The following is a 47,020-nucleotide window of genomic DNA, read 5'->3' as shown; positions in this document are numbered from 1 at the left end:
GAGCGGTAGTTCAGTTGGTTAGAATACCGGCCTGTCACGCCGGGGGTCGCGGGTTCGAGTCCCGTCCGCTCCGCCAACCAGACAAAACCCATTCATGCACGCATGAATGGGTTTTTTGTTTTGCCTTCCGGCAACAGGGCATCACTCATTCGGCACCACCCCGCACCAAGCATGGCACGGGGCAGCCCGCCTTACTCGGTAAACGGCAACGGCTTGTTCGCCGCCTGCCGGTCCGACACCCCCATCACCGCCAGCAGGTCATCCAGCCCGTCTGCCAGCTGCCGCAACTGGCCGCCACTGAGCCGCGCCAGTGCTTCCGGCAACCAGCCGCGCGGCGCCACCGCCACCTTGCCGATCAGCTCCGCCCCCTGCTCGCTCAACGCCACCTGCACCACACGCAAATCCTGCTCGCTGCGCACCCGCGTCACCAGCCCGGCGGAAACCAGCCGGCCCAGCATATTGCTGAGTGTGGCCGGCTTGATCGCCAGCCGTGCGGCCAACTCCCCGGCACGCAACGGCCCCGCTTCGTGCAATTCGGCCAACACCCAGGCCTGCGCCCCGGACACCCCCAGCTGCGCCTCGATATTGGCGGAGTGCTGCTGTGCGGAGCGGAAAACAACACGAAAGCGTTGCAGGACATCCAACGCCATCACGGGAACTTTGTCGGCCACTGGCGGCTCACTGGAACAGGACATTTGTTTTTGTGCAAAATAAAATAGATGAAGGAGAACCGCATGCCAAGCACAGAATACCAACCCAGCACTGCCGCCACACTGGGCATGGAGCTGGAAATCCAGCTGGTCGACAAACAAACGCTCGACCTTGCACCACGCGCCGACGAAATATTACATACGCTACACCAAAGTACAACGGCCAGGCACTTCAAACAGGAAGTCACCCGTTCGATGCTGGAACTCAATAGCGGCATCCATGACAGCAGCGCCACACTGGAAGCCGAAATGCTGCAACTGGGCGCGCAATTGTGCGCTGCGGCCGCCCCGCTTGGCGTCCGCCCCTGCGGCGGCGGCACCCACCCGTTCCAGGACTGGCGCGAGCGCCAGATCTCCGACTTTCCGCGCTACCAGCACTTCGCCGAACACTACGGCTATCTGGCACGGCAATTCACCATTTTCGGCCAGCACGTGCACGTCGGTTGCCCGGATGGCGATACCGCGATCTGGCTGACCCATGCGCTGAGCTACTACATTCCGCACTTGCTGGCCCTGTCCGCCTCTTCGCCCTACATACAAGGTGAAGACAGCGGCTTTGCCTCGGCACGCAGCAATGTGGTCAGCGCCTTTCCCAGCAGCGGCCATCTGCCGCAATTCGTGCGCAGCTGGCAGGAGTTCCAGGGCCACGCGGCGGAGCTGGAGCACGCCGGCATCATCGGCAGCCTGAAAGACCTGTACTGGGACATCCGCCCCAAGCCGGAGTACGGCACCGTCGAGGTGCGCATTTTCGATACCCCGCTGGACATTCCGCACAGCGTGGCACTGGCGGCGCTGGTGCAGACGCTGGCGCGCTACCTGCTGACGGAGCGACCGCCGCAACCCGGTCGTGCCGCACTGTACTGCGTCTACGATTTCAACCGCTTTCAGGCTGCCCGCTTCGGTCTGTCCACCGATATCCACGACGTGCGCAGCGGCAAGCGCATCCCGCTCAGCCAGGCCATCCTCGGCCTGCTGCAACAACTGCAGCCTTACGCCGCCGATCCGCATGCACGGGATTGCCTGGAGCAGCTGGCACTACGCGCCCACCACCGCCACGGCGACTACAGCCTGCTGCGCGAACACGCCAACAACGGCCTCAGCGCCCCTCAGCTCGTGCACGAGGCGGCCAACCTGTGGCAGCCGGCAAACAGCTAGATCACTGCCCAGCGCGGCGCTGACGCCGGAAATCCCACGGCGGCACCGGCGCGGCGTCGTACCACAAGCCCTGCCGCTGCTGCTGCGCGGCTTGCTGCGTTTGTTCATAGAGACGGAACTCCTGCGCCGACTGCCCCTTGCGCGCGTACTGCTGGTAGTGCCAGGCATAACCGGCGCGCAACTGGCCAAGGTTGACATCCTCATCACCCAGCCAGATGCGGCCAACGTTGCGGCCATAACGGTCCTGCTCCAGCACCTCGACCCGCACCTGCTGTCGGTACAGCTTGTCGGATAGTACCTGCTTGGCCTTGGTCCCGAACGGTTGCGCCTTCTCGGGGGCATCGATAAAGGCAAAGCGCACCTTGTGCTGCTGCCGGCTGCCGTCCAGCACCGTGATGGTGTCACCATCGGCCACCCCCACCACCACGCCCTCGATCTGCCCGGCGTCAGCGTGCGAAGCGGCACTCGGCCAGATCGCGCCCGCCAGCGCACCCAGCAACAGCACGCCGGCCGCAACCTTGCGCAGCGGCGAGGCGCCGGAAAACAGGGTCGTCAATGCACGCAGATGTTGCGCCTGTACTTTCATGCCTACTCCATCAATCAAATAAAAAAGGCGGCCATCACGGCCGCCCGCTGGCAACAGCCGGTGTCAGTCCTTGCGGCGCGGCTGCCACAACACATCGGCCACCTGCGCCTGCTGGTTCAGGTAGCGCGCCAGGATGAACAGCACGTCCGACAGGCGGTTGAGATACTGTCGCGGCAAGCCGCGCAGCGTGTCGGCCAGTAGCACCAGCGCACGCTCGGCGCGACGGCATACCGCCCGCCCCTGATGCGCCACCGCCGCGGCACGGCAGCCACCCGGCAGGATAAACTCCTTCAGCATCGGCAGCTGCGCATTCCATTGCTCGGCCTGCTGCTCAAGCATCGCCAGCTGCGACTCGTGCAGCGCCTCGTAGCCCGGCACCGCCAGCTCCGAGCCGAGATCGAACAGGTCGTGCTGCACCTCCGCGAGAAAGGCATCCACCTCCGCCGGCAAGGCTTCGCAGCGCAGCAGGCCGACGATACAGTTCAGCTCGTCGACCTCGCCCAGCGCCATCACCCGCGGCGCACTCTTGGACAAACGGCTGCCATCACCCAGCCCGGTGGTCCCATCGTCCCCGGTGCGGGTCACAATCCGCGACAAACGGTGTCCCATTATCGTTCTCCCTGTCCGGCTTGCGCCTCGCGTATGGCCTCGCGCAGCGACTCGCGCAACGCTTCGGCCAGCATCATGTCAAAATCTTCCTTCAGGTGCTGCATGACGCCGGACATCAGCTGCTTGGCCTGCATTTCCAGTGCGTCCTGCATCCACAGCGTCAGCTCCACCTTCATGCGTGGCAGCACGCGCGCGTACAGCGCGTCTATCAGCGCCTCCGAGGTCAGCGATGACAGCGCGTCGCTGGCCGCCGCTTCCGGCGCCACCGCCAGCGGCTGGCTCACCTCCTTCACCCCCGACAGCTGCATCGCCGCTGCGGCCAACCCTGTCGCCACAGGTACCTCTGCCGCCGAAGACGGTGCGGTCAGCACCTGGTGTACCGGCAGGATTGCATCCTGCGGCGTCAGATCAAAAGGCGGCTCCGCCCCCAGATCTCGCGCCCAGGCCAGCTCCACTTCACGATCCGGCATCATGTCACTGCCGTCACCACCATCCAGCTCAGCCACCAGACTGGCCGCCAGGCCCAGACCGCCCCCCAGCACCCCGGTCGGCAGACTGTCCAGCGAGATGCTCTCGCCCAGCGGGTAGCCCCACACCGCCGCGTCATCCTCGGCTGCAACTGGCGCCGCATCCAGTGCCGTGACGTAGGCGGCCGCCACGCCGGCCGGTGCTGCACCTTCTGCCGCGGCAAGATCAAAAGCGAATTCGTCACCGTCGGTTGGCTCTTCATCCACCACCGTCGCAGACAGCACGGCATCGGCGGCAAGTGGCACCGCCACCTCGTCAGCCAGCAGCGGCGGTTCCATCGTGACGGCCGCCTCCTCCGTAACAGCATCCCCAGATGGAAGAGCCGCCTCGGCCACCATCTCGACCAGCGGCGACGCATCGACGCCGGCCATCACCTCATCGCTGGCCGTGACTTCCGACACCACAGTGGCAAGCGCCTCGTCAGGAGCCGGTAGTGGCTCCGAGATCTCGGCAATGTCCGCTTCGGCAGGCGCAGCCGCCTGACCTGGCAGCACCTCGTCAAGTTCGGTGGCCGGTGGTGCTTCGGACACCATCGTCAGTTCCGGCGCTGATTCTGCCGCCTTGGCATTCATGTCCGTTTCAGCAGCGGCCAGCCCTGTATCCGGCGGCGGCGCGTCCCACGGTGTCGCATCCATTTCGACTGATACATCAGCCTGCGGGGAGGCATCAGCCGGCGCCACTTGGGCGGCCTGATCCAGCCACGCCGCCAAGCCCGCTGCCGCGGTGGCGGCAGTCAACTCGGCGTCCACGGTGTCCAGCAGTGGTGCATTGCCTACATCCGCCAGGCCGGCAGCAAGCATCTCTTCGTCACCGGGCATCCCCACTACCGGCAGCGGCACCTCATCACCAGATAAGGGCTCTGCGGCCAACGTTTCTGCCACATCCGCCTCCAGCGGCATCTCCGCCGGCGACGGTGCTGCCTCAGCCTCTGCCTCAGCCAGCACCGCATCAGCCGTGCCCGTCGACCACAGTGCCGCTGGCGCTGTTTCATCCGCCATAACCGGCGCGGCATCGGCAGCCACCTCCGGCATGGCAAAGCCGGGCAGCACCTCGCCCAAGTCCATGTCGTCCGGCAACGGCACATCCAGATCCAGCGACGGCAGGCGCCCGATCAGCGCCTCGGCGTCCAGCGCGCCATCACCGCTGATAGCCACATCCGGCGACTGCTCGCCGGCGGACAGCACCTCATCCAGCGTCAGATCGGGCGGAAAGCTCAGCTCGTTGTCCGGCAGCGCGTCGGCCAGCTGCGCCATTTCGGCGCTGAAATCAAAATCGGGAATGTCAAAATCGACCAGCACCGGCACCTCGGCCTGCGGCGGCATTTCCGCCGCCGGCGCCAGCGGGGTTTCGACGATTTCGGTCAGCACCGGCAGGGAATCCCAGTCCGGCACCGGGGCTTGTGGCTCAGTCATGGCGGGCATCACTCATATTGTGGTGATGAATTTCGAAACCGCTATCCAGATAACGGCGGTAGCGCTGCCTTGCGACGGCCTTGGACGCATCGTCAGTGCCAACCACCTCCAGAATGCGCGGAAAGCGTTGCGGCGAGTCGGGAAAAGCCGGCGACAGGTTGAGCAGCACTAGCCCCTCGGCGTCGGCGGCAAAATCCGTCGCCAGTAGCACCGGTGTTTCCGCCGCCAGCACATCGCTCGCCGCGCAATGCGGGATGAACTCAGTGTCGCCGTAGGCCCACAGTTGCGCACTGAAGCCGCGCAACGCCGCCTCATCCGGCAGCACGATCAGCATCCGCTCACCCTTGCGGTAAACGGTACGCGCCGCCCGGCACGCAAACGGGTACAGGGCGGCGACGTCGGTGTAAAAATCAATCCGCGTCATCTTCAACCACTTCGGACAATTCGCGACGTGGACGACCACGGCGCACGACATTGCCCAAGGCGATATCCGCACGGTCCTGCAGGAACTGTACCAACAGCGGCACCGGACGACCGGTGGCACCCTTGTCCTTGCCGCCGCGCCACGCGGTGCCGGCGATGTCCAGGTGCGCCCAGTCGTAGGCCTTGGCGAAGCGCGACAGGAAGCAGGCGGCGGTGATGCTGCCACCGGCGCGACCGCCGATATTGGCCATGTCGGCAAACGGGCTCTTCAGCAGTTCCTGATAGTCGTCCCACAGCGGCATGTGCCAGGCGCGGTCGCCGACTTCCTCGCCGGCGGCAATCAGCTCCTTGGCCAGACCGTCCTGATTACTGAACAGGCCGGTGGCGATATTGCCCAGCGCCACCACGCAGGCGCCGGTCAGCGTCGCCACGTCCACCACCGTCGCCGGATTCAGGCGCTCGGCATAGGTCAGCGCGTCGCACAGGATCAGGCGGCCTTCGGCGTCGGTGTTGAGCACTTCGATGGTCTGTCCGGACATTGAACGCACGATGTCACCCGGCTTCAGCGCGCGGCCGGACGGCATGTTTTCGCAGGTCGGGATCAGCGCCACGATGTTGAGCGGCAGCTTCATCTCCACGGCGGCGCGGAAGGTGCCCAGCACCGAGGCGGCACCGCCCATGTCGTACTTCATTTCGTCCATGCCTTCACCCGGCTTCAGCGAAATGCCGCCAGAATCAAAGGTAATGCCCTTGCCGATCAGCACCACCGGCCGCTCGGCACGGTCGCGGGCGCCGAAGTGCTTCAGCACGATGAAGCGCGCCGGCTCGTCGCTGCCACGCGCCACAGCGAGGAAGGAATCCATCTTCAGGGCGGCGATTTCGTCCGGGCCGAGCACCTCGACCTCGCAGCCGAAGTCTGCGGCCAACGTTTGCGCCGTTTGTGCCAGATAGCTCGGCGTGCAGTGGTTGCCCGGGGTATTGGCCAGATCCTTGGTCAGCTTCATGCCGGCGGCAATGGCCTGGCCGCGCTGCAGGCCGCGCTCGCCGTCGGCGAGATCGCTGCGGCGTGGCACGGCGAAGGTGAATTTACGCGGTTCGCGCGCTTCGTCCTGGCGGGATTTGAACTGGTCAAAACGGTAGAAGGCATCGACGGTGGCGACGGTGGCTTGCTCCACCATCCACTCCACATCGTGCTTCTTGACGTGCAATTCCGACAGATAGCTGACGATTTCGTTGGCCTGGGTCGAGGCCAGCGCTTTGACCGAGGCACGGATCGCCTCGCGGTATTCCTTGGCGCGGAAGTCGCGCTCCTTGCCGAGGCCGACCAGCATCACGCGGTCACACAGCGTGTGCGCCACCGAGTGCAGCAACAGGGTGGAGCCAAGCTTGCCGTCCATGTCGCCACGCTTGAGAACATCGGTCAGGAAGCCGTTGGAAATGCGGTCGAGCAGATCAGCGGCAAAGGACAGCTTGCGGGTTTCGTAGACACCGACCACAACGCAGGCGACGCGCTGTTTTTCCGGGCTTCCGCTTTTAATGTTAAACTCCATTGATAGCTCTCCAATGTGTGTTGGGATCATCAAGGCGCATCCCGTCAAGCTTTTGGCTTGGCTTGAATCAACTGGCCCACCTTGATTTTTGACCGAAAGCCTCTTCGGCTAATATTTCTAATTATCACTACCCTTTTGACGCATTGTCAAAAACAGGCCCGCTTTTATGCTTTTTAAGAAAAGCCTCACGCGCGAACTGACTTATACCAGTATCGGCGTTTTTTTCATTTTGTTGGCGATTTTGCTGACCACTCAATCCATCAATCTGCTCGGCCGCGCGGCGCAAGGGCGCATCGCCAACGAGGCGGTGGCGGCGCTGATCGGCTTCTGGACGCTCGGCTTCTTTCCGGTGCTGATGATCCTGACCGTGTTCGTCAGCGTGATGGTGGTGTTCACCCGCATGTGGCGCGAGCACGAGATGGCGGTGTGGCTGGCCAGCGGCAAGTCGCTGTCCGACTGGGTCGGCCCGGTAATGCGCTACGCGCTGCCGCTGAGCCTGCTGGTGGCCATCGGCACGCTGGTAGTCGAGCCATGGGCACAGCAGCGCAGCCGCGAGTACGCCGAGATCCTGAAGCAGCGCGAGGAGATGACCGCGCTGGCACCGGGCGTATTCAAGGAGTCACGTAGCAATGACCGCGTCTACTTCATCGAGAGCTATTCCGTTGCCACTGGCGCCACCCGCAACGTGTTCGTGCAGAACATCGCCGATGGTGAGGTGTCGTCGGTATTCGCCAAGGAAGGCCAGCTGGGCCGGGACGAGCTCGGTAACCGCACGCTGACCCTGCTCAACGGCCGCCGCTATGTCGGCGAGCCCGGCAGCGGCGCCTTCGAGGTGGTGGAGTTCGACAGCTACCGCATCAAGATCAGTGACAATGTCCGCACCGCGGTGCCGGAAGTGGACAGCAGCTCGCGGCCAACCTTGCAGCTGTTCGGCAGCGACGATCCGAAGGACCGCGCCGAGTTGGCCTGGCGCCTGTCGCTGCCGCTGTGCACGCTGCTGCTGGCCCTGCTGGCCCTGCCGCTGAGCTACTACAATCCGCGCTCCGGTCACGCCTACAATCTGGTGTTCGCGCTGGGCGCCTATCTTGCCTACCAGAACCTGCTCTGGCTGCTGCGCAACTGGATTGCCAGCGACAAGCTGCCCAGCGCACTGGCCATTCTGCCGGCGCACCTGCTGATCCTGCTGCTGGCACTGGCCCTGCTTCACTACCGCAACCGTCCTGCCGGCTCGCTGCTGCCGGTGCTGCGCGGCTGGCTGCGAAAGACCCCGTAAATAATGAAGACCGTCCGCAACTACATGATGGCGCGCTTTTTCGGCGCAACCCTGTTCACCCTCGCCTGCCTGCTAGGCCTGTACGGTTTTTTCGACATCATTCGTGAAGTGCCAGATCTGGGCAAAGGCAACTACCAGACCAGCACCATGCTGGCCTATGTCGCGCTGCAGATCCCCGGCCACGCCTACGAGCTGATGCCGCTGGCGGTGCTGATCGGCGCGCTGGTGGCGATGTCGCAGCTGTCCGGCAGTGCCGAGTACACCGCCATCCGCACCTTCGGCGTCTCGCTGGGGCAGATCGCCCGCTTCAAGCTGATCTTCGGCCTAATCATGGCGCTGTCGGCGCTGGCGCTGGGCGAGTTCATCTCGCCGCAGTCGGAACAGATGGCGGAGCGGCTGAAACTGCAGTCGACGCGCTCGCTGATCGCGCAGGAGTTCCGCTCCGGGCTGTGGGTGAAGGACGACAACAACATGATCAACGTGCGTGAGATGCTGCCGGACAACACCCTGCTCGGCATCCGCATCTACAGCTACGATGACGAGTACCGGCTGATCCGCAGCGAGTTCGCCGAGCGCGCCACCTACCAGGGTGAAGGCAACTGGCAACTGGAAGGCGTGCGCTCGTCCACGCTGCACGCCGACCATGTCAGCACCTCGCGCCAGCCCGGCCGCCAGTGGCAGTCGGTGCTGCAGCCGGACATCCTGTCGGTGCTGCTGGTGGTGCCGGAACAGATGTCGGCACTGGACCTGCTGACCTATATCGAACACCTGCAGAACAACCACCAGAAGACCCAGCGCTACGAGATCGCGCTGTGGAGCAAGCTGTTCTACCCGCTGGCCTGTATTTCGATGGCGCTGGTGGCGCTGGCGTTCACCCCGGCACAGCGCCGCCAGAACGATCTCGGCGTCAAGCTGTTCACCGGCATCAGCATCGGTATCGCCTTCCACTTCTGTAACCGGCTGTTCGGTCACCTCGGCCTGCTGTACGACTGGAACCCGCTGCTTTCGGCCACCATCCCCACCACGCTGTTCTTGATCGCAGGGGGCTGGGCCATACTCCGACTGGAAAAACGATGACGGCAACCGCACAACAGCAGCTCTGTCAGCGCTGGCGCAAGACCCTGCAGGACGGCCGCGCCACGTTGGCCGCACGCTATACCGCCGACCGCAACGGCCGTGCCTACCTGCAGGCACACAGCGCACTGGTCGACGGCGTGATCCGCTCCGCCTGGGATGTGCTGGGGCTGGGGCAGCGCGCGGCGCTGGTGGCGGTGGGCGGCTACGGCCGCGGCCAGCTGTTTCCGCACTCCGACATCGACCTGCTGCTGCTGCTGCCCTCGGCCACCTGCGACAGCCTCAGCAGCTTCGTGGAAGACTTCATCGGCGCGATGTGGGACATCGGCCTCGATGTCGGCCACAGTGTGCGCACCATCAACGAATGCCTGCAGGAAGCGGCCAAGGACATCACCGTCGCCACCACGCTGCTGGAAAACCGCATGCTGGCCGGCAACATCACCCTGTTCCACCAGCTCAACAGCGCGGTCGAGCGCAACCGTGACCCGCTGCCCTTCCTGGAAGGCAAGCTGCTGGAACAGCAGCAGCGCCACAGCAAGCACTACGGTCTCGGCAGCAACCTGGAGCCGAACATCAAGGAAAGCCCGGGCGGCCTGCGCGACCTGCACACCATCCTGTGGATCAGCAAGGCCATCGGCGTCGGCCAGACCTGGGACAGCCTGATCAGCAACGACATCCTCACCGCCTCCGAGGCGCGGCTGCTCAAGTACAGCGAACGCCAGCTGGAACGCATCCGCATCGACCTGCACCTGGCCGCCAAGCGCCGCGAAGACCGGCTGATCTTCGACCTGCAGAACACCGTCGCCACCATGTCCGGTCTCAGCGACGACGATGCCCGCCGCGCCAGCGAACAGCTGATGCAGACCTTCTACAAGGCCTCAAAGAACGTCAGCCAGCTCAACGGCATCCTGCTGCCCAATCTGCGCGCGCGCTACGTCTGCACCGTGCCGCGGCTGACCCAGGACCTCGACGAGCACTTCTACAGCGTCAACTGCATGCTCGGCATCCGCGATCCGGACATCTTCGAGAAGCAGCCGTCGACCATCCTCAGCGCCTTCCTGCACATCCAGCGCCACGGCCTGCGCGGCATGGCACCGCGCACCCTGCGTGCGCTGTGGCACGCGCGACGCCAGATCAACGAGCGCTTCCGCCGCGATCCGCACAACCGCGCACTGTTCATGCAGTTCTTCAAGGAGCCGGTCGGCCTGACCCGCACCCTGCGCCGCATGAACCTGTACGGCGTGCTGGGCAAGTACCTGCCGGCCTTCGGCAAGATCATCGGCCAGATGCAGCACGACCTGTTCCACGTCTACACCGTCGACGAACACATCCTGATGGTGGTGCGCAACCTGCGTCGCTTCGCGGTGCCGGCGTTCAACCACGAATACCCGCTGCTTAGCCGCCTGATCGACGAATTCGAGCGCCCGGAAGTGCTGTACATCGCCGGCCTGTTCCACGATATCGCCAAGGGCCGCGGCGGTGACCACTCGCAGCTGGGCATGGCCGACATCCGCCAGTTCTGCGAGGCGCACGGCATGTCCGCCGCCGACACCGCGCTGGCAGAATGGCTGGTGGCGCAGCACCTGACCATGTCCAGCGTGGCGCAGAAGCAGGACATCTACGATCCGCAGGTGGTGCAGGAATTTGCGGCCAACGTTGGCGACCTGCGCCACCTGGTGGCGCTGTACATCCTCACCGTCGCCGACATCCGCGGCACCAGCCCCAAGGTGTGGAACGCGTGGAAGGCCAAGCTGCTGGAAGACCTGTTCCAGGCCACGCGGCGCAAGCTGCAGCAAGGCGGCGAAGTCGACCTCGACCTGGAGCTGGCCGAGCGCAAGAAGGCGGCGCAGGCCATCCTGCGCCTGAACGCAATCCCGGACGGCGTCGAACAGACGCTGTGGCAACACGTCGACAGCATCTATTTCCTGCGCCACGAGGCGCGCGAGATCGCCTGGCACGCGCGGGTGCTGAACCGCAGCGTGGACACCCAGACCCCGATCGTGCGTGCACGGTTATCTGAGGACAAGGAAGGCATCGAGCTGATCGTCTACGCCGCCGACCAGCCCGACCTGTTCGTGCGCATCTGCGCCTTCCTCGGCGCCGCCAACTACAGCATCGCCGACGCCAAGATTCACACCACCCGCCACGGCTACGCGCTGGACACCTTCCACGTGTTCCTGCCGGAACACCACGACGGCGACTATCGCGACCTGATCAACTTCATCGAATTCGAACTGGCGGCCAACCTGCAGCGCCAGGAGCCGATCCGCATGCCGCCGCCCGGCCGCCTCAGCCGCCACCTGAAGCACTTCCCGATCCAGCCGCAGGTGCTGATCCGCGCCGACGACAAGCAGCGCCACTACGTGCTGTCCATCGTCAGCGGCGACCGCCCCGGCCTGCTGGCCAAGATCGCCAAGGTGCTGTCCGACTATCACGTCAACGTCGACGCCGCCAAGATCATGACCCTGGGCGGGCGGGTGGAAGACTCCTTCCTGTTGTCGCTGCCATCCAGCCACGACGACAAGCTGCTGCTGGCGCTGGAAAACGACCTGATCAACGCACTACGGATCTGACACCATGCTGCATTTTGAAGACCTCACCCCCGGCCGCCGCTTCCACACTGCCAGCCACACCCTGACGCTGGCCGAAATCCGCGACTTCGCCGGCAGCTTTGATCCGCAGTTTTTCCATCTGGACGAGGTCGCGGCCGAGGACAGCGTGTTCAACGGCCTCGCCGCCAGCGGCTGGCATGTCGCCAGCCTGACCATGCGTCTGGTGGTGGCCAGCGAGCTGAGCCAGGTCGCGGGCGGTCTGGTCGGCATGAAGGTCGACAATATGCGCTGGCCGCGGCCAACCCGCGCCGGCGACACGCTGCAAACCGAGATCGAGGTGCTGGCGCAGCGTGCCTCCGCCAAGCAGCCGCAATTCGGCATCGTCACCCTGCAGTGGACGACGCGCAACCAGCATGAAGAAATCGCCGTCCAGCTGGAAACGGCGATTTGGGTACAGCGCAGGGACAGCTAAAGGCTTAGCCGGGCTTCTGCCACTTGCGATAGTGCAGGGTCAGCCGCTCCAGATCGCCGGCCGCCACCTCCAGCGCCTGCGCGCTGTGCAGCACGTTGTTGGCGGTGTCGATGTTCTGCTCGCCCAGCACCGCCAGCTGTTCCACCGACGCCGCCACCTGGTGCACGGTCGAGGAGTCGCTGGCGACCTGGCTCGACAGCTTGCCGGCAAAGTCGTGGGCGCGGTCGGCGATGTCCAGCAACACGTCCAGCTGCGACGCCGAAGCGCGGATCTCCGCGCTGACGTGATCGACCTCTTCCACCGAACGGTCCATGTTCAGCGTCACCTTGTCGGTAATCTGCACGATCTGCTGCACCACATCGCCGATGGCGTCGGTCGCCGTCGCGGTACGCTCGGCCAGCTTGCGCACCTCGTCGGCCACCACGGCAAAGCCGCGCCCGGTTTCGCCGGCACGCGCCGCCTCGATCGCCGCGTTCAGCGCCAGCAGATTGGTCTGCTCGGCGATGCCGTGGATCAGGTTGGTCATGGCGCCGATTTCGGTCATCGACTTGTCCAGCGCCGCCAGTTCTTCCTTGGAGCGGTTGACCACCACCACCGCCTGGGTGGCGGCCTCGGCCGCACGCTGCATCACCTGCTGGCCCTCGGTCGCGGCATTGCGCGTTTCCTGAGCGCCCTGCACGCTGTCTTGCGCCATTGAGGCGACATGGCCGATCGAGCTGCTGATCTGCTCCATGCTGATGCTGATCTGCTGCAGGCCCTTGCCCTGCTCTTCGGCTCGCGCCACCAGCCCGCCCATTTCCTGGCTGAGGGCGTGCGACTGCTCGTAGGTACGACCGCCGGCACTGAGCGAATCCGCCACCATCGCGCGCATGTGCAAGCGCAGGCCTTCCAGGCTGTCCATCATCGCGCCGAGCTGGCCGCCGAGGCGGGTCTGCAGCGGCGATTCCAGCTGGCCTTCCGCCAGATTGAGGAAGCCCTGGTGCAGGCGCTGCATCACGCGCCACTCGGAGTAGCGCCACCACACCGAGGCGGCCGTCAGCGCGCCCAGCGACAGCAGGCTGACCAGCAGCCGCGTGCCGTCGCTCCAGCCCGGCACACAGCCGGCGGCGACCAGGCCGGAACTGAACAGGCCGGTCAGCACAAAGCCGATCTTGCCGCTATCGCGGCGCTTGGACAGCTGCCTCAGCGTGGATGGCAGGGTGGCCTGCTTGTCGCGCACTTTCTGGTACAGCGCTTCGGCGGCGCTGACTTCGGCGCGGTTGGGCGTGCTGCGCACCGAGACATAGCCGACGATCTTGCCCATTTCGGTGATCGGCGTGACATGCGCCTCCACCCAGTAAAAGTCACCGTTCTTGGCGCGGTTTTTCACCAGTCCGCCCCACGGCTTGCCCTGCTTGACCGTGTCCCACAGGTCGGCAAAAGCCTCCGCCGGCATGTCCGGATGACGCACGATATTGTGGTTCTTGCCCAGCAGTTCGGCTTCGCTAAAACCGCTGATGTCGATGAACGCGCGGTTGGCGTAGGTGATGGCGCCCTTGAGATCGGTCTTGGTAACAATCGGGCGCAGGGAATCGAGAAACAGCTCGTTGGCTGTCACTGGCATATTTATTTTCATAATCGTGTCTTATTGATGTGTGCGCCAATCGTGCAAGATTATCAAACATTTCTAATCAAGCCTACACAAACATCGGCAGGCGCGATTGAAAATACCTCTTCCGGCCAGCTTTGCAAACGCGGTGGCACGCGGTACAGTTCGGAAAGTATAAATACAAATGATTATCAAATGAATCAAGCGCGCAACCCCATCCCGACCGAGCTGCTACTGGAGGTCATCGAACGGCAACGCATCGGCGCCGAATACCAGCCGATCAAGGCGACCAACAGCCTGCAGACGGTGGGCTACGAGGCGCTGGCACGGTTTTATAGTGCAACGCGCCAGCCGCTGCCACCGCAGGCGGTGTTCGACACGCTGCACGATTCGCCGGTCACGCTGGTGCAGGTCGAACTGATGAGCAAGCGCTGGCAGATCGAGCACGCGCCACGCGACGGCCTGCTGTTCCTCAATCTCGACCCGCACGCCGTCGCCGGCCTGTCGCTGGCGACACCGGAACACCCGCTGCTCGACCTGCTGTGCCAGCCGCAGCGCACCGTGATCGAGCTGATCGAAAACACCAATGTGCAGGAAGCGGATCACAGCATGCTGCTGGCGGAACTGCTGGCGCAGCGCGGCATCCGCACCGCGCTGGACGACATCGGCGGGCCGGCGACGATGGTGTCGATTCCGATCCTGTGTACGGTGGACATCTACAAGTTCGACCGCCAGTGGCTGCGCCAGCTGCAGCAACCGCGGCAATTGCGCATGCTGCAGATGCTGCTGGCGTTTGCCCGTGCAGAAGGCAAGCAGACGGTACTGGAAGGCATCGAAAGCGAGGCCGACCTGAGCCAGGCACAGGCGCTGGGCGTCGACTTCGTGCAGGGCTACCTGTTCCGCCCCGAGTTCATCAGCCGGAACGCGCTGTAAGAGCGTGCTCACGATCTCGCGAGCTAGCGCGAGACCAGGCGAAAACGGCTGAGGAAGCGGAGTTGACATGGGGTCAATGAGCATTCCGAAGCCGTTTTCAACGCGGTATCGCCCCGTTGAGATCAAGTCGCAGCAGATCGTGAACATGCTCCAAAACAGTTTGCCCAAGGTTGGCCGCATTGCGGCCAACCTTGGGCAAAGGAGCACCCCCGAAAACAACCGCCTCAGGCGCGTTTCAGCTTGAGCTTGCCCGCCAGCCAGGTGTGATCGTAGCTGACGATTTCGTAGGGATTGCCGAACGGATCGACGAACGACACCGAGCAGAAGAAACCGTGGTCGTGCACCGAGTCGCGGGCGATGGTCTGCCCGTCGCGGCTCACCACTCGCTCCACCGCCAGCCGGTCCAGCCACTCCATGAAATCGTGACCGCTGACACCAAACGCCACCGCCCCGGCCGCCACGATCGCCGCCTCGTCCTGGCTCAGCGCCAGGCGCACGCTGGCGCTGGGGTTGGTCAGCATCAACACCCCGTGTGGCCCGTCCTGCAGATGCTTGTAGCGCACATCCGGCACCATACCCAGCACCCGCTGGTACCAGTCCAGCGCCTTGGCAGTGTCGTTTACCTTGATGTGCAGATGGTCAATCTTGGCCAGCGTCAGCATGCGTACCCCAAAATAATAAATTCATGATGTCGTTATGATCTGTTACGGTTTTTTCAGCAAGGGCGCCAGATAATGCCCGGTATGGCTGGCCGGGTTGGCCGCCACCTGCTCCGGCGTGCCGCAGGCAATGATCTGGCCGCCGCCGGCACCGCCCTCCGGCCCCAAGTCGATCAACCAGTCCGCAGTTTTGATTACGTCCAGATTATGCTCGATCACCACCACAGTATTACCGTTCTCGCGCAAGCGGTACAACACGCTCAGCAATAGTTCGATGTCGTGAAAATGCAGGCCGGTGGTCGGTTCATCCAGAATATACAAGGTGCGGCCGGTGTCGCGCTTGGACAATTCCAGCCCCAGTTTCACCCGCTGCGCCTCGCCACCGGACAGCGTGGTCGCGCTCTGCCCCAGGCGAATGTAGCCGAGACCGACATCCATCAGCGTCTGCAGCTTGCGCGCCACCGTCGGCACCGCGCTGAAGAACTCCAGCGCCTGCTCCACCGTCATCTCCAGCACTTCGTGGATGCTCTTGCCCTTGTACTGCACTTCCAGCGTCTCGCGGTTGTAACGCTTGCTGTGGCAGACATCGCACGGCACGTACACGTCCGGCAGGAAGTGCATTTCCACCTTGATTACGCCGTCACCCTGGCACGCCTCGCAGCGGCCGCCCTTGACGTTGAAGCTGAAACGGCCCGGGCCATAGCCGCGCTCGCGCGACAGCGGCACGCCGGCAAACAGCTCGCGGATCGGGGTGAACAGACCGGTATAGGTGGCCGGGTTGGAGCGCGGCGTGCGTCCGATCGGGCTCTGGTCGACGTTGATCACCTTGTCCAGCTGCTCCAGGCCGCTGATGTCGCGGTACGGCGACGGCTGCTCGCTGGCGCCGTTGAGATCGCGGGCGGCGATCTTGTACAGCGTGTCGTTGATCAGCGTCGACTTGCCGGAACCGGACACACCGGTGACGCACACCAGCATGCCCAGCGGCAGCTGCAGCGTCACGTCCTTCAGGTTGTTGCCGCTGACGCCGGCCAGGCGCAGCAGGCGCTCGGGGTTGACCTCGCGCCGGCTGGCCGGCACCGCGATGCCGCGGCGGCCGGACAGGTAGGCGCCGGTCACCGATTTCTCGCTGGCGGCGACCTCGGCCGGCGTGCCGGCCACCAGCACCTCGCCACCGTGCTCGCCGGCGCCCGGCCCCATGTCGACCAGGTAGTCGGCGGCGCGGATGGCGTCCTCGTCGTGCTCGACCACGATCACGCTGTTGCCCAGGTCACGCAGCCGTCGCAACGTCGCCAGCAGGCGGTCGTTGTCGCGCTGGTGCAGGCCGATCGACGGCTCGTCCAGCACGTACATCACGCCGGTGAGGCCGGAGCCGATCTGGCTGGCCAAGCGGATACGCTGCGCCTCGCCACCGGACAGGGTATCGGCAGAGCGCGCCAGACACAGGTAGTCGAGGCCGACGTTATTGAGGAAGGACACGCGGTCGCTGATTTCCTTGACGATCTTTTCCGCCACCGCCTGCTTCTGGCCGGAGAACTGCAGCCCGCTGAAAAAGGCCGAGGCATCCTTTAGCGCCATCTGGTTGATCTGGTGCAGCGTCTTGCGGCCGATGTAGATATGGCGCGCCTCCAGACGCAGGCGCGAACCGCCGCAGCTCGGGCAACACTGGTTGTTCTGGTACTTGGCCAGTTCTTCGCGCACGGTGCTGGAATCGGTCTCGCGATAGCGGCGTTCCAGGTTGGGGATGATGCCCTCGAAGGCGTGGGCGCGCTGGAATTTGGTACCGCGCTCGGAGACGTAGGTGAACTCGATTTCCTCGCGTCCGGAGCCGTGCAGCACCACCTTCTGCACCTCGTCCGGCAGATCCTCGAATGCGGTCTCCAGCGAGAAGCCGTAGTGCTCGGCCAGCGCCAGCAGCATCTGGAAGTAGAACTGGTTGCGCTTGTCCCAGCCCTTGATCGCGCCGGCGGCCAGGGTCAGTTCCGGGTGCGCCACCACCCGCGACGGATCGAAATAGGTGATCTCGCCGAGGCCGTCGCACTTGGGGCAGGCGCCCATCGGGTTGTTGAAGGAGAACAAGCGCGGCTCCAGCTCCGGCAGGCTGTAGCTGCACACCGGGCAGGCAAACTTGGCGGAGAACCAGTGCTCCTTGCCGCTATCCATTTCCACCGCGATGGCGCGGCCTTCGGCGTGGCGCAACGCGGTCTCGAAGCTTTCCGCCAGCCGCTGCTGCATGTCGGCGCGCACCTTGACGCGGTCGATCACCACCTCCACCGAGTGCTTCTTGTTCTTGTCCAGCTTCGGCACCGCGTCCAGCTCGTACACTTCGCCGTCGACGCGCACGCGCACGAAGCCCTGCGCACGCAGGTCCTCGAACAGCTCGACGTTCTCGCCCTTGCGGCCAACGATGACCGGCGCCAGGATCATGATCCGCGTCTCTTCCGGCAGTGCCAGCACATGGTCGACCATCTGGCTCACCGTCTGCGACGCCAGCGCCACGTCGTGCTCCGGGCAGTGCGGATCGCCGACGCGGGCGTACAGCAGGCGCAGGTAGTCGTGGATTTCGGTGACGGTGCCCACGGTGGAGCGCGGGTTGTGACTGGTGGCCTTCTGCTCGATGGAGATCGCCGGGCTCAGGCCCTCGATCAGGTCGACATCGGGCTTTTCCATCAGCTGCAGGAACTGCCGCGCGTAGGCCGACAGGCTCTCGACGTAACGGCGCTGCCCCTCGGCATACAGCGTGTCGAAGGCCAGCGACGACTTGCCGGAGCCGGACAAGCCGGTAATCACCACCAGCTGGTGGCGTGGCAGGTCAAGATTGATGTTCTTCAGATTGTGCGTACGTGCGCCGCGAATGCGGATGGAATCCATGCCTGTCTCACCGTCGGTCGGGGAACCTGCTACTATACCGGACTTGCGCGCAGCCGCTCCATAGCACGATGGATTTCCTGACAGAGAAATCCGCTGCCGCTGCCCGCCCACTGTGACGACGCCCTCCAACACCCGTACCGATGACTGCACTTGAGCTACGCGCCAGCCTTGGCCTGGCCGGAATCTACGCCCTGCGCATGCTGGGCATGTTCCTTATCCTCCCCGTCTTTGCGCTCTACGCCGAAACCCTGCGCGGCGCCGACAACCACACCCTGATCGGCATCGCGCTGGGCAGCTACGGCCTGGTGCAGGCGCTGCTGCAACTGCCGCTGGGCATGCTCTCCGACAAGGTTGGCCGCAAGAAGATCATCTACGGCGGTCTGCTGCTGTTCGCCGCCGGCAGCTTCATCGCCGCCAGCGCCGACGACATCATGATGCTGACCGTGGGCCGCATCATCCAGGGCTCCGGCGCCATCTCGGCGGTGATCACCGCCCTGCTCGCCGACCTCACCCGCGAAGAAGTGCGCACTCGCGCCATGGCCATCATCGGCATGAGCATCGGCACCACCTTTGCCGTCAGCCTGGTGCTGGGGCCGCTGCTGGCACGCTATATCGGCGTGGACGGCATCTTCGTGCTCACCGGCGTGCTGTCGCTGCTGGCGCTGCTGGGCGTGTGGCGCATCATTCCCGACCCGGTGCACTCCAGCTTCCACTCCGACACCGGCACCAATACCGCGCGGCTGCCGGCGGTGCTGCGCAACCGCGAGCTGCAGCGGCTGAACTTCGGCATCTTCGCGCTGCACGCGGCGCAGATGGCGATGTTCGTCACCATCCCGTTCGCGCTGACCAGCACCGGCGGTCTCGACAAGTCGCAGCACTGGCTGGTGTACCTGCCGGTGGTGGTCGCCGGCTTCGTGCTGATGGTGCCGGCCATCATCTACGGCGAGAAAAAGGCCAAACTGAAGCAGGTGTTCGTCGCCGCCGTGGCGCTGATGACCACCGCGCAGATCGGCATGGCGCTGGCGCTGTCCAGCTTCTGGCTAATCGTGCTGTGGCTGGGGCTGTACTTCGTCGCCTTCAACATCCTGGAAGCCACCCTGCCGTCGCTGATCTCGAAAATTGCCCCGGCCGATGCCAAGGGAACCGCGATCGGCGTGTATAATACCGCCCAATCTTTCGGCCTGTTTGCCGGTGCCGTTGCCGGCGGCTGGCTGTACAGCCACCACGGCGCGCTGGGCGTATTTGCCTTCACCAGCGTGCTGATGCTGGCCTGGCTGCTGCTGTCGCTGACCATGACGCCGCCCAAGGCGGTGAAGAGCCAGATGTTCCACATCGGCGAGCAATGGCAGGGCGATGCCGATACCCTGTCGCGGCAGCTGGCCAGCCAGCGCGGCGTCAGCGAAGTGGTGGTGTTGCTCGGCGAACGGGTGGCCTATCTGAAGGTCTCCCAGCAAGACTGGGACGAAGCCGCGGTCAAACAGCTGATCCAGGCAACATACTGAGCCGCCGCACCGCCGTCACCTCAGCCCGTGACGGCGCCGAATACCTCCTTGAACTGAAATGAAACGGAGCCCCAATGAACAGCATTACTTTTGATGGCCGCTTGGCCGCCGACGCCGAACTGCGTTACACCCCGAGCGGCGAAGCCGTGCTCAGCTTCCGTGTTGCCAGCGATATCGGCTTTGGCGAGCGCAAGACCACCAACTGGTTTACCTGCCAGGTGTGGGGCAAGCGCGGCGAATCGCTGAAGAACTACCTCGGCAAGGGCCAGCAAGTCACCGTCTACGGCCAGCTGACACTGCGCGAATGGCAGGACAAGGAAGGCCAGAAGCGCCTGTCGCCGGACGTGCGCGTCAATGAAATCAGCCTGCAAGGCGGCAAGCGCGACGGCGGCATGGGCGGCGCGGACGAAGACTACAGCTACGGCGGTGGCGCCCAGCGCTACGACGCCCCGGCCGCGGCACCCGCCGCCGCCCCGGCGGCACCACGTCGCATGGAGCCGAAACCGGCCCCGAAAATGGACGACATGGACGACGACATCCCGTTCTGAGCCAGTCCCAGACGGAGCCGTACCGATCTGCCAACCCCAGTCACCGATGTGACTGGGGTTTTTCTTTGTGGCCACCGGGGCGGGTTGCCCGTCCGCAGCCGCCGCCATGCCCGCACCACGGCGCTGATGCGGCCGCCGAACTCGGCCGGAGATAAAAGCCGGACTTTCCGGGTAGCGGGAAAAAACATGACAAATAATCGCTCAGGAATGGCCTATTGTTAGGAGGACGCGGGCGATCAGCCCGGCTGGAGGCGGCAGGCAAGGCTGCCGCGATGGCCAACCTGCAAAGTGCACAACAGGGATTTGCTGCCAACCCATGAAATCCGAGTCCCCTCCCGAGCTGCAGGACCTCCCGCCGGAGATGCCGACCTTGATCGCGCGTCTGGCCTGGGGCGGCGGCACGCTGGTCACCCTGCTGGTGCCGCTGATCTTTTTCGTGGTCGGCTACCAGAGCGAGGTAGCCCGTCTGGAGTCGGCCCTGCAGGTCGGCCTCTACAGCAATGCCAAACAGCCACGCACGCATGCCGGCAAGGCGCGGGAAACACTGCACTCGCCACCGGCGGTGCTGGCCGCCCTGAACTGGCTGCCGGGCCACACCAGCATCCGCCTCACCGACGACAGGCAGCAGCTGCTGGCCGGGAAAAACGCGACGCCGCGCTGGCCGCAGCTGACCCGCAGCGCCACCCTGAACCTGGGCGCCGAGCACCCCGGCCAACTGGCGGTGAGCCGCTCTATCCGCCCGCTGCTGCTGTACAGCCTGTTGATGTCCCTCCCCGGACTGATACTCGGCATCATCACCTTCATCACACTGCGCGACCTGCCGATGCGCGTCTTTCGCCGCACCTTGCAGGAAATCACCATCCGCAAGGTGACCGAGGAGAAACTGGCCAAATCGTTGTCCATTTTCTCCGCCACGCTGGAATCCACCGCCGACGGCATTTTCGTCACCGATGTCTACGGACGGGAGGTGGTGGCCAACAAGCGCTTCCGTGACATGTGGCACCTGCATCAATCGGACAGCCTCTACGCCAACAACAACGAAACCCTGGCCGAGCTGAGCAACAAGCTGCGCGATCCGACCGCTTTTGCCGCCACGATCAAGGACCTGAGCAAGCACATCGACGTCAATCAGGGCAGCACGCTCGAGCTGCGCGACGGCCGCCATTTCGAGTGGAACTCACAGCCACAGTTCGTCAATGGACGGGTGGTCGGACGGGTGACCAGTTTCCGCGACGTCAGCGACCGCAAGCAGGCGGAAGCACTGCTGGCCATTGAAAATGAAGTGCTGGAAATGGTGGTCTGCGGCCAACCTTTGCAGGCCGCGCTGGGTGTGCTGGCCAACCATGTGGAAGTGCTGTCCGGCGAGATGTTCTGCACCATCCTGTTCCGCAAGGACAACGAAGGCGCCGAGCTGGAGTGCGTCTCCGGCCGCAGCCTGCCGAGCAATGTAGTCGACGGCATCGTCCACCACGGGCAAGCGGTGCTGGACCAGGTGTTTGACGCGATCACGCAACTGGAAAACGCACCGAAGCACGGCCTGGCGGACGAATACAGCGGCGTGATCGAGGATATCGGCGCGCACCCGATCTGGGCGGACTACTGCAGCCTGATGGCCAGTCACGGCGTGCACGCCTGCTTCGCCGTGGCCGTGCGCTCTACCGACGGCCACCTGCTGGGGCTGATCGTGGCGCACTACCGCCACCCGTCAAAGCAGCAGCCGCACGACCGCGAGCTGATGTGGGTCGCCGCCCACCTGGTGCGCATTGCCATCGAGCGGCGGCAGGCAGAAGAGCGGCTGCAAGTACTGGCCCACTACGACACCCTGACCCGACTGCCCAACCGGGCGCTGTTTCACGACCGCCTCAACCAGGCGCTGGCCCGTCTGGAAAGAAACAAGGGGCTGGTGGCGCTGATGTTCATTGATCTCGACCGTTTCAAGACCATCAACGACACGCTGGGCCACGATCTGGGCGACCAGCTGCTGCGCGAGGTGTCGGCGCGTCTGCTGATGTGCGTGCGCGAGATGGACACCGTGGCGCGCCTCGGTGGCGACGAGTTCACCATCATTCTGGAACAGATCAACAAGGCCGAGGACGCCGCCAGCGTGGCCGGCAAGATCATCGAGGTGTTCGCAGCGCCGTTCCGCCTCGGTCACCAGGAAACCTTTGTCACGCCCAGCATCGGCATCACCATCTATCCGGCGGACAGCGACAACAGCAGCCACCTGATCAAGTACGCGGACACCGCGATGTACCGGGCCAAGGAGGACGGCGGCAACGGCTACCGCTTCTTCACCACCGAAATGAACACCCTCGCCACCGACCGCCTGGAAATGGAAAGCGGCCTGCGCCGCGCGCTGGAACGGGGAGAATTCGTCGTTTACTACCAGCCCAAGCTCGACCTGGCCAGCAACAGCATTACCGGCGCCGAGGCGCTGCTGCGCTGGAAGCACCCGCGCCGCGGGCTGATCTGCCCGGACGAGTTCATTCCGATCCTGGAAGAAACCGGCCTGATCGAGCAGGTCGGCAGCTGGGTGCTGAAAACCGTGTGCAGCCAGATCCGAGCCTGGCAAGACAGCCCCGGCCTGCCGCCGCTGGTCATCGCCGTCAATCTCTCCGGTCGGCAACTGCAGCGCAGCAACCTGGCCACCGCCATTTCCGACATTCTCGAAGAAACCGGCGTCGAGCCGCGCTTTCTGGAGCTGGAAGTGACCGAGAGCATCCTGATGCACGATCCGCAATGCGCGGTCGACGTGCTGATGCAGATCCGTAACAAGGGCATCCTGCACATCGACGTCGACGACTTCGGCACAGGCTACTCCTCGCTCAGCTATCTCAAGCAATTCCCCATCGACTGCCTGAAGCTGGACAAGTCCTTCGTCGACGGCCTGCCGCACGACGAAGACGACATCGCCATTTCCCAGGCCGTCATCGCGATGGCGCACAGCCTGCGGCTGACCGTCATCGCCGAAGGCGTCGAGCGCGAGGAGCAGCTGGCTTTCCTGCGCGACAACGGCTGCGACATCATCCAGGGCTACATCATCAGCCCGCCGGTGCCGGCCCAGACCTTTGCCCAGCTGGTGCTGGAGCGCGCGCAGCAGCACTCGACCACGCTGCCCTGATACCGGACCGCGCACCGACCAGCCGTCGGCCCGTCACTTGCGGCCAACGTAGGCGACGCTGATCTGCCGCTCGCGCGCGATCAGGCGCATCCGTTTCGCCAGGTTGTGATTGACGTAGTCCAGGATGATCACCATGTGCGTCACCCGCGCCGGAAACTCCCGCTTCAGGTCCCCGCTCTTGCGCCCGCTCCAGTGCAGCACGTCCGCATAGCCCGAGGCCTGCAGCGCCCGCCGCGTGGTTTCCACCTTGTCACCGCCGATGATCATCGCCCGCATCGCTGGCCCTCCTCCACACCGTTTCGCCCACCTTATCCGGTGCCCGGTCGCAGCAGAACCAAGAAAATCACAACAGCTTATCGCCGCGCCGCTGCAGTCCATATTCCGGCCGCGGCATACGCCATGAAAAACCCCGGCGCGGGGCCGGGGTGTCGTCCACGCGGCAAAACGCCTACGCCAGCGCCTGTGCCAGATCGGCGATCAGCGCCTCCGCCGACTCGATGCCGACCGACAAGCGGATCAGGTTGTCGCTGATGCCCAGCAGCGCACGGCGCTCGGCCGGCACCGAGGCGTGCGTCATCGCCACCGGCACGCACACCAGGCTCTCCACCCCGCCCAGGCTCTCCGCCAGCGTGAACAGCCGGCTCTTGCCCAGCACCGTCTTCACCTCCGCCGCGCCGCCGTCGAGATAGAAGGACACGATGCCGCCGAAGTGGCGCATCTGCTGTTTGGCCAGTGCGTGCTGCGGATGGCTCTCCAGCCCCGGATACAGCACCCGCGTCACGCGCGGATGGCTTTCCAGCCACTGCGCGATGGCCTGCGCATTGCGGCTGTGCTGCTCGACACGCAGTGCCAGGGTGCGGATGCCGCGCAGCACCAGGAAGCTGGAGAACGGGTCCAGAATGGCGCCGGTGGCGTTGTGCAGGAAGGCCAGCTGCTCGGCCAGCTGCGGCCGGTCTTTCGACACCACCGCCACCCCGGCGATCACGTCGGAGTGGCCGTTCAGGTACTTGGTGGCCGAGTGCAGCACGATGTCGAAACCGTAGCCCAGTGGCTGCTGGATCACCGGCGAGGCAAAGGTGTTGTCGGCCACTGCCAGCAGCTGGTGGCGGCGGGCGATGTCGGCCAGCAGCGCCAGATCGGCCAGCCGGTTCAGCGGGTTGGACGGCGTCTCCACCCACAGCATGCGGGTATTGGGCTGGATGGCCGCTTCCAGCGCCGCCGGGTCGTCGGATGGCACATAGCTGATGGACAGCCCGGCCGACTGGCTGCGCACGCGGTCAAACAGCCGCACCGAGCCGCCGTACAGGTCGTCGATGGCGACGATGTGGCTGCCGGCCGGCAGCAGGTCGAGCACGGTGGCGATGGCGGCAAGGCCGGAGCCAAAGGCGTAGCCGCGCACGCCGCCTTCCAGCTCGGCGATCGCGCGCTCCAGCGCCTCGCGTGTCGGATTCTGGCTGCGCGAGTACTCGTAGCCGCTGTGCTCGCCCGGCGCCTGCTGGCGGTAGGTGGAGGTGGCGTAGATCGGCGGGATCACCGCGCCGAACGGGTCATCGTGCAGCCCGGCGGTCACGGACAGGGTGTGAAAATCGGTGCTCATGCTGTGTCCTTGCAAAAAGGTTGGCCGCAAGGTGCGGCGGCAGCGGCCGTCGCACCTTGCGGATCAATAGGAATGTCCCAGAGTCTGTTCAAAGTCTCGCGCGCTCACGCGAGACAAGGCGAAAACGACTGAGGAAGCGGAGTTGACATGGGGTCAATGAGCATTCCGAAGGCGTTTTCAACGCGGTATCGCCCCATGTTGAGATCAGTCGCAGCAGACATTGAACAGGCTCAGGCGGCGCCGACGCGCTGGCGCCAGTAGGTGAGCAGGTCGCTCTGAGTGATCAGGCCGAGATAGCGCTCGCGCTCGATCACCACCGCGATATGGCCGTTGTTGAACACCAGCAGCAGGTCCTGCAGCGAGGCGCGCGGCGAGATGGTCTCGACATTGCTGCTCATCGCGGTGAACACCGGCTGGTGGAAGTTTTCCGGCTCGCCGTGCACCGACATCAGCAAGTCCCACTCGTCGATCAGGCCGATCACGCGCTCGCCGTCGATCACCGGCAGCTGCGACACATCGTGCAGCCGCATGCGCTGGTAGACCACGGTCAGCGGCTCGTCCGGGTGGCACACCACGCTGTGGCCGTGATCGTGGCGGCGCGCGATCAGGTCGGTGATGTTGCCCACCTGCGGCGGCTGGTGCAGACCCTGGTCGAACAGCCAGAAGTCGTTGTACATCTTGGACAGGTACTTGTTGCCGCTGTCGCAGACGAAGGTCACCACCCGCTTCGGCGTGGTCTGCGCGCGGCAGTACTGCAGTGCGGCGGCCAGCAGCGTGCCGGTGGAGGAGCCACCGAGGATGCCCTCGTGGCGCAGCAGCTCGCGCGCGCTGTCGAAGCTTTGCCGGTCGCTGATGCGGTAGCTGCGGCCAACCTTGCTGAAGTCGGCCAGCGGCGGGATGAAGTCCTCGCCGATGCCCTCCACCAGCCAGCTGCCGGCGGCGCCGTGATGGCCGTGTTCGATGTGGTCGGCCAGGATCGAGCCTTGCGGATCGGCCAGCACGAACTCGGTGTGCGGCGACACCCGGCCGAAAAAGCGCGTCAGCCCGCTGAGCGTGCCGCTGGAGCCGACGCCGACCACCACCGCGTCCACCTTGCCGTCCAGCTGCGCCCAGATTTCCGGCCCGGTGCCGGTCTCGTGCGCCAGCGGGTTGGCGGCATTGTTGAACTGGTCGATGTAGAAGGCGCCGGGGATGGTGGCGGCCAGCCGTGCGGCGCGGTCCTGGTAGTAGTCCGGATCGCCCTTGCCGACATCGGAGCGGGTCAGGATCACCTGCGCGCCCAGCGCCTGCAGGTGCAGCACCTTTTCGCGGCTCATCTTGTCCGGCACCACCAGGATCAGGCGGTAGCCCTTTTGCGAGGCGACCAGCGCCAGGCCAAGGCCGGTATTGCCGGCGGTGGCTTCGATGATGGTGCCGCCGGGCGCCAGCTTGCCGTCACGTTCGGCGGCTTCGATCATCGACAGCGCGACGCGGTCCTTGATCGAACCGGCCGGGTTCTGGTTTTCCAGCTTCAGGTACAGCTCGCAGGAGCCGGTATCGAGATGGCGCACCCGCAGCAGCGGGGTGTTGCCGATCATCTCCAGCACGCCACGGCTGCGCGGTGGCAGGATGCTGCGCGGCGGCGGTGCCACGGACGGCGCGGCGGGTGCCAGCACCGGGGAAGAGACAGTCATGGTATTTCCTTGGGTTACATTCCGGCATTCAGTGGTGCCGCCGCGCCTCATTGGCGGGCGCGGTCGGCATGGGACAGCGCTGACCGTGGCGCCGGCAACCGTGGCGCCACGGGGTCAGGCCACCGGCCCGGCTCAGAACGCCGGTACCACCGCGCCCTGGTACTTGCTTTCAATGAAGCGCTTCGCTTCCGGGCTGTTCAGCGCGGCCGCCAGCTTCTTCACCGCGGCGCTGTCCTTGTTGTCCGGACGCGCCACCAGCAGGTTGGCGTACGGCGAGGTGGTCTCGGTGAACAGGCCGTCCTTCTTCGGATTGAGCTTGGCTTCCAGCGCGTAGTTGGCGTTGATCAGCGCCAGATCCACCTGGTTCAGCACCCGCGGCAGGGTGGCGGCTTCCAGTTCCTTGATCTTCAGATGCTTGGGGTTGGCCGCAATGTCCTTGGTGGTCGGGTAGATGTTGCTGCGGTTTTTCAGCTTGATCACGCCGCCCTGATCCAGCAGCAGCAAGGCGCGGCCGGCGTTGGTCGGGTCATTGGGAATCGCCACCGTGGCGCCGTCCTTCAGCTCGGCCACCCGTTTCACCTTCAGCGAGTAGGCGGCAAACGGCTCGATGTGCACCGGTTTGCTGGCCACCACCAGATTGGTGCCGCGGTCCTTGTTGAACTTGTCCAGATACGGGATGTGCTGGAAGAAGTTGGCGTCCAGCTGCTTTTCCTGCACCTGGGTGTTGGGCAGCACGTAGTCGTTGAACACCTTCACGTCCAGATCCACGCCCTGTTTGGCGAGAGTCGGTTTCAGCGCCTCCAGCAGCTCGGCGTGCGGCACCGGCGAGGCGGCCACGGTCAGCTTCACGTTCTGCGCCTGGGCGGCAAAGGTGAAACCGGCAAGGCTGAAAGCAAGGGCAAGTTTGGTCAGGCGAGTCATCATGGTTTCCTTTTCGAGAGTAAGGCTTCCCCCTGCCCGGGCCGGACGGGCCAGGGCATGCAGGGGCACAGCATGGGAAAGGGTTGCGGCGCCAGGGCCGCGGAGAAATCAGAAAGCGTCAGTCAAAGCGACAACGGCGCACCAAGCGGTCGCCGGCGGATTGCAGCAGCTGCACCAGTACCAGCAGCAGCGCCACGGTGACGACCATCACCTCGGTCTGGAAGCGCTGGTAGCCATAGCGCACCGCAAGGTCGCCCAGCCCGCCGCCGCCGATGACGCCGGACATCGCGGTGTAGCCGACCAGCGCTACCGCGGTCACCGTCGCCGCGCCGATCAGGCCGGGCAGCGCCTCCGGCAGCAGCACCTTGAGCACGATCTGAGGCAGGCGTGCGCCCATCGCCTGGCTGGCCTCGATCACGCCGCGATCGACCTCGCGCAGCACGTTTTCCACCAGCCGGCCGAAGAACGGCACCGCGCCCACCACCAGCGGCACGATGGCACCGGCGACGCCGATGGAGGTGCCGACCAGCAGCAGCGTCAGCGGAATCAGCACGATCAGCAGGATCACGAACGGCAGCGAGCGCAGCACGTTCACCAGGAAGGACAGCACCGCGTACAGCCGCGGCCGTGCGCGCAGCTGGCCGGGGGCGGTGACGTACAGCAACACGCCCAGCGGCAGCCCCAGCGCCACCGTCGCCAGCAGCGACACCCCCAGCATGGTCAGCGTATCCAGCGTGGCGGCGCCGATCTCCGGCCAGTCCACGCTCAGCAACAGGTTCCAGTCAAAATCCGTCATCACAGCACCTCGCAACGCACACCCTCGCGGGCAAAAATGTCCGGCAATGCCGACACCGCGACATCGCTGGCCACCACCCCGGCCAGCAGCTGGCCAAACGGCGTGGCCTTGATTTCCGACAGCGTGCCGGCCAGCAGGTTGACGCGCAGGCCGGTCTCGCGGCCAACCTTGTCCAGCACCGGCTGCAGCGCCGGCTCGCCGACAAAGGTCAGCTTCAGCACCGGCGTGCTGATGCGCTCGCGCCACTGCCCCTGCAGTGCGCCCTGGCCGAAACCGGTCTCCGCCAGCAGGCTCTGCGTCACCGCGTGCTGCGGCTGCAGCAACACGTCGATCACCCGCCCCTGCTCCACCACGCGGCCGTGATCGAGCACCGCCACCTCGTCGCACAGCTGTCGGATGACGCGCATGTCGTGGGTGATCAGCACGATGGTCAGCCGCAGCTGGCGGTTGATGTCGGCCAGCAGCGCCAGGATGGCGTCGGTGGTTTCCGGGTCCAGCGCCGAGGTCGCCTCGTCGCACAGCAGCACGTCGGGATGGTTGGCCAGTGCGCGGGCAATGCCCACCCGCTGCTTCTGGCCGCCGGACAGCTGTGCCGGGCGCTTGTGCCGGTGATCCTGCAGCCCGACCAGCGCCAGCAGCTCGTCCACCCGCGCGTCCATCTGCGCGGCGTCCAGCTCGCCGGCCAGCTCCAGCGGAAAGCGCACGTTGGCCGCCACCGTGCGCGAGCGCAGCAGGTTGAAGTGCTGGAACACCATGCCGATGCGCTGGCGGCGCTGTTGCAGCTGGCGTTCGCTGTAGGCGGTCAGCGCGTCGTCGCCGATACGCACCTCGCCGCTGTCGGGGCGCTCCAGCAGGTTCAGGCAGCGGATCAGCGTGCTCTTGCCGGCACCGGAGCGGCCGATGATGCCGAAGATGCTGCCTGCGTCGATGCGCAGGCTGACCAGGTCCAGGGCGGCAACGCGGCGGCCGTGGTGGCTGTAGTGTTTGGTCAGGTCTCGTACTTGAATCATGGTGGCTTTCTCGCAGACCCGGCGTGGGTGTTTCAGTGTTCGGCCGCGCCTTTTGCGCTGGCAGGAAGCCAGTGTAGTGCGCCCACTTAAAAACCAAAAACGATATAAATTGATTTTTTCATTACTTTTTGTGATATCAAAACCGCGACCGCCAAGGCAAAAAAACAGGCGCTGCCATGCGGCAGCGCCCGGTGTGATGCCCGCCGCGCTGCGGCTCAGAACACCGGCACCACCGCACCCTGGTATTTCTGCTCGATAAACTGGCGCACCTCCGGCGTGGTCAGCGCGGCAACCAGTTTCTTCAGTGCCGGGCTTTGCCGGTTGTCGGCGCGCGACACCAGGATGTTGGCGTACGGCGAGCGCTTGTCCTCGATGAACAGCGCGTCTTGCGTCGGCTTCAGCCCGGCCTGCAGCGCGTAGTTGGTATTGATCAGCGCCAGATCCAGCTGCGTCAGCAGCCGCGGCAGCGTCGCCGCCTCCAGCTCCTTCAGCTGCAGCTTTTTCGGATTGGCAATCACGTCGCGGGCGGTGGCCAGGATATTGCCCGGGTCCTTCAGCGTGATCAGGCCCTGTTTCTGCAGCAGCAACAGGGCGCGCGCGGCGTTGGACGGATCATTGGGGATGCCGACCACCGCGCCATCCGGCAGCTCGGCCAGCTTGCGGTACTTGCGCGAGTAGGCGCCGAACGGCTCGACATGGATCGCCGCCACCGTCACCAGCGAGGTGCCCTTGCCCTTGTTGAAGCCGTCGAGGAAGGGCTGGTGCTGGAAGTAGTTGGCGTCGATTTCCTTGCTGGCGACGGCGAAGTTTTCCTGCAGGCCGTTGGTGAACACGCGGACCTTCAGCTCCACGCCGTCCTTGGCCAGCCGGGCCTTGACCTGGTCGAGAATCTCGGCGTGCGGCACTGCCTCGGCACCGATGGTGAGGACCTCGGCGTGGGCCGACACGGCAAACAGCAGCGCCACGGCGGTGGCGGACAACAGCGAACGGTGTTTCATGGTGTTTCCTTCGGGTAGTGGCACAGAGAGGTTCAGGCGCTGGCGGCCAGCACGTCGGCGTAGTGGCGGCGCGCCACCTCCGGGTGCGAGCGCAGGCGGCCCTTGAGCATGTTGAAACCGGTTTCGTAAAACAGCGGGTTGGCCGGATCGGTCGCCGGGCCGGGCGCCTCGCGCGCCAGCTCCGGTGTCAGCGGCAGCAGCGGCACCGTGGCATCCAGCCGCGGGCCGAGGAAAAACGCCACCGACAGCCGCTCGCGCCCCGCCGCCGGGCTGAGCACGCGGTGCACGGTGGCGCGCAGATAGCCGTTGGAGGCCAGCTCCAGCGCTTCGCCGATATTGACGATGAAGGTGCCGGCCACCGGCGGCGCATCGACCCAGCCGCTGGCGGTCTCCACCTGCAGCCCGGCTTCGCGGTCCTGCAGCAACAGGGTCAGGAAACCGCTGTCCTTGTGCGCGCCGACGCCCTGATCGCTCGGCGTCTGCTCCTGGCCGGGGTAGCGGATGATTTTCAGGTGCTGGATCGGCGCGGCGAGAAAGGCGTCGTCAAAGCTGTCGGCCGGCTGCTGCAGCGCCTCGGCAAAGGCCCGCAGCAGACGGATCGACACCGTGGTCAGTTCCGCCTGCCACGCCAGCAAGGCCGGGCGCAGCGCCGGCAGCGCCGCCGGCCACTGGTTCGGCCCCTGCAAGCGCGCCCACACCGGGACCACCTTGTCCGCGGCCAGCGGCGGGCGTTCGGCACCGATGTCGAACTGCTCGCGCCAGTCCGGCTGCTGGCGGGTGATCTCGTGGCCGGCGGCGGTGTAACCGCGAAAATGCGGCGACTGCACCATGTCCACCGCGCGCTTGTCCGCCTGCGGCAGGGCAAAGAAATCACGCGCTGCGGCCAGCACCCGCGCCGCCTGCGCCTCGGCAATGCCGTGACCGTTCAGGTAGAAGAAACCGACATCGCGCGCCGCGGCACGCAAGTCGCGCAGGAAGGCGGCGCGCCGGGCGGGACTGCCGTCCAGATCGCTCAGCGTGAGCAAGGGCAGATTGAGTGACGGGGGTTGCGACATGGGAGGCTCCTGACGGGTAACGGGCAGTGCTGCTTGCCACAGCGCAGGCAAACGGCCTGCGAACCACCCCAATCTAGCCAAGCCCGCACAAAACCAAAAACGATTAAAAATGGTTTTGTTATTACCCTAGGGAATTTTAGACACCACAGCGACGCTGCCGACCAAGCCACGATCAAGCTCAACGGCGCCACACTACGCTCCAAGCTGGGCGCCTCGCTCAAGGTCGGCGGCCCGATCAAGAAGGCGGAGACGGATTCGAACGGCTTTGCCGGCCACAGCGTGGAGGAGATCAAGCCGGGAGAAATCAAGTGCACGCTGCTGCATACCAGCGACACCGACGTGGCGGCGCTGCAGCAGATCAGCGATGCCACCGTGGTGTTTGAAACCGACAGCGGCCAGACCTACCTAGTGCGCCAAGCCGGTACCGAGGGCGAGGTGGAGATGAAGGGCAAGGAGATTGACATCACCTTTACCGGTGCGCCGGCTGAGCTGGTCTGATCCGCGATCAGGTCAAACGTAAACCCCGCCAGCTGGCGGGGTTTTTTATTTCAGACTTCCACTAAGAGTGATTACGTTCTGATAGTCATCAAGCATCCACCATTTGCCACTATCAACAATGTATCGTGCTTCCGCATGCGTACCTCTAAAATTAACACCCCTTAAAAAATCGGAAAAATCAGAATAAAGTTTTCCAATATTAGCAGCACTAGGCTTACGCTGAATCAAGGTTCTGAACCTATCAATCAAAGTGTCGCCGATATTTTCATACAATCTAAAATCATACGTAACCATCGTTAGGCAGATGCTAAGCAACTCATGCATAACAAAGGAATCAAAGATCGGTTCGCTAGACTTCATACTATAAGAGCCACTACCAAAACCAAATCCAGAATGATCAAAATGATGCCAGATCAAACCCATAGCCAAGACAGTAAAATTGACATACTGAATTTCTCCCTCAACCTTACCGTACGCTGATGCCTGCGCATAGACCGCTTTCAATTTTACTGCAATCTGCTCAACATCCCGCAAGCCGATATTCTGGTCACGTTCCAAACAAAGCCGTGAGAAAATAAACTCCAGCCCTATACCTGTAGATAGTGGATCTGTACTTACAAGATGGATTCCAGATGAAATATCATCAAACATGCCTTGTACAAAGGATGGCACATCAGGCTTTTCCAGCCTAGCTGTTCTACTAAAAAAACGTCTGAGATATTTTTCAGAACTAAAATTACTACCATAAACTACAGATATTGATTTACATAACTCAAACGTATCGGATGCAACCATAAAAACAAAATTATCCGTATTGAAAAAATGCTTAATCACCTCAAGCATTTCAATAGAATAATCTGACCGACAACGGTCTAGCTCATCAATCAAAACCACCACCGGTATTTTATAGCTGAAATTGGTTTGCAACACCTCCGCCAAGCCTGACAATTCCTGACGAATCATCTTGATTGCGTCCACCTGCTCACTATGAAGTTGGCTAAGCGTCAACATACTTTCATGTGAGACATGGCCCATTGTTTGTTCAGCAAAAATCTTTCCCATTTCGGGATCACCAAAAAATTTCTTGGTGAGTGCAGAACTGCCAAAAATGACAGCACCTTTCAGAAATCCTGCAAATTTAGCCGCAACTTTCTGATAAGCCTCTTCATTACCAATATTTTGATTCAAATTTTGGAGCTGTCGCAGCAATTCGCTGGCGACCACCATCAGCGGCTCGCGAGAAAAGTCACTTTCCCAAGCATCGATATAGATAACAGGATGACCTTGTTGTAGCAGATGGACATACATGCGACGTAGAAAGTCGGTCTTCCCTGTACCCCAACTGCCATCCAGATTCAGTACCAAGCCATGCTTTTCACTGGCCAGATAGTTGGCCAGGAACTTGCCATGCTCTTCCCTATCCAGCTTGCAGTCTTTCCACTGATAGTCTTTGAACCACTCATTGTATTTCGCATTCTCGATACTATTCTCGATACTCATTTTGCTATCCATCGAATCAAACCATAACGACATTGTAATTTACGAGCCGTAGCCGCGCCGCCTTTTCCACCGCTGTTTTACCCTCGCCCCCACCCACAATGCCAGCATCCCGAACCCATAACCGGAGCTGGCCATGTCTGAACTCAAAACCTTCACTGCCACCCTTCCGCAGGGCATTGCCATTGCCGGCAAGCGCGCCAAAAGCATCGTGATCCGCGAGCCACTGCTGGAAGACATGATCGCGGCCGAGGCTGAGGACGTCGCCAAGTATTTAATGCTTAAAGATGCCATCGCGGCTCTAGAGTTGGGCGCTTCAGATGCCGCCACCTTGCTGGCGGCTTTTCCAATGCAGATTTCCTGAAAAGCATTGCACCCGGTCACCAGATATTCAAATCGGATTTTCTTAGTTAGTCGCCGCGAACGGCAACCGTATAGTGGTTCCACCCCGGCAACACGGCTCACCAGGAAATTGTCATGCCAGAGAACCCAACACCCCTTACTCCCTCCGCCGCCAGTGCGACGGATGCCGCGCTGCTGCTGGCCACTGCCCGCGAGCGGGCGCAGGCCGCCGGACTCGATTACGCCGGCTGCCTGTATCCGCAGGAAGCGTGGTCGCTGCTTGCGGCCAACGTCGCGCGGCTGGTCGATGTGCGCACCGTGGAAGAGCGCAAGTTTGTCGGCCACGTGCCCGGCTCGCTGCACGTGGCGTGGCAAAGCGGTACCGCGCTGCTCAGGAACCCGCGCTTCCTGCGCGAGCTGGAAAGCAAGGCCGGCGGCAAGGACAGCGTGATCGTGCTGCTGTGCCGCAGCGGCAAGCGCTCCGCCGCCGCCGCCGAGGCGGCCACCCGCGCCGGTTTCAGCCAGGTATTCAACGTACTGGAAGGCTTCGAAGGCGATCTGGACGAGCAGAACCGCCGTGGCGATGTCGGTGGCTGGCGTCACCACCGCCTGCCGTGGCAGCAAGACTAGCAAGACCCTTTTACTGGAGCGGCTTACATGAATGATCGTGCCAAAAGCTGGCTGAACCTGGCCAGTCATCAACAGAGCTGGGGCATCGAGAGCATCGTGCGCGAGCTGCGCAGCGCACGCCAGGCCTGGCGCCAGGCCCATGGCCGCACCCGCGAGCTGGGCGGGCGCGAGTTCCCGGCGCGCGATGCGCTGCGCGACATCGCCAACGCGCTGTGCGGCGTGCTGTTTCCGATGCGGCTGGGGCCGCCGGAGCTGAGCGAAAGCAGCGAAGACTTTTACGTCGGCCACACCCTAGCGCAGGCACTGGATGCGCTGGTCAGGCAGCTGCAGCTGGAGCTGAGCTACTCGGCGCGGCTGCAGGGGCTGAGCGATAGCCGCAGCGAAACGCAGGCGGTGGCGATTGCCAAGGGCCTGGCCACCGCACTGCCCGCGCTGCGCCGCGTGCTGGATGCCGACGTGCACGCCGCCTACCTCGGCGATCCGGCGGCACGCAGCGTGGACGAGGTGCTGCTGTGCTACCCCGGCATCACCGCCATCATCTACCACCGTCTGGCGCACTACCTGTACCGCGCCGGGGTGCCGCTGGTGGCGCGCATTCTGGCCGAAATCGCGCACTCGGAAACCGGCATCGACATCCACCCCGGCGCGCAGATCGGCAAGGGCTTTTTCATCGACCACGGCACCGGCGTGGTGATCGGCGAAACCGCCGTCATCGGCGAGCGGGTACGGCTGTACCAGGCGGTGACGCTGGGTGCCAAACGCTTTAACAGCGACGCCGACGGCAAGCTGGAAAAAGGCCAGCCGCGCCACCCGATCGTGGAAGACGACGTGGTGATCTACGCCGGCGCCACCCTGCTGGGGCGCATCACCATCGGCCAGGGCGCCACCATCGGCGGCAATGTCTGGCTCACCCGCGACGTGCTGCCCGGTAGCCACATTACCCAGGCCAACAGCCAGAACATTACCGGCACGCAGCATCTCGCCCGCTAGCCGCCACCCTTTTTTACCGCAACCAACGCCACACAAGGAACCATCATGGCCGAACATCAGGATGCCCAACTGGCACTGGGCGACAACGCCGCCCGCCAGCTGGCGAACGCCACCAAGACCGTCCCGCAACTGTCCACCATCAGCCCGCGCTGGCTGGTACACCTGCTGCAGTGGACGCCGGTCGAGGCCGGCATCTTCCGCCTCAACCGCGTGAAAAACGCGGGCAATATGCGTGTCGCGTGCTCGCAGCGCGACGAAGCCGAGCTGCCGCAAACCTTCGTCGACTACGAAGACCAGCCGCGCGAGCTGTTCCTCAATGCGGTGACCACGGTGCTGGACGTGCACACCCGCGTCTCCGACCTGTACAGCAGCCCGCACGACCAGATCAAGGAACAGCTGCGACTGACCATCGAGACCATCAAGGAACGTCAGGAATCCGAGCTGATCAACAACCCGGAATACGGCCTCTTGGCCAATGTCGACGACAGCCAGCGGCTCAGCACCCTCACCGGCGCGCCGACGCCGGACGACTTTGACGAGCTGCTGACCAAGGTGTGGAAAGAGCCGGGCTTCTTCCTCGCCCACCCGCTGGCGATTGCCGCCTTCGGCCGCGAGTGCACCCGCCGTGGCGTACCGCCGCCGACCGTCAGCCTGTTCGGCTCGCAGTTCATCACCTGGCGCGGCGTGCCCATCATCCCGTCGGACAAGCTGCCGATCGACGAAAACGGCAAGACCAAGATCCTGCTCTTGCGCGTGGGCGACAAGCGCCAGGGCGTGGTCGGCCTGTACCAGCCGGGCGTGGCCGGCGAACAGAGCCCTGGGCTGTCGGTGCGCTTCATGGGCATCAACCGCAACGCCATCGCGTCCTACCTGATTTCGCTGTATTGCTCGCTGGCGGTGCTGACCGAAGACGCACTGGCGGTGCTCGAAGACGTGGAGATTGGCAAGTACCATGACTATCCAGACACTTACAAGTAAGCCCGACGGCCTGCCGGATGCGGGCGAGCTGGCGCGGCTGGCCAACGCCTTCTTCAGCAGCCTGCCCGGCCAGACACCGGCGGACAGCGGCACGCTGACCCCGCCGGCCAGTGCGGCCCAGCCGGCGATCCAGCCGCTGACGGCCACCATGCCGGCAGCCCCGGCCGGTGGCGGCCTGCGCGATCCGGCGGCCTACGCCGTGCCGGAAGGCTATGCGGCCAACGTGCCACAGCTGGCCGCAGCGCAGCCGTCGGCGCCGACGGCAGGCGGCGCACCGGCCTCGTCACCGTACTACTTCGTGAGCGAGGGCGGCCGCTACGGCGAGCTGGCCGGCAGCACGCCGGCCGCGCCGCTGCCCGGCGTGGACGACCGCGTCACCGCGCAGTCCTTCGGCCTGCCGGGCGAGGACGTGCTGCGCGCACTGCTGGCCGGCGACAGCCGCCAGCAGCCTGCCGCACCGGCGCCCGCTGCCGCACCCGCCAGCAGCCAGTTCTATTTCCTGGAACCGGCAGTGAAGCTGGACAAGGCACCGGACTTCGACCGCCACGTCGCCAGCCGTCAGCACGGCTTTGACGTCAACGCCATCCGCCGCGACTTCCCGATTCTGGCGGAGCGCGTCAACGGCAAGCCGCTGATCTGGCTGGACAACGCCGCCACCACGCACAAGCCGCAGTCGGTGATCGACCGGCTGGCCTATTTCTACCAGCACGAGAACTCCAACATCCACCGCGCGGCGCACGAGCTGGCCGCCCGCGCCACCGACGCCTACGAAGCCGCCCGCAACAAGGTGGCGCGCTTCATCGGCGCGGCCACGCCCGAAGAGATCATCTTCGTGCGCGGTGCCACCGAGGCGATCAACCTGGTGGCCAACACCTGGGGGCGGCAGAACATCGGCGCCGGTGACGAGATCATCGTCTCCAACTTGGAGCACCACGCCAACATCGTGCCGTGGCAGCAGCTGGCGGCCAGCGTCGGCGCACGCATCCGCGTGATTCCGGTGGATGACAGCGGCCAGATCCTGCTCGACGAGTACCGTCAGCTCTTGAACAGCCGCACCAGGCTGGTGGCCATCACCCAGGTGTCCAACGCGCTGGGCACGGTCACCCCGGTGGCCGAGGTCATCGCGCTGGCGCACGCCGCCGGGGCGCGGGTGCTGGTGGACGGCGCGCAGTCGGTATCGCACCTGCGCGTCAACGTGCAGGCGCTGGACGCGGACTTCTTCGTGTTCTCCGGGCACAAGGTGTTCGCGCCGACCGGCATCGGCGTGGTGTACGGCAAGGCGGCGCTGCTGGACGCGATGCCGCCGTGGCAGGGTGGCGGCAATATGATTGCCGACGTCACTTTCGAGAAGACGCTGTACCAGCCGGCGCCCAACAAGTTCGAGGCCGGTACCGGCAACATCGCCGACGCGGTGGGGCTGGGCGCCGCCATCGACTACGTGGAGCGCATCGGCCTGGACAACATCGCCCGCTACGAGCACGACCTGCTGGTCTACGCCACCCGCGGCCTGCAGAGCGTGCCGGGGCTACGCCTGATCGGCACCGCCGAGCACAAGGCCAGCGTGCTGTCCTTCGTGCTGCCCGGCTACCGCACCGAGGAAATCGGCCGCGCGCTGAACCAGCAAGGCATCGCGGTGCGCTCCGGCCACCACTGCGCGCAGCCGATCCTGCGCCGTTTCGGGCTGGAGGCGACGGTGCGGCCATCGCTGGCGTTCTACAACACCTGCGAGGAGATCGACACGCTGGTGGCGGTGGTGCAGCAACTGGCCAAGCGCTGAGTTTGACCGGGTAGCACCCCAGGTTGGCCGCAACGGGATTGCGGCCAACCTTTTTTATTTAATGACCGGCACCGCCAATTAATCCTGGCAATCAAATATCAATACCTGCTAATGAACAATCCGGCATTCATTCGAAATTAATATGATTTAAATAAAAAACCGGCGGCAATTAATATGGTGTTTCCAAATACAGGAGTCACCCCCATGGGCTTTGTTGCACAAATCGGCGCTTGTGTACGTCTGACTCGATAAAGACATGAACTGGCTGGCACCCGCCACTGGCAAGCGTGGACATCAGCCAACCTTCGCCGATGCCGCCATTCAGTTCTGTCTCACCATCAAGTACCTCTTTGGCCTGGCACTACTGCAAGCGACAGGCATGGTCGAAAGCCTGCTTCGCCTGGTTGGGCTCGACTGGGCCGTTCCCGACTTCAGCACGTTTTCCCGCCGGCAGAAAGACCTGCAGGTTCGCATCCCGGTACAGGAGAAGCAGGGTTGCCTGCACCTTCTGGTGGGCAGCACCGGCATCGGAAAAAGTAGCGTGGCTACCATCGGCGTAGCCTGGTCGAAACGAAGATGCACGGCTTCAAATGACTGGCAGGCCGGGTCAAGTCGCGGGACTTTGACCGGCAGGCAGCGCCGCGCCTGATCCTGGCGCTGGCCCCGGCCGTGCCACTGTGGCACCGTAACGTCACCACCCAACCACAAGGCAACCCTAACCATGGAATTCCGACCACTCGGCCGCAGCGGCATCCACGTCAGCCTGATCTCGCTGGGCACCATGACCTGGGGCGAACAGAACAGCGAAGCCGACGCCCACAGCCAGCTGGATCTGGCCCTGGAGCGCGGCATCAACCTGATCGACACCGCCGAGATGTACCCGGTGCCCCCCAGGGCCGACACCCAGGGTCGTACCGAAAGCCATATCGGCAGCTGGCTGGCCAAGGGTGGCCGCCGCGAGCGCATCGTGCTGGCCACCAAGGCGGCGGGGCCGAGCAGCGACCCGAAACGCCCCGGCCATATCCGCGACGGCAAGGTGCACTTCGACCGCGCCAACCTGACCCAGGCGCTGCACGACAGCCTGCGCCGGCTGCAGACCGATCATGTCGACCTGTACCAGCTGCACTGGCCGGACCGCAGCACCAACTACTTCGGCCAGCTGGGCTACCCGTGGCAGGACGATGCACCGGGCAGCGTCGCCATCGAGGAAACCCTGCGCGTGCTGCAGGATTTCGTCGCCGCCGGCAAGGTGCGCGCGATTGGTGTTTCCAACGAAACGCCGTGGGGTCTGGCGCAGTTCCTGGCGCTGGCCGAGCGCCATGATCTGCCGCGCGTGGCCAGCATCCAGAACCCGTACAGCCTGCTCAACCGCAGCTATGAAGTGGGACTGGCCGAATTCAGCCACCGCGAACAGGTGGGGCTGCTGGCCTACTCGCCGCTGGCCTTCGGCGTGCTGTCCGGCAAATACCTGGACGGCGCCCAGCCGCAGGGCGCGCGGCTGACGCTGTTCGACCGCTTCACCCGCTACACCAACCCGCAGGCGGAAGCGGCCACCGCGCGCTACGTGGCGCTGGCGCGCGAGCGCGGCCTGTCGCCGGCACAGCTGGCGCTGGCCTACGTCAATAGCCGGCCGTTCGTGACCAGCAACATCATCGGCGCCACCACGCTGGCGCAGCTGGAGGAAAACATTGCCAGCGCCGAACTGACGCTGGATGCGGCAACGTTGGCCGCCATCGACGCCATCCACCAGGCGATTCCCAACCCGGCGCCCTGAGCCATCCTGCCGGCGAGGCGGCGACCGCGCTACGCACGACAAGGGCCACTGCAAGGTGGCCCTTGTCGTATGGCCTACTTGCCGGCGCTCAGCGTGGTGTAGCTGGTGATCAGGTTGCGGTAGTCCGGGATGTGGTTCGAGAACAGCGTGCCCAGGCCCTCGATGTCGTTGCGCCAGTCACGATGCAGCTCGCAGGCCACGCCGAACCAGGTCATCAGCTGGGCGCCCGCCTGCGACATGCGCGCCCAGGCGGCCTGGCGGGTGATGTCGTTGAAGGTGCCGGAGGCATCGGTGACCACGAACACCTCAAAGCCTTCCTCGAGCGCCGACAGCGCCGGGAAGGCGACGCACACTTCGGTCACCACCCCGGCAAGGATCAGCTGCCGCTTGCCGGTGGCCTTGACCGCCTGCACAAAGTCGGCGTTGTCCCAGGCGTTGATCTGGCCGGGACGGGCAATGTACGGCGCATCCGGAAACTGCGCTTTCAGCTCCGGCACCAGCGGGCCGTTGGGGCCGCTTTCGAAACTGGTGGTCAGGATGGTCGGCAGCTTGAAGTACCGGGCCAGATCGCCCAGTGCCAGCACGTTGTTCTTGAACTTGTCGGGGTCGATATCGCGTACCAGCGACAGCAGGCCGGCCTGGTGATCCACCAGCAGCACGGCAGCGTTGTCCTTGTCCAGACGTTGGTAGGGAGTGGTCATCGCATTCTCCTTCGGGCATCGAAATCGCCGGACGCGGCCGGCGCGGTGGGGAAACACGCGGCGCAGCAGCCGGCCTCCTGTGGCCGGCGGATGCGGGGAATGTCTGTGTTCAGGATAGTCGGCTCTGTCGCGGCCGCCAGCGGGTCTGCGCTGCCGGCGACACCATCGCCAGCGTGCCGCGCTGCAACCGGCCACCATGCACGCGGCGGATCGCGGATAAAACCACGCTGGAATGGATTAGGGATGGCTTGCAGTCGTGATGCGTATTAAGGTAGCGCTGACTCCCGCCCTGTTGTGACGTTAACCCTTGAAAGCCAGTCTTGATGACCGTAACCCCGCAGTTCCTGATGATGGCCCTGAATCTTCACGACGACACGCTCAGCCAGCGTCTCCACGAGTTGCACGACCGCCTGCTGGAAACGGTGCCAGTGGTCGATCGCATCGCCTGTGCGCTGTATGACGAGAATGACGACGTACTCAAGACCTTCATCAACAGCACCCGCGCGGGCAAGGCTATCACCAGTTACGAATACAAGTTGTCCGACAGCCACGCACTGAGCGCCCTGGCCGCCAGCGGCGAATTCCGCGTGCTCGACAACATCGAGCACGCGCTGCTGTCCGATACCGTGCACAGCACCTGGCTGCGCGAGCAGGGTTACCGCTCGTCGTTCACGGTGCCCTTCTACGATGGCGGCAGCCTCGCCGGTTTCGTGTTCTTCGATTCGATGCAGGCGGCCGCCTTCAGTCCGCAGGTGCAGCGCGATCTGGTGCTGTATACCAGCCTGATCAGCATGGCGATTGCGAGCGAGCTGTCCGCCGTGCGCTCGGTACTGGAGGCGACGCGGGTGGCCCGCGAGCTGGCCGAGGTGCGCGATTTTGAAACCGGCTCCCACCTGGAGCGCATGGCACGCTACTCGCGCGTGATTGCCCGGGCCGTCGCGCCGCGCTACGGCCGCAATGACGAGTTCGTGGAGTGCGTGTACCTGTTTTCGTCGCTGCACGATATCGGCAAGATCGGCATCCCCGACAAGGTGCTGCTCAAGCCGGGCCGGCTCGATCCGGCCGAGCGCGCCATCATGGAAACCCATGTCGACAAGGGGATACAGATCATCGACCGCATCGTGGGCACCGGTACGCACCAGCGCCTGCCGGACTCCACCATCCTGCGCAACATCGTGCACTGCCATCACGAATACCTTGATGGCTCCGGCTATCCGCGGCAGCTGCGACAGGACGCCATCCCGCTGGAGGCCCGCATCGTGACGGTGGCCGACATCTTCGATGCGCTGACGGCAATCCGGCCGTACAAGCCGGTCTGGTCACCGAACAATGCGCTGGCCGAGCTGGACCGCATGGTTCAGGCCGGCAAGCTGGACGCCGACTGCGTGCAGGCGCTCCACGACCACCTGGACCAGATCATGGCGATCCACGAGCGCTACGCCGATATCGACGCCGTGTCCTGAGCCGTGGCGCAGCGGGCGCTGTCGCCACGGCCCGCTGGCAAAAAAACGGCCGGGCAGACAAGCCCGGCCAACAAAAGCCCAAGAGGAGAAAACGCAGAGACAACAAGTAAAGCCACCACAAAAAAACGGATCAGCCCGGCTGCGGCGTCAGGCGCAGATAGGGTCGCAGCGCGCGATAACCGTTGGGGAATTTCTGCCGGATCAGGTCTTCATCCTGCAGCGACGGCACGATCACCACCTCGTCGCCCTGCTGCCAGTTGGCCGGCGTCGCCACGCTGTGGTATTCGGTCAGCTGCAGCGAATCGATCACCCGCAGCAGCTCGTTGAAATTGCGGCCGGTACTGGCCGGATAGGTCAGCGTCAGGCGGATCTTCTTCGCCGGATCGATCACGAACACCGAACGCACGGTATGGGTGCTGCTGGCGTTGGGGTGGATCAGGTCGTACAGCTCGGACACCTTGCGGTCGGCATCGGCAAGGATCGGGAAATTCACCGTGGTGCCCTGTGTGTCGTTGATGTCCTCGATCCACGCCAGATGCGACGCCACCGGATCGACCGACAGCGCGATCACCTTCACGTTACGCCGGGCAAACTCGTCCTTCAGCTTGGCGGTCAGTCCCAGCTCGGTGGTGCACACCGGGGTAAAGTCGGCCGGATGCGAAAACAGCACGCCCCAGCTGTTACCCAGCCAGTCATGAAAACGGATGTTGCCGTCGCTGGACGCCTGTTCAAAGTCGGGGGCGATGTCGCCAAGACGCAGTGTCATAGAAGCTCCTGATGCAAGAGTGGCTGCGTGTCATCACGCGATGAGGCCACTATAGGCAGCCGGCCGGCGCCAGGGAACCAAGCAAAAGTGCATTGCTTATCCGGCGCGCGCTGCATTGCATATCAGGCCGGCGCCAGCCGCTGCGACACCAGCTGCCCGGCGTAATAGCGCGCCTGCATCTGCTGCGCCATGGCCAGCATGTTGTCGCACACGATTTCCTCCACCCCCAGCGCGAAGCCCTGCGCCACCAGCTGCGGCATCAGCGCCAGCAGCTGGTCGCGCACCTGCGGATACATCACGGCGCGGCGCATGAAGCGCGGCGACAGGCAGACAAAATCCGGCTCCAGCCGCCACAGCCGCGACAAGTCGTGCCCGCTGTCGCCAAAGCCGCCCAGCCCCACCAGATGGCCTTGCTCGCGGTAGCGGCGCACCAGCGCCACCCCGAGCTCGGAGGTGGGCTGGTTGATGAACAGCAGGAACATCACCTGCTGGCTGGCCAGCCCCAGCTGCGCCAGCAGTGCCGTGGTGAAGTCGATGATGCGGTCGCTGAAGGCGTGGCAGATGCGCGGATCGAGATCGATGCGCAGCGGCAGTGCGACATCGTTGCGCCCCAGGTGATTGAGCAGGTGCAGCACGCGGATCAGCTTCAGCAGCGACACGGTCTTGCTTTCGCCGTAGTTCAGCGCGAACAGCCAGTTGGCCGGCAGGTTCTGGCCGAAGCGGCCGTGAATGCGCAGCCGCGCCGCGTAGTGCGCCCGCTGCGGGGCCGCGTCGTAGAAGCTGGCCACCGGGAAGAACTCGCTGGTCAGCCACCAGCCGTCAAAGCAGGCAAACACCTCGCGCTCGTTCCAGTGCAATTGCGCGGGATACGGCAAGGCGGCCAGCAGTTGCTGACAACCGCTTAATTGTTGCGGGTTAAATCCCGCCGGAAAACCCTTCGACTGCTTGAAGCGTTTCATGGCTAATATTCATCAGTAATAGCAGAGCGCACTTTACCCGCCAATTCGCTGCCGATTTATAGATAAAACCGATATCGCCATCTGCTTTATTCACAACACCACCCGTCATTTAATTACCGACTTAGCGCCGCTAATAAAACCTCGCAGAACACCTGAACCAAGGCGCGCCGACGCAGACAGTACAATGAGTACGGCAAGGAGGCACAACGCAGGATCAGGGGTTTTGTTAGTGGCGCTTATTCATTTAACCGATAAATACCGCAGCTGGCGCTGAATATAAGGTGCGGCTTTTGTTATTTCCCCGTCCGCCGGTTTCTCTTTTTAATGGTGTCATTGCAAACGATACACCACTGGAGATTGCCATGACCCGCCCTGCCCTCGTTTCCCTGTTTGTGTCGCTGGCCTTTGTTGCCGGCACCGCCGTTGCCGACGACGGCGTCACCATCGCGTTCCAGACCGGCGTCGACCCGTCCAAGGTGGCGCAAGCCGACGGCGACTACGAAAAAGCCACCGGCAAGAAGATCAACTGGCGCAAGTTCGAGAGCGGCGCCGAGGTGATCGCCGCGGTCGCCTCAGGCGACGTGCCGATCGGCAATATCGGCTCCAGCCCGCTGGCCGCCGCCGCCAGCCGCGGCCTGCCGATCCAGACCTTCCTCGTCACCGGCGTGATCGGCGAATCCGAGGCGCTGGTGGTGCGCAACGGCAGCGGTATCAGCAAGCCGGCCGATCTGGTCGGCAAGAAGATCGCTGTGCCGTACGTGTCCACCACCCACTACAGCCTGCTGGCGGCGCTCAAGCACTGGAAAGTGGATGCCGGCAAGGTCACCATCCTCAACCTGCGCCCCAGCGAAATCGCCGCCGCCTGGCAGCGTGGCGACATCGACGGTGCCTATGTGTGGGAGCCGGCACTGGGCAAGGTGCGCGCCAGCGGCAAGGTGCTGACCAGCTCGGCCGAAGTCGGCAAATGGGGTGCGCCGACCTACGATCTGTGGATCGTGCGCCAGGACTTCGCCGCCAGGAATCCGGATTTCCTCAAGCAGTTCGTGAGCGTCACCGGCAAGGTGTTCGAGCGCTACAACAAGGACCCGAAAGGCTTCGCCAGCAATGCGGCCAACGTGGCGAAGATCGCCCGCCTCACCGGCAGCAAGCCGGAGGAAGTCAGCGCGCTGCTGCCGGGCAATATCTACCCGTCGCTGGCCGAGCAGAGCAAGCTGCTGCAACAGCCGCTGGTGAAGGCGGTCGGCGATACCGCCGCCTTCCTCAAATCGCAGGGCAAGGTCGACAGCCTGCAGCCGAGCTACACGCCCTACGTCACCAACCAGTTCATCAACGCCGCGCTGCGCTAGACGGAGCCGACCATGAGCCTGCTACAAGTCGACAAGCTTGGCGTCACCTACCCCGGCCAGTCGCAGCCGGCACTGCACCAGGTGTCGCTGAGTCTCGCGCGTGACGAACTGCTGGTGGCGCTGGGGCCGTCCGGTTGCGGCAAGAGCACGCTGCTGGGGGTGCTGGCCGGTTTCATCGCGCCCAGCCAGGGCCGGGTGCTGTTTGCCGGCCAGCCGGTAACGGCGCCGGGGGTGGAGCGCGCGGTGGTGTTCCAGCACGACGCGCTGCTGCCGTGGCTGAACGTGCACGACAACGTCGCCTTCGGCCTCAAGCTGCAGGGGGCGGACGCGGCGGCGCGTGAGCACATCGTCGCCGACACCCTGCGCCTGGTCGGGCTGGCCGATGTCGCCTCCAAGCGTACCTGGCAGCTGTCCGGCGGCATGCGCCAGCGCGTCGGCATCGCCCGCGCGCTGGCCAGCCGCTCGCAGGTGCTGCTGCTGGACGAGCCGTTCGGCGCGCTGGACGCGTTCACCCGCGAGCAGATGCAGCAGTTGCTGCTGCGTGTGTGGCAGCAGTCGCAGCGCGGCGTGTTCCTGATCACCCACGACATCGAGGAGGCGCTGTTCCTCGCCACCGAGCTGGTGCTGATGTCGCCGGGGCCGGGGCGCATCGTGCAGCGCTTGCGGCCAACCTTTAACCAGCGCTACCGCGCCGGCGAGGACGTGCGCGCCATCAAGTCCGATCCGGCATTCATCGCACTGCGCGAATCGCTGCTGCACAGCCTGTTCCGACAAGGTCACGAGGAGGCCGCCTGATGCCCACCACTCCACCCGCCCTGATCGCGGTGCCCGACACCCTCGACTTCGGCAATCCGCCTGCCACGCCCGCCCCGGCCGGCCGCCGCTGGCAGCCGCAAGCGGCGCACTGGGCGGCGCTCAGCATCGCCAGCCTGCTGCTGTTGTGGTGGGCGCTCACCGCCAGCGGGCTGATTGCGCCGCTGTTCCTGCCGCCGCCGCAAGCGGTGCTGGCCAAGTTCGGCGAGCTGCTGGCCGGCGGCTACATGGACGCCACTCTGCCGCAGCACCTGCTGGCCAGCCTGCAACGCATGCTGCTGGCACTGCTGGCGGCGGTCGTCGTCGGCATCCCGCTGGGCATCGTCATCGGCGTGTTTCCGCTGGCGCGGCACCTGCTCGATCCGGTGATCGAGTTCTACCGCCCGCTGCCGCCGCTGGCCTACCTGCCGCTGATCGTGATCTGGTTCGGCATCGGCGAATTGTCCAAGGTGCTGCTGATCTTCCTCGCCATCCTGGCGCCGGTGCTGATCGCCACCGCCCACGGCGTGACCAGCGTCAGCCAGCTGCGGCAACAGGCGGCGTTGTCGCTGGGCGCCAGCCGCTGGCAGCTGCTGCGCCACGTGATCCTGCCCGGCGCGCTGCCGGAGATCATCACCGGCGTGCGCATCGGCCTCGGTGCCGGCTGGTCGACCCTGGTGGCGGCAGAGCTGATCGCCGCCACCCGCGGGCTGGGCTTCATGATCCAGTCCGCCGCGCAGTTCCTGGTCACCGACGTGGTGGTGCTCGGCATCATCGTCATCGCGCTGGTCGCCTTCGCGCTGGAGCTGGGCCTGCGCCGGCTGCAGCAGCGCCTTACCCCGTGGCACGGCCAACACCATTGAAAGGATTACCGTCATGAGTCTGCACTTCACC

42 protein-coding genes and 1 pseudogene (1 of these 43 running past the window's edge) are annotated in these 47,020 nt (G+C 64.4%); 22 read left to right on the top strand and 21 right to left on the bottom strand.

The features are described from left to right. Positions 1-191: 191 nt before the first annotated feature. Positions 192-650: a MarR family winged helix-turn-helix transcriptional regulator gene (locus NOM55_RS01125; RefSeq protein WP_255907105.1), complete on the bottom strand. Its 459-nt coding sequence runs from the start codon at positions 648-650 to the stop codon at positions 192-194. 84 nt (positions 651-734) lie between these two features. Here NOM55_RS01125 and NOM55_RS01120 point away from each other — a divergent pair, with 84 nt between their 5' ends. Then, the gene (locus NOM55_RS01120; protein WP_255907104.1) at positions 735-1,865 is read left to right on the top strand and encodes a YbdK family carboxylate-amine ligase; all 1,131 of its coding nucleotides are present in this window, start codon (positions 735-737) and stop codon (positions 1,863-1,865) included. Position 1,866: 1 nt separating this feature from the next. Here NOM55_RS01120 and NOM55_RS01115 read toward each other — a convergent pair whose 3' ends face one another. The 5 genes from NOM55_RS01115 to NOM55_RS01095 all read right to left on the bottom strand — a co-directional run bounded on the left by NOM55_RS01115 (position 1,867) and on the right by NOM55_RS01095 (position 6,973). Next, complete coding sequence (locus NOM55_RS01115) at positions 1,867-2,451, bottom strand: thermonuclease family protein (protein WP_255907102.1); 585 nt, start codon at positions 2,449-2,451, stop codon at positions 1,867-1,869. A 63-nt stretch (positions 2,452-2,514) separates the two neighbouring features. Further along, on the bottom strand, positions 2,515-3,060 hold the full coding sequence (locus tag NOM55_RS01110; RefSeq protein WP_047967294.1) for a cob(I)yrinic acid a,c-diamide adenosyltransferase: 546 nt from the start codon (positions 3,058-3,060) through the stop codon (positions 2,515-2,517). Then, positions 3,060-5,000 carry a hypothetical protein gene (locus tag NOM55_RS01105; protein WP_255907101.1) on the bottom strand — a complete coding sequence of 647 codons (1,941 nt, stop codon included), beginning with the start codon at positions 4,998-5,000 and terminating at the stop codon, positions 3,060-3,062. The genes NOM55_RS01110 and NOM55_RS01105 overlap by 1 nt, the downstream gene beginning before the upstream one ends. Next, positions 4,993-5,424 carry a DNA polymerase III subunit chi gene (locus NOM55_RS01100; protein ID WP_047967292.1) on the bottom strand — a complete coding sequence of 144 codons (432 nt, stop codon included), beginning with the start codon at positions 5,422-5,424 and terminating at the stop codon, positions 4,993-4,995. The genes NOM55_RS01105 and NOM55_RS01100 overlap by 8 nt, the downstream gene beginning before the upstream one ends. After that, on the bottom strand, positions 5,411-6,973 hold the full coding sequence (locus NOM55_RS01095) for a leucyl aminopeptidase (protein ID WP_047967291.1): 1,563 nt from the start codon (positions 6,971-6,973) through the stop codon (positions 5,411-5,413). The genes NOM55_RS01100 and NOM55_RS01095 overlap by 14 nt, the downstream gene beginning before the upstream one ends. 166 nt (positions 6,974-7,139) lie before the next feature. Here NOM55_RS01095 and lptF point away from each other — a divergent pair, with 166 nt between their 5' ends. The 4 genes from lptF to NOM55_RS01075 are packed head-to-tail and all read left to right on the top strand — an operon-like array spanning position 7,140 to position 12,344. Then, the gene (gene lptF, locus NOM55_RS01090; protein ID WP_120809637.1) at positions 7,140-8,246 is read left to right on the top strand and encodes an LPS export ABC transporter permease LptF; all 1,107 of its coding nucleotides are present in this window, start codon (positions 7,140-7,142) and stop codon (positions 8,244-8,246) included. Between the two features lie 3 nt (positions 8,247-8,249). Beyond that, positions 8,250-9,323 (top strand): LPS export ABC transporter permease LptG, encoded by a 1,074-nt coding sequence (lptG, locus tag NOM55_RS01085; RefSeq protein WP_120809636.1) that lies wholly within the window; start codon positions 8,250-8,252, stop codon positions 9,321-9,323. After that, positions 9,320-11,893, top strand: a complete 2,574-nt coding sequence (locus NOM55_RS01080) for a [protein-PII] uridylyltransferase (protein ID WP_255907100.1) — start codon at positions 9,320-9,322, stop codon at positions 11,891-11,893. The genes lptG and NOM55_RS01080 overlap by 4 nt, the downstream gene beginning before the upstream one ends. A gap of 4 nt (positions 11,894-11,897) precedes the next feature. Further along, the gene (locus NOM55_RS01075; RefSeq protein ID WP_255907099.1) at positions 11,898-12,344 is read left to right on the top strand and encodes a MaoC family dehydratase; all 447 of its coding nucleotides are present in this window, start codon (positions 11,898-11,900) and stop codon (positions 12,342-12,344) included. A 4-nt stretch (positions 12,345-12,348) separates the two neighbouring features. On the opposite strand, the gene NOM55_RS01070 is transcribed toward NOM55_RS01075, so the two are convergent. Further along, positions 12,349-13,947, bottom strand: coding sequence for a PAS domain-containing methyl-accepting chemotaxis protein (locus tag NOM55_RS01070; RefSeq protein ID WP_255907097.1), 1,599 nt, complete (start codon positions 13,945-13,947; stop codon positions 12,349-12,351). A 180-nt stretch (positions 13,948-14,127) separates the two neighbouring features. On the opposite strand from NOM55_RS01070, the gene NOM55_RS01065 reads away from it, so the two are divergent. Next, positions 14,128-14,865: an EAL domain-containing protein gene (locus NOM55_RS01065; RefSeq protein WP_255907096.1), complete on the top strand. Its 738-nt coding sequence runs from the start codon at positions 14,128-14,130 to the stop codon at positions 14,863-14,865. A 224-nt stretch (positions 14,866-15,089) separates the two neighbouring features. Here the strand turns inward: NOM55_RS01065 and NOM55_RS01060 are convergent, their stop codons facing one another. Both NOM55_RS01060 and uvrA read right to left on the bottom strand, forming a co-directional pair. Continuing rightward, the gene (locus tag NOM55_RS01060) at positions 15,090-15,527 is read right to left on the bottom strand and encodes a VOC family protein (RefSeq protein ID WP_047967284.1); all 438 of its coding nucleotides are present in this window, start codon (positions 15,525-15,527) and stop codon (positions 15,090-15,092) included. A gap of 42 nt (positions 15,528-15,569) precedes the next feature. Beyond that, positions 15,570-18,392, bottom strand: coding sequence for an excinuclease ABC subunit UvrA (gene uvrA, locus NOM55_RS01055; RefSeq protein WP_047967283.1), 2,823 nt, complete (start codon positions 18,390-18,392; stop codon positions 15,570-15,572). Between the two features lie 140 nt (positions 18,393-18,532). Between uvrA and NOM55_RS01050 the strand changes: the two genes are divergently transcribed. The 3 genes from NOM55_RS01050 to NOM55_RS01040 all read left to right on the top strand — a co-directional run bounded on the left by NOM55_RS01050 (position 18,533) and on the right by NOM55_RS01040 (position 23,563). Beyond that, entirely contained in the window at positions 18,533-19,894 is a 1,362-nt protein-coding gene (locus NOM55_RS01050) for an MFS transporter (RefSeq protein ID WP_255907094.1), read from the top strand. Positions 19,895-19,968: 74 nt separating this feature from the next. Continuing rightward, entirely contained in the window at positions 19,969-20,442 is a 474-nt protein-coding gene (locus NOM55_RS01045; RefSeq protein WP_047967281.1) for a single-stranded DNA-binding protein, read from the top strand. A gap of 316 nt (positions 20,443-20,758) precedes the next feature. After that, entirely contained in the window at positions 20,759-23,563 is a 2,805-nt protein-coding gene (locus NOM55_RS01040) for an EAL domain-containing protein (RefSeq protein WP_255907092.1), read from the top strand. Positions 23,564-23,596: 33 nt separating this feature from the next. On the opposite strand, the gene NOM55_RS01035 is transcribed toward NOM55_RS01040, so the two are convergent. The 8 genes from NOM55_RS01035 to NOM55_RS01000 form a co-directional block, all read right to left on the bottom strand. Continuing rightward, positions 23,597-23,839, bottom strand: coding sequence for a DUF2325 domain-containing protein (locus NOM55_RS01035; protein WP_255907091.1), 243 nt, complete (start codon positions 23,837-23,839; stop codon positions 23,597-23,599). 172 nt (positions 23,840-24,011) lie between these two features. Next, complete coding sequence (locus NOM55_RS01030; RefSeq protein ID WP_255907090.1) at positions 24,012-25,160, bottom strand: PLP-dependent aspartate aminotransferase family protein; 1,149 nt, start codon at positions 25,158-25,160, stop codon at positions 24,012-24,014. A gap of 230 nt (positions 25,161-25,390) precedes the next feature. Continuing rightward, a complete protein-coding gene (locus NOM55_RS01025; RefSeq protein WP_255907089.1) occupies positions 25,391-26,833 on the bottom strand; it encodes a cystathionine beta-synthase in 1,443 nt (480 codons plus the stop codon). A gap of 132 nt (positions 26,834-26,965) precedes the next feature. Beyond that, positions 26,966-27,757, bottom strand: coding sequence for a MetQ/NlpA family ABC transporter substrate-binding protein (locus NOM55_RS01020; RefSeq protein WP_047967278.1), 792 nt, complete (start codon positions 27,755-27,757; stop codon positions 26,966-26,968). Positions 27,758-27,872: 115 nt separating this feature from the next. Beyond that, positions 27,873-28,550: a methionine ABC transporter permease gene (locus NOM55_RS01015; RefSeq protein ID WP_047967277.1), complete on the bottom strand. Its 678-nt coding sequence runs from the start codon at positions 28,548-28,550 to the stop codon at positions 27,873-27,875. Beyond that, entirely contained in the window at positions 28,550-29,560 is a 1,011-nt protein-coding gene (locus NOM55_RS01010; RefSeq protein WP_255907088.1) for a methionine ABC transporter ATP-binding protein, read from the bottom strand. The genes NOM55_RS01015 and NOM55_RS01010 overlap by 1 nt, the downstream gene beginning before the upstream one ends. Before the next feature lie 215 nt (positions 29,561-29,775). Beyond that, positions 29,776-30,558, bottom strand: coding sequence for a MetQ/NlpA family ABC transporter substrate-binding protein (locus NOM55_RS01005; protein ID WP_255907087.1), 783 nt, complete (start codon positions 30,556-30,558; stop codon positions 29,776-29,778). A gap of 32 nt (positions 30,559-30,590) precedes the next feature. Beyond that, on the bottom strand, positions 30,591-31,613 hold the full coding sequence (locus tag NOM55_RS01000; protein ID WP_255907085.1) for an isopenicillin N synthase family oxygenase: 1,023 nt from the start codon (positions 31,611-31,613) through the stop codon (positions 30,591-30,593). Between the two features lie 33 nt (positions 31,614-31,646). Here NOM55_RS01000 and NOM55_RS00995 point away from each other — a divergent pair, with 33 nt between their 5' ends. Then, positions 31,647-32,111, top strand: coding sequence for a phage tail tube protein (locus tag NOM55_RS00995; protein WP_255907084.1), 465 nt, complete (start codon positions 31,647-31,649; stop codon positions 32,109-32,111). Positions 32,112-32,156: 45 nt separating this feature from the next. Here NOM55_RS00995 and NOM55_RS00990 read toward each other — a convergent pair whose 3' ends face one another. After that, a complete protein-coding gene (locus NOM55_RS00990) occupies positions 32,157-33,611 on the bottom strand; it encodes a P-loop NTPase fold protein (protein ID WP_255907083.1) in 1,455 nt (484 codons plus the stop codon). Between the two features lie 133 nt (positions 33,612-33,744). On the opposite strand from NOM55_RS00990, the gene NOM55_RS00985 reads away from it, so the two are divergent. From NOM55_RS00985 to NOM55_RS00955, 7 genes and pseudogenes are all read left to right on the top strand, one after another. After that, entirely contained in the window at positions 33,745-33,972 is a 228-nt protein-coding gene (locus NOM55_RS00985; RefSeq protein WP_255907081.1) for a hypothetical protein, read from the top strand. A gap of 113 nt (positions 33,973-34,085) precedes the next feature. Next, a complete protein-coding gene (locus NOM55_RS00980; protein ID WP_255907080.1) occupies positions 34,086-34,580 on the top strand; it encodes a rhodanese-like domain-containing protein in 495 nt (164 codons plus the stop codon). Between the two features lie 57 nt (positions 34,581-34,637). Next, complete coding sequence (gene epsC, locus NOM55_RS00975) at positions 34,638-35,570, top strand: serine O-acetyltransferase EpsC (RefSeq protein ID WP_370687856.1); 933 nt, start codon at positions 34,638-34,640, stop codon at positions 35,568-35,570. Between the two features lie 45 nt (positions 35,571-35,615). Next, positions 35,616-36,548 (top strand): family 2A encapsulin nanocompartment shell protein, encoded by a 933-nt coding sequence (locus NOM55_RS00970; protein ID WP_255907078.1) that lies wholly within the window; start codon positions 35,616-35,618, stop codon positions 36,546-36,548. After that, positions 36,523-38,325, top strand: a complete 1,803-nt coding sequence (locus NOM55_RS00965) for a family 2A encapsulin nanocompartment cargo protein cysteine desulfurase (RefSeq protein ID WP_255907077.1) — start codon at positions 36,523-36,525, stop codon at positions 38,323-38,325. The genes NOM55_RS00970 and NOM55_RS00965 overlap by 26 nt, the downstream gene beginning before the upstream one ends. Before the next feature lie 247 nt (positions 38,326-38,572). Further along, positions 38,573-38,854: pseudogene (locus tag NOM55_RS00960) on the top strand (transposase); the annotation flags it as partial. Between the two features lie 192 nt (positions 38,855-39,046). After that, positions 39,047-40,099 carry an NADP(H)-dependent aldo-keto reductase gene (locus NOM55_RS00955; RefSeq protein ID WP_255907073.1) on the top strand — a complete coding sequence of 351 codons (1,053 nt, stop codon included), beginning with the start codon at positions 39,047-39,049 and terminating at the stop codon, positions 40,097-40,099. A gap of 74 nt (positions 40,100-40,173) precedes the next feature. Here the strand turns inward: NOM55_RS00955 and ycaC are convergent, their stop codons facing one another. Next, entirely contained in the window at positions 40,174-40,800 is a 627-nt protein-coding gene (gene ycaC / locus NOM55_RS00950) for an isochorismate family cysteine hydrolase YcaC (protein WP_255907070.1), read from the bottom strand. Between the two features lie 323 nt (positions 40,801-41,123). Between ycaC and NOM55_RS00945 the strand changes: the two genes are divergently transcribed. Then, on the top strand, positions 41,124-42,263 hold the full coding sequence (locus tag NOM55_RS00945; protein WP_255907069.1) for an HD domain-containing phosphohydrolase: 1,140 nt from the start codon (positions 41,124-41,126) through the stop codon (positions 42,261-42,263). A gap of 130 nt (positions 42,264-42,393) precedes the next feature. On the opposite strand, the gene NOM55_RS00940 is transcribed toward NOM55_RS00945, so the two are convergent. Together NOM55_RS00940 and NOM55_RS00935 are read right to left on the bottom strand one after the other, a co-directional pair. Then, the gene (locus tag NOM55_RS00940; RefSeq protein WP_047967264.1) at positions 42,394-43,029 is read right to left on the bottom strand and encodes a peroxiredoxin; all 636 of its coding nucleotides are present in this window, start codon (positions 43,027-43,029) and stop codon (positions 42,394-42,396) included. A 122-nt stretch (positions 43,030-43,151) separates the two neighbouring features. Next, complete coding sequence (locus NOM55_RS00935) at positions 43,152-43,988, bottom strand: EAL domain-containing protein (RefSeq protein WP_255907068.1); 837 nt, start codon at positions 43,986-43,988, stop codon at positions 43,152-43,154. A 362-nt stretch (positions 43,989-44,350) separates the two neighbouring features. On the opposite strand from NOM55_RS00935, the gene tauA reads away from it, so the two are divergent. The 4 genes in view from tauA to tauD are tightly spaced (at most 13 nt apart) and all read left to right on the top strand, a layout consistent with a single transcriptional unit that may run on beyond the window. After that, complete coding sequence (gene tauA, locus NOM55_RS00930; protein ID WP_255907066.1) at positions 44,351-45,334, top strand: taurine ABC transporter substrate-binding protein; 984 nt, start codon at positions 44,351-44,353, stop codon at positions 45,332-45,334. 12 nt (positions 45,335-45,346) lie between these two features. Continuing rightward, positions 45,347-46,129: a taurine ABC transporter ATP-binding subunit gene (gene tauB / locus NOM55_RS00925; protein ID WP_370687850.1), complete on the top strand. Its 783-nt coding sequence runs from the start codon at positions 45,347-45,349 to the stop codon at positions 46,127-46,129. Then, entirely contained in the window at positions 46,129-46,989 is an 861-nt protein-coding gene (gene tauC, locus NOM55_RS00920) for a taurine ABC transporter permease TauC (protein ID WP_255907062.1), read from the top strand. Before tauB ends, tauC begins: the two co-directional genes overlap by 1 nt. A 13-nt stretch (positions 46,990-47,002) precedes the next feature. Continuing rightward, positions 47,003-47,020 carry the 5' end (the start) of a taurine dioxygenase gene (gene tauD, locus NOM55_RS00915; protein ID WP_047967260.1) on the top strand. 816 nt of this gene lie beyond the right edge of the window, so 18 of the gene's 834 nt are visible here — the first part of the coding sequence; its start codon is at positions 47,003-47,005; the stop codon falls past the right edge of the window.

Source organism: Vogesella sp. AC12, assembly GCF_024437575.1.
GTDB classification, from domain to species: Bacteria; Pseudomonadota; Gammaproteobacteria; order Burkholderiales; family Chromobacteriaceae; genus Vogesella; species Vogesella indigofera.
This window is presented reverse-complemented; position numbering and strand designations above follow the sequence as displayed.

What these genes read in the sequence shown, in the direction of transcription:
- NOM55_RS01045 (WP_047967281.1), top strand. Translation starts at nt 19,969, where the DNA reads ATGAACAGCATTACTTTTGATGGCCGCTTGGCCGCCGACGCCGAACTG.
- ycaC (WP_255907070.1), bottom strand. Translation starts at nt 40,800, where the DNA reads ATGACCACTCCCTACCAACGTCTGGACAAGGACAACGCTGCCGTGCTG.
- lptF (WP_120809637.1), top strand. Translation starts at nt 7,140, where the DNA reads ATGCTTTTTAAGAAAAGCCTCACGCGCGAACTGACTTATACCAGTATC.
- NOM55_RS01115 (WP_255907102.1), bottom strand. Translation starts at nt 2,451, where the DNA reads ATGAAAGTACAGGCGCAACATCTGCGTGCATTGACGACCCTGTTTTCC.
- NOM55_RS01065 (WP_255907096.1), top strand. Translation starts at nt 14,128, where the DNA reads ATGAATCAAGCGCGCAACCCCATCCCGACCGAGCTGCTACTGGAGGTC.
- NOM55_RS01095 (WP_047967291.1), bottom strand. Translation starts at nt 6,973, where the DNA reads ATGGAGTTTAACATTAAAAGCGGAAGCCCGGAAAAACAGCGCGTCGCC.
- NOM55_RS01035 (WP_255907091.1), bottom strand. Translation starts at nt 23,839, where the DNA reads ATGCGGGCGATGATCATCGGCGGTGACAAGGTGGAAACCACGCGGCGG.
- NOM55_RS01110 (WP_047967294.1), bottom strand. Translation starts at nt 3,060, where the DNA reads ATGGGACACCGTTTGTCGCGGATTGTGACCCGCACCGGGGACGATGGG.
- NOM55_RS01100 (WP_047967292.1), bottom strand. Translation starts at nt 5,424, where the DNA reads ATGACGCGGATTGATTTTTACACCGACGTCGCCGCCCTGTACCCGTTT.
- NOM55_RS01020 (WP_047967278.1), bottom strand. Translation starts at nt 27,757, where the DNA reads ATGATGACTCGCCTGACCAAACTTGCCCTTGCTTTCAGCCTTGCCGGT.
- NOM55_RS01125 (WP_255907105.1), bottom strand. Translation starts at nt 650, where the DNA reads ATGGCGTTGGATGTCCTGCAACGCTTTCGTGTTGTTTTCCGCTCCGCA.
- tauB (WP_370687850.1), top strand. Translation starts at nt 45,347, where the DNA reads ATGAGCCTGCTACAAGTCGACAAGCTTGGCGTCACCTACCCCGGCCAG.
- NOM55_RS00965 (WP_255907077.1), top strand. Translation starts at nt 36,523, where the DNA reads ATGACTATCCAGACACTTACAAGTAAGCCCGACGGCCTGCCGGATGCG.
- NOM55_RS01015 (WP_047967277.1), bottom strand. Translation starts at nt 28,550, where the DNA reads ATGACGGATTTTGACTGGAACCTGTTGCTGAGCGTGGACTGGCCGGAG.
- NOM55_RS00985 (WP_255907081.1), top strand. Translation starts at nt 33,745, where the DNA reads ATGTCTGAACTCAAAACCTTCACTGCCACCCTTCCGCAGGGCATTGCC.
- tauC (WP_255907062.1), top strand. Translation starts at nt 46,129, where the DNA reads ATGCCCACCACTCCACCCGCCCTGATCGCGGTGCCCGACACCCTCGAC.
- NOM55_RS01000 (WP_255907085.1), bottom strand. Translation starts at nt 31,613, where the DNA reads ATGTCGCAACCCCCGTCACTCAATCTGCCCTTGCTCACGCTGAGCGAT.
- tauA (WP_255907066.1), top strand. Translation starts at nt 44,351, where the DNA reads ATGACCCGCCCTGCCCTCGTTTCCCTGTTTGTGTCGCTGGCCTTTGTT.
- NOM55_RS00980 (WP_255907080.1), top strand. Translation starts at nt 34,086, where the DNA reads ATGCCAGAGAACCCAACACCCCTTACTCCCTCCGCCGCCAGTGCGACG.
- NOM55_RS01070 (WP_255907097.1), bottom strand. Translation starts at nt 13,947, where the DNA reads ATGCCAGTGACAGCCAACGAGCTGTTTCTCGATTCCCTGCGCCCGATT.
- NOM55_RS01060 (WP_047967284.1), bottom strand. Translation starts at nt 15,527, where the DNA reads ATGCTGACGCTGGCCAAGATTGACCATCTGCACATCAAGGTAAACGAC.
- NOM55_RS01050 (WP_255907094.1), top strand. Translation starts at nt 18,533, where the DNA reads ATGACTGCACTTGAGCTACGCGCCAGCCTTGGCCTGGCCGGAATCTAC.
- NOM55_RS00935 (WP_255907068.1), bottom strand. Translation starts at nt 43,988, where the DNA reads ATGAAACGCTTCAAGCAGTCGAAGGGTTTTCCGGCGGGATTTAACCCG.
- NOM55_RS00990 (WP_255907083.1), bottom strand. Translation starts at nt 33,611, where the DNA reads ATGAGTATCGAGAATAGTATCGAGAATGCGAAATACAATGAGTGGTTC.
- NOM55_RS01005 (WP_255907087.1), bottom strand. Translation starts at nt 30,558, where the DNA reads ATGAAACACCGTTCGCTGTTGTCCGCCACCGCCGTGGCGCTGCTGTTT.
- NOM55_RS01025 (WP_255907089.1), bottom strand. Translation starts at nt 26,833, where the DNA reads ATGACTGTCTCTTCCCCGGTGCTGGCACCCGCCGCGCCGTCCGTGGCA.
- NOM55_RS01080 (WP_255907100.1), top strand. Translation starts at nt 9,320, where the DNA reads ATGACGGCAACCGCACAACAGCAGCTCTGTCAGCGCTGGCGCAAGACC.
- lptG (WP_120809636.1), top strand. Translation starts at nt 8,250, where the DNA reads ATGAAGACCGTCCGCAACTACATGATGGCGCGCTTTTTCGGCGCAACC.
- NOM55_RS01040 (WP_255907092.1), top strand. Translation starts at nt 20,759, where the DNA reads ATGAAATCCGAGTCCCCTCCCGAGCTGCAGGACCTCCCGCCGGAGATG.
- uvrA (WP_047967283.1), bottom strand. Translation starts at nt 18,392, where the DNA reads ATGGATTCCATCCGCATTCGCGGCGCACGTACGCACAATCTGAAGAAC.
- NOM55_RS01120 (WP_255907104.1), top strand. Translation starts at nt 735, where the DNA reads ATGCCAAGCACAGAATACCAACCCAGCACTGCCGCCACACTGGGCATG.
- NOM55_RS01010 (WP_255907088.1), bottom strand. Translation starts at nt 29,560, where the DNA reads ATGATTCAAGTACGAGACCTGACCAAACACTACAGCCACCACGGCCGC.
- NOM55_RS00970 (WP_255907078.1), top strand. Translation starts at nt 35,616, where the DNA reads ATGGCCGAACATCAGGATGCCCAACTGGCACTGGGCGACAACGCCGCC.
- NOM55_RS00940 (WP_047967264.1), bottom strand. Translation starts at nt 43,029, where the DNA reads ATGACACTGCGTCTTGGCGACATCGCCCCCGACTTTGAACAGGCGTCC.
- NOM55_RS01030 (WP_255907090.1), bottom strand. Translation starts at nt 25,160, where the DNA reads ATGAGCACCGATTTTCACACCCTGTCCGTGACCGCCGGGCTGCACGAT.
- NOM55_RS00945 (WP_255907069.1), top strand. Translation starts at nt 41,124, where the DNA reads ATGACCGTAACCCCGCAGTTCCTGATGATGGCCCTGAATCTTCACGAC.
- NOM55_RS01075 (WP_255907099.1), top strand. Translation starts at nt 11,898, where the DNA reads ATGCTGCATTTTGAAGACCTCACCCCCGGCCGCCGCTTCCACACTGCC.
- NOM55_RS01105 (WP_255907101.1), bottom strand. Translation starts at nt 5,000, where the DNA reads ATGACTGAGCCACAAGCCCCGGTGCCGGACTGGGATTCCCTGCCGGTG.
- NOM55_RS00955 (WP_255907073.1), top strand. Translation starts at nt 39,047, where the DNA reads ATGGAATTCCGACCACTCGGCCGCAGCGGCATCCACGTCAGCCTGATC.